Annotated in this window: 55 protein-coding genes (1 of these 55 only partly in view); 23 read left to right on the plus strand and 32 right to left on the minus strand. The window is 67.4% G+C overall.

Translation table 11 applies throughout. The annotated features are described in order from the left end of the window. The first annotated feature begins 73 nt into the window (after nt 1–73). From NA11_RS05645 to NA11_RS05665, 5 genes are all read left to right on the plus strand, one after another. Nucleotides 74–757: a TetR/AcrR family transcriptional regulator gene (locus NA11_RS05645; RefSeq protein ID WP_069160655.1), complete on the plus strand. Its 684-nt coding sequence runs from the start codon at nt 74–76 to the stop codon at nt 755–757. Between the two features lie 156 nt (nt 758–913). Beyond that, the gene (locus NA11_RS05650) at nt 914–2,353 is read left to right on the plus strand and encodes an ABC1 kinase family protein (protein WP_069160786.1); all 1,440 of its coding nucleotides are present in this window, start codon (nt 914–916) and stop codon (nt 2,351–2,353) included. A gap of 102 nt (nt 2,354–2,455) precedes the next feature. After that, complete coding sequence (locus tag NA11_RS05655; protein WP_069160656.1) at nt 2,456–3,706, plus strand: saccharopine dehydrogenase family protein; 1,251 nt, start codon at nt 2,456–2,458, stop codon at nt 3,704–3,706. 23 nt (nt 3,707–3,729) lie between these two features. Then, nucleotides 3,730–4,341 (plus strand): class I SAM-dependent methyltransferase, encoded by a 612-nt coding sequence (locus tag NA11_RS05660; RefSeq protein WP_245745729.1) that lies wholly within the window; start codon nt 3,730–3,732, stop codon nt 4,339–4,341. Nucleotides 4,342–4,536: 195 nt separating this feature from the next. Beyond that, nucleotides 4,537–5,661, plus strand: a complete 1,125-nt coding sequence (locus NA11_RS05665) for a serine hydrolase domain-containing protein (RefSeq protein ID WP_141717425.1) — start codon at nt 4,537–4,539, stop codon at nt 5,659–5,661. Here the strand turns inward: NA11_RS05665 and NA11_RS05670 are convergent. From NA11_RS05670 to NA11_RS05680, 3 genes are all read right to left on the minus strand, one after another. Next, nucleotides 5,658–6,281, minus strand: coding sequence for a hypothetical protein (locus NA11_RS05670; RefSeq protein ID WP_141717426.1), 624 nt, complete (start codon nt 6,279–6,281; stop codon nt 5,658–5,660). The two genes, NA11_RS05665 and NA11_RS05670, sit on opposite strands and share 4 nt — an antisense overlap. Before the next feature lie 121 nt (nt 6,282–6,402). Then, entirely contained in the window at nt 6,403–7,638 is a 1,236-nt protein-coding gene (locus NA11_RS05675; protein ID WP_069160659.1) for a serine hydrolase, read from the minus strand. A 46-nt stretch (nt 7,639–7,684) separates the two neighbouring features. Further along, nucleotides 7,685–8,074, minus strand: a complete 390-nt coding sequence (locus NA11_RS05680) for a hypothetical protein (protein ID WP_084654199.1) — start codon at nt 8,072–8,074, stop codon at nt 7,685–7,687. A 190-nt stretch (nt 8,075–8,264) separates the two neighbouring features. On the opposite strand from NA11_RS05680, the gene NA11_RS05685 reads away from it, so the two are divergent. The 4 genes from NA11_RS05685 to NA11_RS05700 all read left to right on the plus strand — a co-directional run bounded on the left by NA11_RS05685 (nt 8,265) and on the right by NA11_RS05700 (nt 11,028). Then, on the plus strand, nt 8,265–8,684 hold the full coding sequence (locus NA11_RS05685; RefSeq protein WP_069160660.1) for a hypothetical protein: 420 nt from the start codon (nt 8,265–8,267) through the stop codon (nt 8,682–8,684). A gap of 10 nt (nt 8,685–8,694) precedes the next feature. Next, nucleotides 8,695–9,342 carry a hypothetical protein gene (locus NA11_RS05690; protein ID WP_084654200.1) on the plus strand — a complete coding sequence of 216 codons (648 nt, stop codon included), beginning with the start codon at nt 8,695–8,697 and terminating at the stop codon, nt 9,340–9,342. A 5-nt stretch (nt 9,343–9,347) separates the two neighbouring features. Next, nucleotides 9,348–10,070: an ESX secretion-associated protein EspG gene (locus tag NA11_RS05695; RefSeq protein WP_245745730.1), complete on the plus strand. Its 723-nt coding sequence runs from the start codon at nt 9,348–9,350 to the stop codon at nt 10,068–10,070. Between the two features lie 109 nt (nt 10,071–10,179). Then, nucleotides 10,180–11,028, plus strand: a complete 849-nt coding sequence (locus NA11_RS05700) for a polyphosphate kinase 2 family protein (RefSeq protein WP_069160662.1) — start codon at nt 10,180–10,182, stop codon at nt 11,026–11,028. 9 nt (nt 11,029–11,037) lie between these two features. On the opposite strand, the gene NA11_RS05705 is transcribed toward NA11_RS05700, so the two are convergent. Further along, nucleotides 11,038–11,901: an LLM class flavin-dependent oxidoreductase gene (locus tag NA11_RS05705; protein ID WP_069160663.1), complete on the minus strand. Its 864-nt coding sequence runs from the start codon at nt 11,899–11,901 to the stop codon at nt 11,038–11,040. A 180-nt stretch (nt 11,902–12,081) separates the two neighbouring features. On the opposite strand from NA11_RS05705, the gene NA11_RS05710 reads away from it, so the two are divergent. Both NA11_RS05710 and NA11_RS05715 read left to right on the plus strand, forming a co-directional pair. Beyond that, the gene (locus NA11_RS05710) at nt 12,082–12,855 is read left to right on the plus strand and encodes a DsbA family protein (protein WP_069160664.1); all 774 of its coding nucleotides are present in this window, start codon (nt 12,082–12,084) and stop codon (nt 12,853–12,855) included. Further along, nucleotides 12,852–13,418, plus strand: a complete 567-nt coding sequence (locus NA11_RS05715) for a vitamin K epoxide reductase family protein (RefSeq protein WP_141717427.1) — start codon at nt 12,852–12,854, stop codon at nt 13,416–13,418. The genes NA11_RS05710 and NA11_RS05715 overlap by 4 nt, the downstream gene beginning before the upstream one ends. Here the strand turns inward: NA11_RS05715 and NA11_RS05720 are convergent. Beyond that, nucleotides 13,415–14,503 (minus strand): S1C family serine protease, encoded by a 1,089-nt coding sequence (locus tag NA11_RS05720; protein WP_069160791.1) that lies wholly within the window; start codon nt 14,501–14,503, stop codon nt 13,415–13,417. The two genes, NA11_RS05715 and NA11_RS05720, sit on opposite strands and share 4 nt — an antisense overlap. Before the next feature lie 165 nt (nt 14,504–14,668). On the opposite strand from NA11_RS05720, the gene NA11_RS05725 reads away from it, so the two are divergent. Next, nucleotides 14,669–15,721 carry an NAD(P)-dependent alcohol dehydrogenase gene (locus NA11_RS05725; RefSeq protein WP_069160665.1) on the plus strand — a complete coding sequence of 351 codons (1,053 nt, stop codon included), beginning with the start codon at nt 14,669–14,671 and terminating at the stop codon, nt 15,719–15,721. A gap of 84 nt (nt 15,722–15,805) precedes the next feature. Continuing rightward, entirely contained in the window at nt 15,806–17,023 is a 1,218-nt protein-coding gene (locus NA11_RS05730) for an AI-2E family transporter (RefSeq protein WP_069160666.1), read from the plus strand. Here NA11_RS05730 and NA11_RS05735 read toward each other — a convergent pair. Then, nucleotides 16,992–18,317 carry a phthiocerol/phthiodiolone dimycocerosyl transferase family protein gene (locus NA11_RS05735; protein WP_069160667.1) on the minus strand — a complete coding sequence of 442 codons (1,326 nt, stop codon included), beginning with the start codon at nt 18,315–18,317 and terminating at the stop codon, nt 16,992–16,994. The two genes, NA11_RS05730 and NA11_RS05735, sit on opposite strands and share 32 nt — an antisense overlap. Nucleotides 18,318–18,412: 95 nt before the next feature. Here NA11_RS05735 and NA11_RS05740 point away from each other — a divergent pair, with 95 nt between their 5' ends. Both NA11_RS05740 and NA11_RS05745 read left to right on the plus strand, forming a co-directional pair. Next, nucleotides 18,413–18,970 carry a TetR/AcrR family transcriptional regulator gene (locus NA11_RS05740; protein WP_069160668.1) on the plus strand — a complete coding sequence of 186 codons (558 nt, stop codon included), beginning with the start codon at nt 18,413–18,415 and terminating at the stop codon, nt 18,968–18,970. Between the two features lie 57 nt (nt 18,971–19,027). After that, entirely contained in the window at nt 19,028–19,759 is a 732-nt protein-coding gene (locus tag NA11_RS05745) for a ZIP family metal transporter (RefSeq protein WP_069160669.1), read from the plus strand. 18 nt (nt 19,760–19,777) lie between these two features. On the opposite strand, the gene NA11_RS05750 is transcribed toward NA11_RS05745, so the two are convergent. After that, complete coding sequence (locus NA11_RS05750; protein ID WP_069160670.1) at nt 19,778–20,203, minus strand: VOC family protein; 426 nt, start codon at nt 20,201–20,203, stop codon at nt 19,778–19,780. Nucleotides 20,204–20,312: 109 nt separating this feature from the next. Here NA11_RS05750 and NA11_RS05755 point away from each other — a divergent pair, with 109 nt between their 5' ends. Then, nucleotides 20,313–20,801: a helix-turn-helix domain-containing protein gene (locus NA11_RS05755; RefSeq protein WP_245745742.1), complete on the plus strand. Its 489-nt coding sequence runs from the start codon at nt 20,313–20,315 to the stop codon at nt 20,799–20,801. A gap of 14 nt (nt 20,802–20,815) precedes the next feature. Then, nucleotides 20,816–21,364, plus strand: a complete 549-nt coding sequence (locus NA11_RS05760) for a DUF6036 family nucleotidyltransferase (protein WP_245745731.1) — start codon at nt 20,816–20,818, stop codon at nt 21,362–21,364. A 114-nt stretch (nt 21,365–21,478) separates the two neighbouring features. On the opposite strand, the gene metE is transcribed toward NA11_RS05760, so the two are convergent. From metE to aceA, 3 genes are all read right to left on the minus strand, one after another. After that, nucleotides 21,479–23,782 (minus strand): 5-methyltetrahydropteroyltriglutamate--homocysteine S-methyltransferase, encoded by a 2,304-nt coding sequence (gene metE / locus NA11_RS05765; protein WP_069160672.1) that lies wholly within the window; start codon nt 23,780–23,782, stop codon nt 21,479–21,481. Nucleotides 23,783–23,935: 153 nt separating this feature from the next. Further along, nucleotides 23,936–24,808, minus strand: coding sequence for a 3-hydroxybutyryl-CoA dehydrogenase (locus NA11_RS05770; protein ID WP_069160673.1), 873 nt, complete (start codon nt 24,806–24,808; stop codon nt 23,936–23,938). 209 nt (nt 24,809–25,017) lie between these two features. Then, entirely contained in the window at nt 25,018–26,307 is a 1,290-nt protein-coding gene (gene aceA, locus NA11_RS05775; protein WP_069160674.1) for an isocitrate lyase, read from the minus strand. Nucleotides 26,308–26,808: 501 nt separating this feature from the next. On the opposite strand from aceA, the gene NA11_RS05780 reads away from it, so the two are divergent. After that, on the plus strand, nt 26,809–27,942 hold the full coding sequence (locus NA11_RS05780) for an alpha/beta hydrolase family protein (protein ID WP_069160675.1): 1,134 nt from the start codon (nt 26,809–26,811) through the stop codon (nt 27,940–27,942). A gap of 72 nt (nt 27,943–28,014) precedes the next feature. On the opposite strand, the gene NA11_RS05785 is transcribed toward NA11_RS05780, so the two are convergent. From NA11_RS05785 to NA11_RS05810, 6 genes are all read right to left on the minus strand, one after another. Beyond that, entirely contained in the window at nt 28,015–28,209 is a 195-nt protein-coding gene (locus tag NA11_RS05785; RefSeq protein WP_069160676.1) for a hypothetical protein, read from the minus strand. A gap of 106 nt (nt 28,210–28,315) precedes the next feature. Then, the gene (gene puuE, locus NA11_RS05790; protein ID WP_069160677.1) at nt 28,316–29,221 is read right to left on the minus strand and encodes an allantoinase PuuE; all 906 of its coding nucleotides are present in this window, start codon (nt 29,219–29,221) and stop codon (nt 28,316–28,318) included. After that, nucleotides 29,218–30,186, minus strand: a complete 969-nt coding sequence (gene alc / locus NA11_RS05795; protein ID WP_069160678.1) for an allantoicase — start codon at nt 30,184–30,186, stop codon at nt 29,218–29,220. The genes puuE and alc overlap by 4 nt, the downstream gene beginning before the upstream one ends. After that, nucleotides 30,186–31,370, minus strand: a complete 1,185-nt coding sequence (locus NA11_RS05800; RefSeq protein WP_069160793.1) for a DUF6986 family protein — start codon at nt 31,368–31,370, stop codon at nt 30,186–30,188. Before NA11_RS05800 ends, alc begins: the two co-directional genes overlap by 1 nt. A gap of 38 nt (nt 31,371–31,408) precedes the next feature. Then, a complete protein-coding gene (locus NA11_RS05805) occupies nt 31,409–34,354 on the minus strand; it encodes a molybdopterin-dependent oxidoreductase (RefSeq protein ID WP_069160679.1) in 2,946 nt (981 codons plus the stop codon). After that, nucleotides 34,351–35,208, minus strand: a complete 858-nt coding sequence (locus NA11_RS05810; RefSeq protein ID WP_069160680.1) for an FAD binding domain-containing protein — start codon at nt 35,206–35,208, stop codon at nt 34,351–34,353. Before NA11_RS05810 ends, NA11_RS05805 begins: the two co-directional genes overlap by 4 nt. A 683-nt stretch (nt 35,209–35,891) precedes the next feature. Between NA11_RS05810 and NA11_RS05815 the strand changes: the two genes are divergently transcribed. Next, entirely contained in the window at nt 35,892–36,524 is a 633-nt protein-coding gene (locus NA11_RS05815) for a M20/M25/M40 family metallo-hydrolase (protein WP_069160681.1), read from the plus strand. A gap of 3 nt (nt 36,525–36,527) precedes the next feature. On the opposite strand, the gene NA11_RS05820 is transcribed toward NA11_RS05815, so the two are convergent. The 4 genes from NA11_RS05820 to uraD are packed head-to-tail and all read right to left on the minus strand — an operon-like array spanning nt 36,528 to nt 39,598. Further along, entirely contained in the window at nt 36,528–37,889 is a 1,362-nt protein-coding gene (locus NA11_RS05820) for an 8-oxoguanine deaminase (protein WP_069160682.1), read from the minus strand. After that, on the minus strand, nt 37,877–38,782 hold the full coding sequence (gene pucL, locus NA11_RS05825) for a factor-independent urate hydroxylase (protein WP_069160683.1): 906 nt from the start codon (nt 38,780–38,782) through the stop codon (nt 37,877–37,879). Before pucL ends, NA11_RS05820 begins: the two co-directional genes overlap by 13 nt. A 7-nt stretch (nt 38,783–38,789) precedes the next feature. After that, nucleotides 38,790–39,107 (minus strand): hydroxyisourate hydrolase, encoded by a 318-nt coding sequence (uraH, locus tag NA11_RS05830; RefSeq protein WP_069160684.1) that lies wholly within the window; start codon nt 39,105–39,107, stop codon nt 38,790–38,792. Then, nucleotides 39,104–39,598, minus strand: a complete 495-nt coding sequence (uraD, locus tag NA11_RS05835) for a 2-oxo-4-hydroxy-4-carboxy-5-ureidoimidazoline decarboxylase (protein WP_069160685.1) — start codon at nt 39,596–39,598, stop codon at nt 39,104–39,106. The genes uraH and uraD overlap by 4 nt, the downstream gene beginning before the upstream one ends. A 150-nt stretch (nt 39,599–39,748) precedes the next feature. On the opposite strand from uraD, the gene NA11_RS05840 reads away from it, so the two are divergent. Both NA11_RS05840 and NA11_RS05845 read left to right on the plus strand, forming a co-directional pair. Then, the gene (locus tag NA11_RS05840) at nt 39,749–40,348 is read left to right on the plus strand and encodes a nucleotidyltransferase family protein (RefSeq protein WP_069160686.1); all 600 of its coding nucleotides are present in this window, start codon (nt 39,749–39,751) and stop codon (nt 40,346–40,348) included. Nucleotides 40,349–40,361: 13 nt separating this feature from the next. After that, nucleotides 40,362–41,393, plus strand: a complete 1,032-nt coding sequence (locus NA11_RS05845; RefSeq protein ID WP_069160687.1) for an XdhC family protein — start codon at nt 40,362–40,364, stop codon at nt 41,391–41,393. On the opposite strand, the gene NA11_RS05850 is transcribed toward NA11_RS05845, so the two are convergent. The 4 genes from NA11_RS05850 to NA11_RS05865 form a co-directional block, all read right to left on the minus strand. Next, nucleotides 41,390–42,484 (minus strand): ABC transporter substrate-binding protein, encoded by a 1,095-nt coding sequence (locus NA11_RS05850; protein WP_069160688.1) that lies wholly within the window; start codon nt 42,482–42,484, stop codon nt 41,390–41,392. The genes NA11_RS05845 and NA11_RS05850 overlap by 4 nt on opposite strands. 91 nt (nt 42,485–42,575) lie before the next feature. After that, nucleotides 42,576–43,373 carry an ABC transporter permease gene (locus tag NA11_RS05855; protein WP_069160689.1) on the minus strand — a complete coding sequence of 266 codons (798 nt, stop codon included), beginning with the start codon at nt 43,371–43,373 and terminating at the stop codon, nt 42,576–42,578. Between the two features lie 46 nt (nt 43,374–43,419). Further along, nucleotides 43,420–44,166 (minus strand): ABC transporter permease, encoded by a 747-nt coding sequence (locus tag NA11_RS05860; RefSeq protein WP_141717428.1) that lies wholly within the window; start codon nt 44,164–44,166, stop codon nt 43,420–43,422. A gap of 127 nt (nt 44,167–44,293) precedes the next feature. After that, on the minus strand, nt 44,294–45,127 hold the full coding sequence (locus tag NA11_RS05865; RefSeq protein ID WP_069160690.1) for an ABC transporter ATP-binding protein: 834 nt from the start codon (nt 45,125–45,127) through the stop codon (nt 44,294–44,296). Between the two features lie 221 nt (nt 45,128–45,348). On the opposite strand from NA11_RS05865, the gene pnuC reads away from it, so the two are divergent. Both pnuC and NA11_RS05875 read left to right on the plus strand, forming a co-directional pair. After that, nucleotides 45,349–46,050 carry a nicotinamide riboside transporter PnuC gene (gene pnuC, locus NA11_RS05870; RefSeq protein ID WP_069160795.1) on the plus strand — a complete coding sequence of 234 codons (702 nt, stop codon included), beginning with the start codon at nt 45,349–45,351 and terminating at the stop codon, nt 46,048–46,050. Between the two features lie 92 nt (nt 46,051–46,142). Then, on the plus strand, nt 46,143–46,688 hold the full coding sequence (locus NA11_RS05875; RefSeq protein WP_069160691.1) for a hypothetical protein: 546 nt from the start codon (nt 46,143–46,145) through the stop codon (nt 46,686–46,688). A gap of 59 nt (nt 46,689–46,747) precedes the next feature. On the opposite strand, the gene NA11_RS05880 is transcribed toward NA11_RS05875, so the two are convergent. The 8 genes from NA11_RS05880 to NA11_RS05915 all read right to left on the minus strand — a co-directional run. Continuing rightward, the gene (locus NA11_RS05880; protein WP_069160692.1) at nt 46,748–47,494 is read right to left on the minus strand and encodes a TetR/AcrR family transcriptional regulator; all 747 of its coding nucleotides are present in this window, start codon (nt 47,492–47,494) and stop codon (nt 46,748–46,750) included. A gap of 9 nt (nt 47,495–47,503) precedes the next feature. Continuing rightward, nucleotides 47,504–49,048, minus strand: coding sequence for a cytochrome P450 (locus NA11_RS05885; RefSeq protein ID WP_069160693.1), 1,545 nt, complete (start codon nt 49,046–49,048; stop codon nt 47,504–47,506). 173 nt (nt 49,049–49,221) lie between these two features. Next, nucleotides 49,222–50,013: a DeoR/GlpR family DNA-binding transcription regulator gene (locus tag NA11_RS05890; protein WP_069160694.1), complete on the minus strand. Its 792-nt coding sequence runs from the start codon at nt 50,011–50,013 to the stop codon at nt 49,222–49,224. A gap of 238 nt (nt 50,014–50,251) precedes the next feature. Beyond that, complete coding sequence (locus tag NA11_RS05895) at nt 50,252–52,387, minus strand: CocE/NonD family hydrolase (protein WP_084654202.1); 2,136 nt, start codon at nt 52,385–52,387, stop codon at nt 50,252–50,254. 143 nt (nt 52,388–52,530) lie between these two features. Beyond that, nucleotides 52,531–54,147, minus strand: coding sequence for an AMP-binding protein (locus tag NA11_RS05900; protein WP_069160796.1), 1,617 nt, complete (start codon nt 54,145–54,147; stop codon nt 52,531–52,533). A gap of 141 nt (nt 54,148–54,288) precedes the next feature. Further along, nucleotides 54,289–54,942, minus strand: coding sequence for a TetR/AcrR family transcriptional regulator (locus tag NA11_RS05905; RefSeq protein ID WP_069160696.1), 654 nt, complete (start codon nt 54,940–54,942; stop codon nt 54,289–54,291). A 68-nt stretch (nt 54,943–55,010) separates the two neighbouring features. Further along, entirely contained in the window at nt 55,011–56,408 is a 1,398-nt protein-coding gene (locus NA11_RS05910; RefSeq protein WP_069160697.1) for a lipase family protein, read from the minus strand. 145 nt (nt 56,409–56,553) lie between these two features. Next, nucleotides 56,554–57,078, minus strand: partial view of a carbohydrate ABC transporter permease gene (locus NA11_RS05915; RefSeq protein WP_174567663.1) — the 3' portion only. It continues 381 nt past the right edge of the window; the window shows 525 of its 906 coding nt (coding positions 382–906); its start codon lies beyond the right edge, outside the window; the stop codon is at nt 56,554–56,556.

The following is a 57,078-nucleotide window of genomic DNA, read 5'->3' on the forward strand; positions in this document are numbered from 1 at the left end:
ACTAACGAGGGAGCTCACGCTGTCCACCGATGACCTTGTCGACGTCGGCGAACTTGCCGATCGACCGGCGGCGGTGCGCACCGGCCGACAGGATGGCCGCAAACGCCGATGGCGCCAGCACAAGATCGACCGCCGCGAGGAACTCGTCGACGGCACTCTTGCCGCTGTGCGAGCCCGCGGCAGCAACGCGGGGATGGACGAGATCGCCGCCGAGATCGGCGTCTCCAAAACCGTGCTCTACCGGTACTTCTCCGATAAGAACGACCTGGTCCACGCGACCATGCAGCGATTCATCGAGACCACGCTGATGCCGAGGGTCTACGGCGCGATCAGCCTCGACGCCGACGAGTACCAGCTGGTCCGCACGGCGCTCGGCGAATACGTCGGCACCGTCGACGAGGACCCCGAGGTCTACCGCTTCATCATGGGCAACGGCTCGGCCGACCAGTCCTCGCTCGCCGAGTTCGAGAAGTTGTTCGCCGAGGTGGTCGCCGCCGTCATCATCGACCGCGCGACGGCGAAGGGCATCCTGACCGATGGCGTCGCGCTGTGCTCCTACGTGCTGGTCGGCGGCATTCAGCTGGCCACGCACTGGTGGACGACGAACAAGACGATGACCCGCGACGAGGTGATCGACTACCTCACCATGATGACGTGGAGCGCCATCGAAGGGATGGCGGGCGCCGGTGGCTCGCGCGAGGTGTTCAACGCACAGCCGCATGTGCTGCCCGCTCCGGGGATGAACTCGGCAAACTGATCGATCGCCACGGACTCCCCTGGCGCTAGCTCGGGTGCTAGCAAAAGTATGACGAGGGTCTCGACATTGTCGCGGGGTTGGCTACTCTGAACGCGAGCGGTGCGCCGAGTGGGCTGCGTCACCGCCCCGCGCCCCGGCACCAATGGAGGTACCTCGATGGCGAAGCAAGTACCGACCTCCCGGCTTGCTCGTGGCACCAAGCTGGGTGCTGTGGCGGCCAGCTCGGTGATCCGCACGCAACGCGCCAGGTTGTCGATGCGCGGCAGATCCGAGGCCGTGCGCGCGAAGATGGCCGAGGAGTCCATGATTCGCACCACCGAGCAGGTGGTGATGGTGCTCGGCACCATGAAGGGCGTTGCCATGAAGCTCGGGCAGATGATGTCCGTGCTCGACATGGACCTGGTGCCGGAGTCGCATCGGGAACGGTTCCAGAAGCGCCTCGCCGTGCTGCGCAACGCGGCGCCGACGGTCTCGTTCGCCGCGATGCGCCAGGTGATCGAGGACGATTTCGGCCAGCCGCTCGACACCATCTTCGCCGAATTCGAGGCAGAGCCGATCGCGGCCGCCTCGATCGGCCAGGTCTACCGGGGCAGGCTGCACGACGGGCGGCAGGTCGCGGTGAAGGTGCAGTACCCCGGCATCGACGCCGCGGTGCGCGCGGACCTGAAGAACCTGGCCATGTTTCGCAGGGTGTTGCAGTCGGCGATGCCGTGGGTCACCCCCGCGGTGCTCGACGAGCTGCGGCTCAACATGGAGAGCGAACTCGACTATCAGGCCGAGGCGAACACCCAGCTACAGATCGCCGAGCTCTACGCGGGCCACCCGTTCATCGTGGTGCCGCGCTCGATGCCGGAACTCAGCACCACGAGGGTGCTCGTCAGCGAATACGTGGCAGGCAAGGGATTCGAGGAAATCCGTGAGCTGCCGGACCCGGACCGCGACCGGATCGGCGAGATCATCTATCGCTTCTACGTCGGCTCGCTGTTCACCTTCAACGAGTTCTGCGGCGACCCGCATCCCGGCAACGTGCTGCTCGCCGCGGACGGCCGGGTCGCCTTTCTCGACTTCGGGCTGTTCAACCGGATGGATCCCGATCACGTGCAGTTCGAGCTGACCTGCCTGCGCGCGGCCGCCGAGGACCGCGCAGAAGACCTGCGCGACCTGATGATTCAGCGCGGCGTGATCGACTCGCCCGACGAGATCGGCGCCGACGAATGTCTGGAATACGTGCTGGCCGCCTCGGAATGGTGTCTGATCGACGAGGACCTGACCATCACCCCCGAGCTGGCCAGCGGCGCGTTCCTGCTCGCGGTGGACCCGAGGGCCAGCGAATTCGCGGGGATGAAGCAGCAGAACCTGCCGCCGGAGCACCTGTTCTCCCGCCGCGCCGACTTCCTCACCTTCGGCATGCTCGGCCAGCTCGGCTGCACCGCGAATTGGCATCGCATCTCGCGGGAATGGATCTACGGCGAACCGCCCGTCACCGAACTCGGCAAGGTGCATCACGCCTGGCTGGCCGACCATCCGCCGGTCGTGCCGAAGAAGTCGCGCGCCAAGGCGAAGAAACCAGCGAAAGCCGCCCAACCCGACGCGTGATCGCAGCGCGCACCACCCCGCCGGCTTCGCCGGCTTGCCGTCCCCAGTGCTCACCCACCCCGCCGGCTTCGCCGGCTTGCCGTCCCCATAGAACGGAAGACAATGGCAGACAATCGAGAGTTCGACCTAGTCCTGTTCGGCGCAACGGGTTTCGTCGGAAAACTCACCGCGCAGTACCTGATCGACGCCGCACCGGCGACCGCGCGCATCGCGCTCGCCGGGCGCTCGCTGGACAAGCTGACCACGGTGCGGGACGAACTCGGGCCTGCCGCCGCGGGCTGGGGACTGGTGGTCGCCGATTCCGGCGATCAGCCTGCGCTCGATGCACTGGCCGCACAGACCAAGGTCGTCGTCACCACCGTCGGGCCGTACCTGCGCTACGGGATGCCGCTCGTCGCCGCCTGCGCGAAGGCGGGCACGCACTACGCCGATCTGACCGGCGAGCCGCTGTTCATTCGCGACGCGATCGACGGCTATCAGGAGCAAGCCGTCGAGACCGGCGCGAAGATCGTGAATTCCTGTGGGTACGACTCGATTCCGTCGGATCTTGCCGTGTACCTGCTGTACCAGCGGTCGGTGGCGGACAACACCGGAGAGCTGGAAGACACCACCATGGTCGCCGCGATCAAGGGCGGCGCCAGCGGCGGCACCATCGACTCCGGCCGGGCCATGATGGAGGCGATCGCCGCCGACCCGAAGAAGGGATCGGTGCTCGGGCACCCCTATTCGCTGAGCCCCGACAAGTCGATGGACCCCGACGTCGGCCGCCAGTCCGATCAGGCGCTCTCCCGCGCCAGCGCCATCGACCCCAGCCTCGACGGCTGGGTCAGCACCTTCATCATGGCCAGCCACAACACCAAGATCGTGCGCAGGACCAACGGCCTGCTCGGCTGGGTGTACGGCAAGAACTTCCGCTACCGCGAGGTGATGAACGCGGGCAAATCCGCGGCGGCGCCGCTGGTGGCCGCTGGCATCTCGGGCGGCATCGTGGCAGGCATGGCGGCGGGCGCGGTGCTGTCCCGGGTCTCGCTCGGGCGCAAGCTGCTGGACCGGGTGCTGCCGAAGCCGGGCACCGGGCCGAGCGAAAAGGCCCGCGACAGTGGGTGGTTCACCCACAAGACGTTCGCGCACACCACCTCGGGTGCGAAGTACGTCGCGACCTTCGCCGCCAAGGGCGATCCCGGCTACAAGGCGACCGCGGTGCTGCTCGGCGAGAGCGGGCTTTCCCTGGCCTTCGACACCGACAAGCAGCCGGAACTGGCGGGCATTCTCACGCCTGCGGCGGCGATGGGTGACGCGCTGACCGAGCGGTTGCGGGCGGCGGGGATGACGATCGAGGTCGCGCGGGCCTGACCATGAACCTGGCGCGACGCACGATGAATCACCCTGCGCTGGCCGCGGTGTACGAGCGGGCGTGGCGACCGACGCTGTTCTATCTCGCCAGCGGGCGAACGACGACGTCCGATCGCCGTGACGCGGTCCGCGCACTGCGGTTGGACGGTGCGCGGCGAGTGCTCGATATCGCCTGCGGGCCCGGCAATTTCACCCGTCACCTCAGCGAGGCATTGACCGACGGCGGTTACGCCGTCGGTCTCGACTATTCGGAACCGATGCTGGCCCGCGCGGTCGCCGACAATGCGGGGCCACGCGTCGGGTACCTGCGCGGCGACGCGCGCGTACTCCCGTTCGCCGACGGCACCTTCGACGCGGTGTGCTGCTTCGGCGCGTTGTATCTGATCCCCGATCCGATCGCCGCGACCCGGGAAATGATCAGGGTGCTCGCGCCGGGCGGGCGCATCGCCATTACCACCAGCTATCGCGCGAACTCCGCGTTCGGCGAGGTCAGCCGGGTCTTCGGCGGCCGAATCGGGTTGCGCGTCTTCGACGATCGGACCTTTCCCGAGCTCTTCGCGGCGTCGGGATTGGTCGACGTCGAACAGGACGTGCACCGGTTGCTGCAGTACGTCAGCGCCACCAGGCCCGCGTAACCCGGAGCTGCTGCCGCCACGCCGTCGCCGCGAAAAGGTTCGAGTCGGAAACGATCTTTCCCCGCGCCGGGATAACACTTGTGACAGATTCAGACCGTACTTGTGCCACCACCATTCGCCGTGGTGGCACCGTCGTGTGCTGCCCGAATACGTGCGGGGGCCGCGGGGAGCACTGGCGACGAAGAGGGAGCACCCGTGCGGCGTTTCATGATGACGACGGCCATGGTTGTGGCAGCCGCGGTTTCATCCCTACCAGGCGCGGCCGCCGAAACAGGGCCGGACCTGGGGTGGCTGCAGAACGACCTGGACTCTCTGGTGCGAACGCTCGGTGTTCCCGGCGCACAGCTGGTGGTCAGCGGCGATGGCAGGCACGCCGAAATCGTCAGCGGGATCGGTGATCTCGGCACCGGCGGCGCGTTCCCCGGCAATGCTCAGGTGCGAATCGCCAGCAATACCAAGACTTTCGTCTCGACGGTGCTGCTTCAGCTGGTCGCCGAGGGGCTGGTCGATCTGGACAGCCCGGTGGAGCAGTATCTTCCCGGCCTCGTCCGCGGGCCAGGCGGTGACGGACACCGGATCACCGTGCGAAATCTGTTGCAGCACGCCAGCGGAATACCCGACTATCTCTCGTACCTGAGCCTGGAATCCGTTGCCGATCTGCAGCGTCCTCGCTCGGCGGACGAGTTGATCCGGCTCGCACTCGACCAGCCCGCCGAGTTCGACCCAGGCACGAGCACCGGCTACTCCAACACCGGATATCTGTTGGCGGGCAAGGTGATCGAACAGGTCACGGGTCGCCCGGTCGGCGTCGAGGTCACGCGCCGGATCCTGCTCCCGCTCGGCCTGCACGAGACCTACTGGCCACTGTTTCCCTTGGAGAACGCCCTTCGGGCGCCGCATCCCCGGGCCTATCACAACTTCGACGGCGCCCTCATCGACGTCGCCGATATCGACCCGGGCTGGGGCCTTTCCGACGGCGCGATGGTCTCGACCGGCGCCGACCTGAACCGATTCTTTCTGGCGCTGCTGTCCGGAACGGTGCTGCCGCCCGCGCAATTGGCGCAAATGCAGCACATCGTGCCCTCCGGCGACCCGTTGCGCGGCGACGACTTCGGCCTCGGTCTGTTCCATCGCACCAACGCCTGCGGCATGGAGGTATGGAGTCACGGCGGAGCCATGCACGGCTTCCTCGTCCTCGAGGCCGCCACCGCGGGGCGCGCGGTCACCGTGAGCATGAACCAGCTCCCCGACCCGGTGACCACGGTCATGTATCAAGCCGACATGAACGCCGTCATCGACGCCGCGCTGTGCCGTAACTAGCCGGCGCTGCCGGTGAACGGGCGCACGTTGCGGCGTGCCTCGCAGGCGGCACGGTCGGCGTCGGGACGGTCCTCGCCGGACCGGGCGCAGCCTTGGTCGGTGTAGCCCCACCGGTCGTAACCCCAGCGGTCGTAGCCGAACCGGTTGTACCCCGCACGGTCGTAGCCTGCGCGGTCGTAGCCGAAACGGTCGAAGCCGGAGCGGTCGTACCCGTAACGGTCGTAGCCGGCGCGGTCGAAACCGGAACGGTCATAGCCGAACGTGTCGTAGCCGTCGGGGCCGTAGGGATCCCACGGCGGCGGCGGGGTTGTCACGGGCGGGGTGGTCACCGGCGGCGTTGTCACAGGTGGAGTGGTCACCGGCGGGGTCGTCACGGGCGGGGTCGTCACGGGCGGGGTCGTCACGGGTGGGATGGTCACCGGCGGTGTGGTGACGGGCGGAATTGCGGTCGGCGGGGCAATGGTCGCGGGCGGCGCCGGGGTGACGGGTGCGGCCGGGGTCGGCTCGGCGAACGCCGTCGTGACGAGGGCGGCGGGACCGAGCACCAACGCACCGGCCGCGGCGGACACCATGATCAGCCGTCCTGCTCTGCTCCCCTGTCTACTCCACTGCCGCATCATCGACCTCCATCTCGAACAAGAGGCGCATCCAGCACACGCCCGCCTCCCGTATCGAAAAAATGTCGGAATTCGGTACGGCCAGTGAGAAAATCGACACATTCGCGCCAAGCGAATGAATCGGTCAGCGCGCGTCCGCGCGATCGACGGTTGCCGAGATCTGGGCGACCAGGCGCGCGGGGCGCTCCGTATCGGTGGTTGCCTTGCCGCTGGTCAGGATCGCGCCCGCGAGGCCGCGCGCCTGATCGGACCAGCCGTACTGGGTGGTCAGGCCGCTTCGACCGAAATGCGACTGGGTGTTGCGGCCGAACTTCGACCTCCGGCCGCCGAGTTCGAAGCCTGCGCGGCTCACCCGCCCCGCCAGGCCGGGGATCCGGTTCGCCGGTTGCACCGCGTCGTGCAGCGTGCTCGTCCGCATGATCCGCACCCCGTCGAGTTCACCACCGCGAGTGAGGATCTCGTAGAACCGGGACAGTTCGTAGGCCGTCGTCACGAGGTTGCCCGACGGCAGTTCGGCGGTGAGGAAGGCCCGCGTCTTGTCCGGCGACACCGCGCCGCCCATGCCGCCGCCGAGTGCCTTGCGCGCCAAAAACTTCGACACCCGAGACGGTCCAGGCCCGGTCTTCACCCCGGCCACCACCTTGTCCACGTCTTCGGGGCGGACACCGAAGTTGGTCCAGCGGAACCCCAGTGGCTCGAGCACCTGCTCGGACAGGTGGTCGCGCATCGATTTCCCGGTCGCCCGCTGCACAAGCAACCGTTGGATCAGCCCGCTGGTCAATGCGTGGTAGATCCGGAATCGACCGGGCGGCCAGCTCGGCCGTAGCTCGGCCAACGCGCGCACCGCCAATTCCTCGTCGACCGTCACGTCGAATCCGCGGTACGGCGGCGTCATGAACGGCACCCCCGCGGAATGCGAAAGCACGTGGCCGATCGTGATCGCGTCCTTGCCGTGTGCCGCGAACTCCGGAATGTGGGTGCACACCGGATCATCGAGACCGAACGCACCCTGCTCGATGAGCATGAACATCAGTGCCGCGGCAACGCCTTTCGCCGTGGAGAACCCGCAGAACGGGGTTTCCGGCGTCGCGAGCACCCGCTCCGCGTCCGGCGCATCCCCCGGCGCATTCCCCCAGCCGTGCCCGATGCTCCGGTTCAGCACGATCTTCCCGTTGCGCCGCACACACACTTGAATAGCGGGGCTGGTCCCCAGCCGATACCAGGCGAGCACCGAACTCCACAGCGCCTCGACGTCCCCCGCCGTCAATCCGGCGGCGGCCGCCTCGTCCTCGCGCCCCACCGTCGTCACCGAGCCCAAATCCTCGGCGACCGTCACCAATGTTGCAGGTAGTGCGCTCACCAGGCCAGCATAACGAGCCCGCGCCCGCAGCCTGCTCGACGAGCGGTCAGGCGCCGACCCACCGCCGGATCGCGTCGATCGTGGTTTCCGGCGAGCTGTTGAACGCGTAGCGAATCCCCGGCGACAGCTCCGCGATGGTGTTGATCAGCCGCTCGAACAGCAGGGTGTGCTCCGGCATCATCCTGACCCCGCCGCCGATCATCGCCAGCCCGAACGTCTGCTCGGCCAGCTGGGCGCGCACCGCCGCCTCGGCCGTGTCGGGATCGGTCGGCACCAGACAGGTCACCACGTCGAGCCCGGCGGCGCGCAGCGCCGCGTTGCCCGCTTCGATCCGCGCGGTCATCGTCGCGAGGTCGAGATCGGGAATCTTGCTGTAGTCGATGGTGCTCGGATGCAATCCGATCGACAACACTGTGGTCTGCGCAGGCAATGTCACGCCACCATTCTGCCCTCGTCGGTTGGCAGCGCCCCCAGCGCTTTTCAGCGCGGCAGCCAGCGGCGCGATCGTGCCCCACATCACAGGGTGCCCGCGTCGTCAAGCGGCGCACAGTATCCGTTACCGCCCGGTAGAGTGCGCATCCGAATACTGCGGCACGGGAGTGGACCGAACAGAGGGGGTTTCCCAGATGGCGGTACCGGACACCGGGCAGGGCACCGCACGACTGCTGTACGCGGCGGCGATCGGCGAGGGTGGGGGCACGCCTTTCGAATTGGCCGCCGATGTGGCCGACAACCTCGCAGCCGCCTGCGACAAGCTGGTCGAGGACCTGCACAACGCCATGGCCACCGGACATCTGGTGACCGACGTGACCGGCTTCCCGAATCTTCCTACCGGACAAGGCCTTACCCGCGGATTCAGCGACAAGGGCAGACAGTACCTCGACACCCTCGCGGCCTTCCAGGAAACCGCACTGCTGTTCAAAGCCGCGTATCTGGCTGCGGGCAAACGCTTTGCCGACGCCGAGGCCGCGCACAAGGCGGCCATCGACCTCGTCGCCGAGCACCTGTCCGTGCCTGCCAGGGTCGCGCCGGACAGCGACGGCTGAGGCACCGGCGATGGCAGACTCCGCGGCACGGGCGGCGGCCGACAGCATCCGCCGGGAGCTGGCCGGACTGCGCACCGGCGCAACCGATTCCGCGTACGCGCCGGATCGGGAACGTTTCGGCTCCTACAGTCACCAGGAGATCTGGGAGCTGGTCCACGAGGTGCTCGATCCGGCCGCACTCGGCCACGTCGCCGCTGCCTGGCAGGCGAACGCGAGCGCGGTCGCCGAAGCGTTCCAAGCCTTTTCCGACGCCGCCAACCGGGAATTCGCCCGCTGGTCGGGCCGCACCGCCGATGCCGCGACGCGTGCCACCAGAGAGTTCGCCTCGTCCGGTGCGGAAGCACACGATGTATGCCGCGCGGTCGCGCGCCTGATGGAGTTGAATTGCGATGCCGCGCAGACTATCCGGGGAGCCATCCCACCTATCGAGCCGTACCGTCCACTCGAAGACGCTGCCGCAGAGGCGGTATACGGCGGCAAGCGCCGGATGGAGCACGACAGCGCCGCGGCCGCGGTCGAAGCCGACGTGCGAGACACCATGACCTACGTCTACACCCCCACCATGCCCGCCTCCGGCGACCGGGTGCCGAGCTTCGTCCCCTCCTCGGATGGAGTCACTCAGCTGCCACCCGCGGGCAACGGGGGCGGCACACAGTGAAGTGGGTGCTGACACCGGACGAGTTCTCGCATGTCTGGGAAAACGAAACCAGCCTCGATCGCAGGCCTTACCCGGTCAACATGGTGCCTGCGGCCACCGTGCGCACCGAATCCGAATACGCCGCACTGCGTTTGCCACAACGCTTCGCCCGCCAGGCCGATCCAGACCTGGCCGCCGCACTGATGCTGTGCGGCCGCTCCGACGCCACCACCATCACCCTGTCCGGCGAGCGCAGCGCGCCGCCGCGCAACGGAACCAGCGGCGACACCGAACGCATCCTCGCCTACGCCGCGGTGGTGCACAATCACGCGGGCATCCTGGTCGCCACCCCGGACAAGGTGACGGTGCTGATGTGCCACGCCCGCCAGGTCGGCGAGCGGCTGGTGCAGGTCATCGGCTCCGCGCAGGCAGGCAGGCTCGGCACGATGCGCGAACCACAGGACGCGGTGCTGAGCCCGGATCGCACCGAACCGTTCGTCACCAACGGGCATCGCGGCGCCGCCCGCTTCCGCCAGACCCTGCGAAAACCGGTGGACGGCCGCGGCTTCCTCACCGTCACCGTGGAACCGGACAACCCGATGTCGCCGCCGACCAGGCACCGCACCTGGCTCGACTTCACCGGCGACGGCCGCTACCTGCTGACCACCTCGCAGGACCTCATCCTCACCCCCGTCTCCGACGACGACTTCGCCGCGCAACTGATCGGTCTCGCGCACATCAGGGTCTAATTGCAGCGCTCTTAAGACTCGCGCTGTGGTGGGAACGGATGCGAGAAACGTTCCCTCTACACAATGTTGTTGAACAGATCAGGCATATTCGCGTGGTTAGCTGTATTCCATGGCGAAAAAGGGCTGGTCTGTCCCCGCTACCGAGGCGCTGAAGGCCGATGGATTGCGGATCGCTGACCTGGACACCTCAGGAACTCCAGGGTTCAAGGGCGACAAGAGCGCAGGCCAGGAGCTGCTTGCCGAGCGCACCGAGGTGCTGTCCGCGCTGCAGGAGCGGCTCTACGCGAACGGACGCTCCGGCGATCTGCGCAGCGTGCTGCTGGTGCTGCAAGGCATGGACACGGCGGGCAAGGGCGGCATCGTCCGGCACGTCATCGGCTCGGTCGACCCGCAGGGCGTCGACCACGCCGCCTTCGGGGTGCCGACCGAGGAGGAGAAGCGGCACCACTATCTGTGGCGGATCCGCAAGGCGCTGCCCCGCGGCGGCCAGCTCGGGGTCTTCGACCGCTCCCACTACGAGGACGTGCTGGTGGTCCGGGTGCACAACCTGGTGCCCAAGGAGGAGTGGGAGCCACGCTACGACGAGATCAACGCCTTCGAAAAGGAACTCGTCGACGAGGGCACCACGGTGGTGAAGGTGGCCATGTTCGTCTCGCTCGACGAGCAGAAGCGGCGGTTGCTAGAGCGGCTGGAGCGACCGGACAAGTATTGGAAGTTCAATCCGGCCGACATCGATGAGCGCGGGTACTGGCCCGACTATCAAGAGGCCTACCAGGCCATGCTGGAACGCACCTCCACCAAATCCGCCCCGTGGCATGTGATCCCGGCCGATCGCAAGTGGTACTCGCGGCTCGCGATCACCGAGCTGCTCATCGACGCGCTGGAAAAACTCGATCTCGAATGGCCCCCAGCCAAATTCGACGTCGACGAGCAGAAGAAGCGCCTCCTCGAAGCCTGAGCGGCGCCGCTACGGGACCAGCGGCCGCACCTCCTCGGCGATGAAGCGCACGAACCCTTCGGGATCCGGCTCGTCGGCGGTCGGCAGCACCACCACGGTGTCCGCGCCCGCCTCGGCAAGCCGGATCACCGCGGCGGCAACGTCTTTCGCGTCGCCTGCGACGCCTGCGCCCGGCGCGTGCTTCGGCGTCCGCGCCGCGGCCAGCCGCGCCTCGGCGTCCGGACCGGTGACCGCAAGCAGATTCGCGACGACCACGTGCTCGTCGGTGCGCCCGGCCGCGGCCCGTCCCTCGTCGATCAACGCCTTGGCGGCACGCACACCGTCCGCGTCCACGATCGAATCCAGCAGCGTCCCGTCCGCATGCGAGCCACACAGCCGAATCGAGCGCGGTCCCTGCGCACCGGCGTAGATTCTCGCGGGCGCGAGCGGCGGCCAGTCCAGCGCCACCTGGTCCAGCCGCACATAGCGACCCTCGGTGCTGACCTGTTCGCCGGCGAGCAGCGCACGCAGCGCGGTCAGATACTCGCCGAGCAGCGTGACCGGCGAGTCCACCCGCGCACCGACCTGCCCCATCCAGTCCTGCACGCCGTGCCCGACACCGAGCAGCACCCGATCCGGGAACAACCGGTGCAGCGTTGCCGTCTCCATCGCGGTGAGCGCCACGTTGCGCAGCGGCACCGGGAGCAGCCCGATGCCGACGTGCACCCGCTCGGTCCACGCCAATGCCGCTGCGGCGCTGGCGATCCCGCTTTCCAGGAAACAGTCCTCCCACAACCACAGCTGTTCGAGTCCGGCCGCGTCGGCGACCCTGGCCACCGCGCGCAGCCGCTCCGGGGGATTCTGTGGACGAAAGACAGCGCCGAGAACAGTCATCGGCCATTCCTACCCGGGCGGTCCGACAACCGCGACCGGCGTCGCGCCCGAAATTTCGGAATCTCTCAGGTTCACCCGTGATGATATGGCCGTGGCCCGACCACGCGGAGTCGGGTTTACGGCTCTACGATCGTGGCGGCAGATACCGGCTAGTCGAGCGAAAGGCGTGGTGAACGCACGGTGAGCAAGAACCCGGGTGGGAAGAAGAACCCGCTGCTGGCGGCGAACAAGGCCGAACGCAACCGCAAGATCCTGATCCAGGTGGCCGTCGCCGCCGTCTTGATCGCACTCATCGCGGGCATCGGCATCGGCATCGCGGCCAAGAAGGCCAAGCGGGACGACCCGGGTCCGACCCCGTCGATCCCGGCGGCCGCGAACCCGAGCCCCGACGCCATCACCGGCACCATCACCGACAAGGGCGCGATCCGCATCGGCAAGGCCGGCGCGAAGGTCACCGTCCGGGTCGTCGCCGACCTGCAGTGCCCCGCGTGCAAGGGCTTCGAGGCCGCCAACGCCCAGGTCCTCGACGACGTGGTGAAGAACGGAACGGCCGCGGTCGAATACGACGTGATCGCGTTCCTGGACAAGGCCTCGACCACGCGCTACTCGACGCGCGCGGCGAACGCGTCCTACTGCGTCGCCGAAGCGGATCCGACCAAGTACCAGGCCTGGGTGGCCAGGATGTTCGCACAGCAGCCCGCCGAGGGCGGCGCAGGCCTGCCGAACGACAAGCTGGTCCAGATCGCGAAGGAAGCGGGCTACCCGGACTCGGTGGCCAACTGCATCACGGATGTGAAGTACGACAAGTACATCCAGTCCCACACCGACGAGGTGCTGAAGAGCGGCATCCAGTCGACGCCGTCGGTGTTCGTCAACGGTAAGGCGCTGACGAGCCAGGAGGTGTTCGGGCAAGGCGCGATCGCTCCCGCGATCGCCGCCGCCGCGGCCCAGTGAGCATCGCCCCGCCCCGGACCGCCTGGGTATTACTCCTCGGCGGCCTGCTCGGCTGGCTGGCCGCGGTCGCGCTGACCGTCGAACGGTTCAAGCTGTTCACCGACCCCGGCTACACCCCGTCGTGCAGCATCAACCCGATCCTGTCCTGTGGATCGGTGATGGTGACCAAACAGGCAGCGGTCTTCGGGTTCCCGAACCCGCTGATCGGCATCGTCGGCTTCTCCGTTGTGGTCACGCTCGGCGTGCTCTCGGTGGCCGGGGTGGGGTTTCCGCGCTGGATCTGGGGCGGTCTGTGGCTCGGCACCGTCGCAGGCATCGGGTTCATCGGCTGGCTGATCTTCCAGAGCCTCTACCGGATCAATGCGCTGTGCCCGTACTGCATGGTGGTGTGGGCGATCATGACACCGCTGTTCGCGGTGATCACCGATCAGCTCTGGGGCAACTCACCAGGCCCGCTCAGGGTGCTCGCGGAGTGGCGGTGGACGCTGGTCGCGCTGTTCTACGCGGTGGTGCTGCTGCTGATCTTCCTGCGCTTCCAGGATTACTGGCTCTCGCTGTTCTAGTTCGGCGTGCCCGCCGCGAGCACGATCGTCACCGTGCGGCGGGCGCCTGACGTGTCGACGACATCGAGTTGAATCGTGTCGGCGGGCTTGTGCACGTTGATCGCGGCGTGCAATGCCCGCGCCGAGGTGATCGAGCGACCGTCCACCGAGGTGATCACCTCGCCACCGGTGAGCCCGGCGGCATAGGCGGGCAGCCCGTAGATCGCCAGATCAATCCGCGCCCCACCGGTTTTCGCGTCGGAGGTCAGCACGCCGAGCGTCGCGGTCGGCCCGATGTGCACGGTGTCGGTCGGCGTGCCTGCCCGGATCTGGTCGACCACCCGCATCGCGGCGTCGATCGGCACCGCGTAGCCGTTCGGCGGCCTGCCCGCCGAGCGCGCCGGATCACCCGACGCCGCGGCGATGACGCCGATCACCGCGCCGGTCCGATCGGCGAGCGCACCGCCGGATTGGCCGGAGGTGACCGCCGCGGCCACCTCGAGCATTCCGGTGAGCGGTTTACGGGACAGGTCGGCGGAATTGAGCGCGACGATGGTGCTGTCCAGATCGGTGATGGTGCCCTGGATCCCGGTCGGCGTGCCGCCGACCCCGCCCGCGTTGCCGATCGCCATCACCTCGTCGCGCACCCGCACATCGGCCGAGCTGCCGATCCGTGCGGTGGCCAGCTCGGCCGCGCCGGTCAGCGCGAGCAGCGCGATATCGATGCTGGCGTCGTAGCCGAGCACGACGGCGTCGTAGTCGCGCCCGTTGCCGACGTCGGTGACGGTCACCGTGTCCGCGCCTTTGACCACGTGGTGGCTGGTCAGCACCTGCCCGTCCGCGGTGAGCACGATGCCGGAGCCTGCGGCGCCGAGGCCGAACGGCTTGGTCGAGGCGCTGATGTCCACCATGGCCGGGTCGATCACGGCCGCGACGGCGATCGGATCCAGCGGTGGCGGGGCAGGCGCGATGATCGGGGCAACGGCGTCACCGGACCCGAGCGGCCAACCCGGCAATTCACCCCGGTAGCCGAGGAATCCGGCCACTGCTAGCAGCGCGGCGACGATCATCGCCAGCGCGCGCCCCCCGGACCGTTCGTCAGTCATGCTCTCCGCCTCGGTACAGCCTGCGAATTCCATTGTGGCCGGAGATCTTCACCGTAGATCGAAAACCGGCCGGATCAGGGCGTAGGCTGCGGATACGCCCCGGGCACCGCAGCCCTTTTGAGTCATTCTTGCCAAGTTGTGCCATTCAGAGGTAGGCATGTATTCATGACACCAGCTGCCGCGTACGCCCTAGCCGCCCCTGACGGCGCGTTCGAGAAGGTGACCATCGAGCGCCGCGACCTCGGCCCGCAGGATGTGCTCATCGACATCAAGTACGCGGGGATCTGCCACTCCGATATCCACACCGCCCGCGACGAGTGGGGCGGCACCAAATATCCGGTGGTGCCAGGCCACGAGATAGCGGGCCTGGTCGCCGCGGTCGGCTCGGCGGTGTCCAAGTACCAGGTCGGCGATCGGGTCGGGGTCGGCTGCATGGTCAACTCCTGCGGCGTGTGCGGGCCCTGCCTGGCCGACGAGGAGCAGTACTGCACCAAGGGCGCGACGATGACCTACAACACGCCCGTCGACCCGTCGGTCCAGCCCGACGGATACACGATGGGCGGCTATTCGACGCAGATCGTGGTGACCGAGGACTTCGTCGTCGGCATCCCCGAGGGCATCGGGCTCGATGTGGCCGCGCCGCTGCTGTGCGCAGGCGTCACGCTGTTCTCGCCGCTGCGGCACTGGAACGCCGGGCCTGGCAAGAAGGTCGCGATCATCGGCATGGGCGGGCTCGGGCATGTCGGGGTGAAGATCGCCGCGGCGCTCGGCGCCGAGGTCACCGTGCTCAGCCACTCGCTGAGCAAGCAGGAAGACGGCAAGATGTTCGGCGCGAGTCACTACTACGCGACCAGCGACAAGCAGACCTTCCGCGACCTGCGCGGCTCGTTCGACCTGATCCTCAACACCGTCTCGGCGGACCTGCCGATCGACAGCTACCTGCGGCTGCTGAATCTGGACGGCACCCTGGTGATCCTCGGCCTGCCCGAGCAGCCGATGAGCATCAAACCGTTCACCATCGCCGGATACCGGCGTTCGCTGGCTGGCTCGATGATCGGCGGCATCGCGCAGACCCAGGAGATGCTGAACTTCTGCGCCGAGCACGGCATCGGTGCGGAGATCGAGGTGATCTCCGCCGACGAGATCGACGGCGCGTACGACCGCGTGGTCGCCAGCGACGTCCGCTACCGCTTCGTCATCGACGTCTCCACTATCTGACTGGAGACCTCGGCTGCGAGCCAGCCGATTTCGCCGGGCAGCCGAATACGCGGTGCGACGCGCCAATGTGGGTACGTTGACGAGGTGGCCTCGGATGAAGACGACAACGCAACACGGCCCACCGATGCGCAGGCGGCACCCGTCGGCGACGCCGTGCTCACCGCGGAGATGACGAGCGCCCCGCCGCCGTGGCTGCTGCGGGCTTTCCTGCTCGCCGCGGCGACGGTGGCCGGGCTGTTCGCGGGCTTCTGGGCGCTGACCAGGCTCCAAGGCCTGCTCACCATTCTGCTGGTCTCGCTGTTTCTCGCGTTCGCCATCGAGCCTGCGGTGAACTGGCTCGCGCGGCGCGGGATGAAGCGCGGGCCCGCCACCGGGGTGGTCTTTCTCGTGGTGATCGCGGTCGTCGTCGCCTTCTTCTGGACGCTCGGCTCGTTGCTCGTCGATCAGGTCACCACCCTGGTCAACAATGCGCCGCAATATGCCGACCAAGGGATCGACTGGATCAATCGCACCTTCAAGACGAACCTGTCCGGCACCGATCTCGAGAAATACACCAGCAATTGGAGCAAGTACCTCGAAGGCGCCGCCGGAAACGCCTGGGACATCGGCACCCGGACGGTCAGCGTGGTCTTCCAGTCCCTCGGCATCCTGCTGTTCACCTACTACTTCGCCGCCGACGGCCCGCGTTTCCGCAACGCCGTGTGCTCGCTGCTGCCGCCGCGCAAGCAGCGACATGTGTTGCGCGCCTGGGACATCGCGGTGGAGAAGACCGGCGGCTACATCTACTCGCGCGGATTGCTCGCCCTCGCTTCGACCATCGCGCACTATGTGGCGCTGCGGGTGCTCGATGTGCCGTCGGCGTTCGCACTCGCGCTCTGGGTCGGCGTTGTCTCGCAGTTCATTCCGACCGTCGGCACCTACCTGGCCGGCGCACTGCCGATCATCGTTGCGCTGGTGCACAGCCCGTCCGACGCGCTGTGGATCCTCGGCTTCATCGTGCTGTACCAGCAGTTCGAAAACTATGTGCTGCAACCGAGAATCACCGCGACCACCCTGGACATGCATCCTGCCGTCGCCTTCGGCGCGGTGCTGGCAGGCGCCGCGCTACTCGGTGCGACCGGCGCCTTGCTCGCCATTCCGGTCACCGCGACCGTTCAGGCCTTCGCCGGGGCCTACATCCGGCGCTACGAGGTGCACGACCCGGACGTGCCGCTGCCGCCTGCGCCGCCGAAGCCGCATCGAAAGTGGGCACGCCAGATGACCATTCGGTTCACCGGGACCGAGCCGCCGAAGGGCGAGTAGTCGCGTAGCGGCGGAGCTGGGCGAGCAGGGCCAGCGCGATCTTGCCCATGGTCGCGCGGCTGTAGTACGCGGTGTCGTACTCGACCTGGACGGTGAGCCGGTCGCCGACGGTGAAGATGGTGAGCTTCGGCGGCATGCCGGGGCCCATCGCAGAGATATCGTCACGGACGTGGCGCAGCCCCTGCGGCATCGAATGCGCAGGCAGGCGACCGATATTGGATATCGCAAGGGTGGGCGCGGCGGCGAACAAGGCCGCCGTCCCCGGGTCGTGTGCGCGCTGGGCGGCAAGCAGGAATCGGCCCGCTTCCTGCCGATCCCGCGCGTCCTGCATGGCCGCGGTCACCAACCGGCCGAGGTCGAGCGGGCTGTGTTCCGGATCGACCAGCATCGGCGTGCCGACACCGGACGCGCAGTTCACCATCGTGCTTGCGGGCAACGGCGGCACCAGCTCGCCGCGCACGTCGACGGCGTGGCCGCAGAGCATCGGCAGCGGTCCCGTCTCCGGCGCGAGCTGGGTGCGGAACGCGACCACTGCGGCACCGGTGAGCAGGCTGTTGACCGACATGTCGTGCGCACGCGCGGTAGCGACCAGCGCGTCGGTTTCCCTGGTGTCCAACTCGATGCGCTGCACGGCGAACCGGCCGAGCGGGTCGTTGCCGACACCGTCGCCGTCGTGCGGCAGTGTGCGCGGCGCGGACTCCGGCCCCATCATCGCCGCGCCTGCGCGGACGAACTCCAGGAACTCGTCGACGTCTGTGCTCGAAATAACCTCCGCGAGTTGGGTATCCATTGCTTCGGGAGCGGTCTGATCCGAATCATCTTGCGGTAGTAGGTTTCCCGCTGAATGCGCGGTGTAGCGCTGCCACAGCTGACCGAGCAGCGCGAAACCGGATCTGCCGTCGGAGATTCCGTGATGGATCACGAGCACGAGGCGTTCGCGCTCGCCGTCGCGCAGCAGGTGCGCGCGAAAGAGCCCGTCGGCCCAATCCCTCGGCCCGTTCACGAGATTCAGGTAGGCGGCCTCGTCGCCATCGGTGATGTCCAGGCGAGGCCGGTACTCGTCATCGCGGTCGAAGTAATGCGCGCCGTCGGCAGCGGTGACCACCCGGCTGCGCAGCAGCGGATGTGCGGCGGCGAGCTCGTCGAGCACCCGGCGCAGGATCTGGACGTCGATGCCGCCGTGCACGGTGGAGCCGAGATACAGCGGCATGCCGCCGGTGGGGACGCTGCCGAGCTTGGTGCCGGTGCCGAAGTAGGTGCTTTCGAACGGGGAAAGAGGGCGTTGCGTGGTCATGCCCTCAACATACAGATGTTTCAAACAACCGTCAGAAACGTATGTATGAAACGCTCGTCACAAACGGGCGTATGCCCGACTGCTAAGGTGCGAAGGTGGGAACCCGAGACGACCTCCTCGCCGCGGCCAAGCAGTGCCTTGCCGAACGCGGCTACGCGCGCACCACCGTGCGCGACATCGTGTCCGCCTCCGGCACCAACCTCGCGGCGATCAACTACCACTTCGGCACCCGCGACAAGCTGCTCTACCAGGCGATGCTGGAGTCGAGCTCGACTGCGGTGCAGCAGATCCTGGACTCGCTGCCCGCCGAGCACCCCGACGATCCGGCCGAGCGGCTGCACGCCTTCCTGCAGCGGCTCACCGACTCGTTCACCACGGACACCGCGCTCTGGTCGGCCAACGCCGAGAGCCTCGTCCAAGCGCTGCACGCCCCCGATATCCGCACCGAGCTCGGTGCGGCCCAGGGCCGTGCGCGCGCGGGACTTTCCGATCTGTTCGGCGACGAACCGGCCGATCCCGCCGTCGGCGCCGTGCTGCAGACCATGATCGGCGGGCTGCTCATCCAATGGCTGATCGACCCGGACCACGCACCGACCGCCGACACCATCGTGGCGGGCCTGCGCGCACTGGCGGAGCGCACCGGCCCCGAGTGATCAACTCGCCGACCCGAGATACCGTCGGCGCCAGGACCGATCACCCATGCTGGACCGATGGCGATTCTGCTGGCGCTGGTGTCGATGTGCTCCACGCTGATCGGTGGGCTCGTCGCTGTACGCATCGGCGACCGCAAACACCTGGTGCTCGGCCTCGCCGCGGGTGTGATGCTCGGCGTCGTCTTCTTCGATCTGCTGCCCGAGGCGCTGGAACAGTCCGGTCAGCTGATACTCGGGGTGCCCGCCGCGTTGCTCGCCGCGGTCGTCGGCTTCCTCACCATCCATGTGATCGAGCGCGCGGTCGCCATCCACACCGGCCATGAGCACGAATTCGGCACGCACACACACGGTTTCGAATCGGTCGGACTCATTGCCGCGGCAGGCCTGATCTTCCACAGCCTGCTCGACGGCTTCGGTATCGGCCTCGGCTTCCAGGCGGGCGCCACCGTCGGCGCCGCCGTGGCGATCGCGGTGATCTCGCACGACTTCGCCGACGGCTTCAACACTTTCACGATCTCGACGCTCTACGGCAACGCCCGCAAGCGGGCGCTGATCCTGCTCGGACTCGACGCGCTCGCCCCGGTGGTCGGCGCGGTGATCGGCACGCTGATCCGCGTTCCGGACGGGGCGGTCGGCCTCTACCTCGGCTACTTCGCGGGTTTCCTGCTCTACCTCGCGACCGCCGACATCCTGCCCGAGGCGCACGCCGTGCACCCGTCCCGGCTCACCCTGGCCTGCACGGTGCTCGGCGCAGGCCTCATGCTCATCGTCGCCGCATTGAACCACTGAGGTTGCGGCACTGCGTGATCAGAAGATTGTCCGCGGCATCAGCACGACCCGCCAGCCGTCCGGATCGGGAAAGGTCAACGCGCCGTTGCGAGTCCAGTACGGATTCGCCGCCTCGACCTGATCGACACCGAACGCCGTGAGCCGCTCGGCCACCTCGGCCACCTGCGCCGCACTCGTGAAGTACAGCACCAGCAGGTTTTCCGCAGTCGGCGCCGCACCAGGACTGCCATCCTCATGCGTGACGAATTCCAAGTGATAGTTCTCCCCCGGCAGCCCGACCAGCACGCCGTCATATCCCTCGTGCTTCCCGAACCGCAAAAGCTCACGCAACCCGAGCCCCTCGACATAGAACCGCACCACCGCGTCGAGCCGGTCCGTCTGCCTGGCGATGCGGACCTGCGCGACCGGCAACGAATCGGGCCACACGTCGTTCTCTGCTCCCATGCTGCGATCAAGCACAGACACCGCATCGAAATTCCCCAGGTGGATCGCAGCTATAGCGTCACACGCTATAGTTGAGGCCATGTCCGATCGGAGCGATCTGTTGCGCGAGGTGATGCTGGAAACAGGCACCACCCAATCCGAGCTGTCACGGGTGAGCGGCGTCCGTCAATCCAGTATCAGCCAGGCCTTGTCCGGCAAATTGAATCTGAGCGACGAACAGCTCGAGCGACTGCTCTCATGCATGGGCTACCGCCTCGAAGTCGTGCGGCGGCACGTCGTCCCCGAACTGACTCGTTCCGAGCGCCGGTCGTGGCAGTTGCACCGAAAGCTCTCCACCCACTTGACCCGATCGAGTCTCCAGTCGTGGCGGCCACGTATTGAACGCAATCTGAAACGGTTGCGCGAGGGGGTATCCGGCCAGCCGCACGTACGGAATATCGATCGCTGGGAGTCGCTGATCGACCATGGCGATGTGCCGGGAATCCACCGTGTCCTGACCGGTCTCGACCGCGATTCGATCGAAATGCGTGAGGTCTCGCCAATGGGCGGGCTGCTCCCACAGAACGAACGTGCCGACGTGCTGCGACTGGCCGGCTGATGCGGCGAGATCAGTTGGAGCACGCCATACGCACGGCGTGCCAGATCGTCGGCCAACCCGAGGTGATCGTGGTCGGCTCCCAATCAATCCTCGGTACCTTCGATGAGGGTCAGCTCCCACCGAACGCCACGATGTCATTAGAGGTCGACATACTCCCGATCGGCAGCGACAACGCCGAAGTTGTGCGGCTGGCGGACCTCATCGAAGGGGTGGCCGGTGAGTTCTCGCCGTTCGAGGAACTGCACGGCTTCAGCATCGACGGAGTCGACATGGAGACGTCCACACTCCCAGACGGGTGGCGGAGTCGGCTGGTCAAGGTGCAGAACGCCAACACGGCCGCGCCGTCTGGCGATCCACAGTTCACCGGGTGGTGCCTCGACAAGGAGGACCTCTGCGTCGCGAAGCTGTGCGCCTTTCGCGAAAAGGATCAGAACTTCGTGGCCGCATTGCTCGAGGCCGAGCTCGTTGCCGCTGGCGTGATTGCCGAACGACTGCCGACCGTCCCAGAACGCTACATACCCGCGACAGAGCGCGCGCTCGGATGGATCCGCTGCTGGCTTTAGGTCAAGACCGGCGCGAACACTACATGAACCTCCTCCGCGGGATTGCACAAGTGCGGGCCGTCCCCGGTGAAAACCGGGGACGGCCAACGTTATTCCGTTCGTGCCGACTCGCGACTACTCGGACTCCAGCGCCCGCCTGCGCACCCGGCGCGCCGCCGCAACGAGGTTGCGTAGCGACGGCTCCAGCTGCCAGTAGTGCCTGGTCTTCAGACCACCGTCCGGGTTCGCCCACAGGCGTTCCGGTGTGATGGCTTCCGCTGCGGCGGTGAGCAATTCGTCGAGCTCGTCGATGTCGGGGATCCGGGCCGACCTGCTCTCGTACACGCCGGGACCGACGCCGTGGCTCAGGCCGTGCCCGGTCGCACTGTCGCCCTTGAGCGCGGTGAGCACCCACTCGATCGAGCGGGTCGCGACGATCGCGGTGACGTCGGCATCGAGTTCCTCGATCGCCTCGACCACCTCGGCGCGGCCGGAATAGCCGATGTGCGTGTGGATCTGGGTGTCCGGCTTGACGCCGGAGGTGGCCAGCCGGAACGCGCCGACCGCCCAGCGCAGATACTCCGCCCTGCCCTCCGGCCGCAACGGCAGCATCTCCCGGATCGCGGGCTCGTCGACCTGAATGATCGCGATGCCCGCCTTCTCCAGATCCGCCAGCTCGTCGCGGATCGCCAACGCCACCTGATCCGCGGTCTCGTGCAACGGCTGATCCTGCCGCACGAAGGAGCGCGCGATCATGGTGACCGGCCCGGTGACCATGCCCTTGACCGGCTTCTCGGTCAGCGACTGGGCGTAGCTGAGCCACTCCACCGACATCGGCTCCGGCCGCGACACGTCGCCGTAGACGATCGGCGGTCGCACACAACGGGATCCGTACACCTGCACCCAGCCGAAGCGGGTGGTCGCGAAGCCGTCGAGCAGCTCGGCGAAGTACTGGATCATGTCGTTGCGCTCGTGCTCGCCGTGCACGAGCACGTCGAGCCCGATGTCCTCCTGCAGCCGGATCGTCGCCTCGATCTCGGCTTCGATCCGCTTGCGGTAGTCGTCGTAGGACAGTCTGCCCTGGCCGAGATCGTGGCGCGCCTGCCGAATCTTGGTGGTCTGCGGGAACGAACCGAGCGTCGTCGCAGGCACCGGCGGCAGATTCAGCCTGGCCTGCTGCGCTTCCCGACGCACCTCGTAGGGTTCCCGAGACCGCATCTCCGGCGTGACGGCGTAAACCCGTTGCCGCACAGCGTGCTTCTGCTTGAAATGCACCTCGGTCGGCCGCTTGCGCCAGCTCTCCGACGGCCCGTCGGTGAGCGCCTTGGCGAGCGAAACCACCTCGCCCACCTTCTGTTTCGCGAAGACGAGCCGGTCGGCGACATTACCGAGAATGTCGTATTCGATGAGCGTGTCGTACGGCACGTGCAGCAGCGTCGTTCCGGTCGACACCACCAGATCCGGGCACACCTGCGCCAGCTGGTTCAGGTACTCGAGTGTCACGTACCGATCGGCCCGCCACACATTGCGACCGCTGATCACACCGGCGTACAAGCGCTTACGGCGGATGCCGGGAATCCCCGCGAGCTCCTCCGGCCGGATGCGGTAGCTGGCCAGGTCGAGGCCGATGGCCTCCACATTGGTGCCAGCCAGGATCCGCAGCGCCTCACCGAAATCGCCGTACTGCCCCGTGACGAGCATGCGCGGACGCAACGGCGCCTTCGATAGTCGGTGATAGGCGGCCTCGAACGCGGCGAGTTCCGCAGGCGTGCGCTCGCTGGTGAACGCGGGCTCGTCCAGCTGCACGCACGTCGAGCCGCGCTTGGCGAGGATCTCGAACAGTTCCTCGTACACCGGGAGCAGCTTGTCCAGCAGCTGCAGCGTGTCGAACTGGTCCTCGCCGGGGACCTGCCCCGCCTTGGACAACAGCAGCAGCGAGAGCGGGCCGAGCACCACCGGCCGCAACTCGATGCCCCGCGCATTGGCCCGGTCGAATTCGTCGAGCAGCGCCTCGGGGTGCAACGAGAATGCGGTGTCGGCCGCCAATTCCGGCTGCCGGTAGTGGTAATTCGTGCCGAAGAACCGCACCAATTCCAGCGGCGGCAGGTCCGGCCTGCCGCGCGCCATCAAGAAATACAAGTCGAGCGGATCCAGCTCGTCCTGAAACGACTGGAACCGCTTCGGCACCGCGCCGAACAACAGCGCGTTGTCGAGCACGTGGTCGTAGAACGAAAAAGTGTTGCCGGGGACCTGGGTCAACCCGGTGGCGGCGAGTTCGTTGAACTGCCGTTCCTGAATGTCACGGCCCACCGCGAGCAGTTCCTCGCGGGGGATCGCACCGCGCCAATAGGCCTCGAGCGCTCGCTTGAGTTCTCGATGCGGTCCGATCCGCGGGTAGCCGAGAATGCTCGACCCGTAGCCGTCGGTCACGTTCACCATGAGCGCGCTGCTCCCTTCGATGGCTGCGCGGCGCCCATCACTAACGATGGCCGCCGCACGCTCTTGCGCCTGGGTTGCTGTCGGTGCGGTCCGCGACGCGGTCGCGACCAGTAGAACCGGTCCGTGCCACGGTCGCGGCCGATCCGGCCTAGCTCAGGCCCGGTTGTACTGGTAGAAACCGGCGCCGGTCTTCTTGCCGAGCAATCCAGCTTCGACCATACGCATGAGCAGCGGCGGAGCCGAGTACAGCGGCTCCTTGAATTCCTGGTACATCGAATCGGCGATCGACTTCACCGTGTCGAGGCCGACCAGGTCGGTCAGCGCCAGCGGGCCCATCGGGTGGGCACAGCCGAGCACCATCGCCTTGTCGACGTCGTCCTTGGTGGCGAAGCCGGACTCGACCATCCGGATGGCCGAGAGCAGGTACGGCACCAGCAGCGCGTTCACCACGAAACCGGACCGGTCCGCGGAGCGGACGACCTGCTTGTCCAGCACGTCGCCTGCGAACGCCTCGGCCCGCTTGGACACGGCCTCGCTGGTCTTCAGCGTGGTGACCAGCTCGACCAGCGGCAGCACCGGCACCGGGTTGAAGAAGTGCATGCCGACCACGCGCTCGGGCTGGGTGGTGGCGACGGCGATCTTCATGATCGGGATGGACGAGGTGTTGGAGGCGAGCACCGCCGACGGATCGGTGACGACCTTGTCGAGCTCGGCGAAGATCGCCGTCTTGACCTTCTCGTCCTCGAGCACCGCCTCGACCACCAGCTGGCGGTCGGCGAAGTCGTTGAGGTCGGAGGTGAAACGCAGCCGCCATGCCGCCTGCTCACGTTCCCGCTCGGTGATCTTGCCGCTGCTGACGCCGCGGTCGAGCGAGCGAAGGATGCGGGCGCGGCCTGCAGCGGCCAGTTCCCTGGTCTGTTCGAAAACGAGCACGTCGACGTGCGCCCTGGCGCACACCTCCGCGATTCCGGCACCCATCTGTCCGGCGCCGATGATGCCGACGCGCTGAATCTTCTCGCTGCTCACGTCCCGCTCCTGCTGTTTGTCTGGCTAGTCGGTGGCTTGTGAAGGTTCTGCTCTGATGAAGCGAGCCTTCGATGGACCAACGTATAGGGATGCCCTCCCCACTGGGGCTGTTCAGTGGGAAGGGCGGTGGAACATCCTTCCGCGGCACCGCTCTGCCGCGGAAGGATGTTCGAGGGCCGGACCCTTGCGGGCCCGAAAGGTGTTGCGGATCAGTGGAACTGACCCTCTTCGGTGGAGCCCTTCAGCGCCGCCGTCGAGGTGTTCGGGTCGACGGTGGTCGCGATGGTGTCGAAGTAACCGGCACCGACCTCACGCTGGTGCTTGACCGCGGTGAAGCCACGCTCGGCGGCGGCCTTGAACTCGCGCTCCTGCAGGTCGACGAAGGCGGTCATGCCCTCGCGGGCGTAGCCGTAGGCCAGGTCGAACATGCCGTAGTTGAGCGAGTGGAAGCCGGCCAGGGTGATGAACTGGAACTTGAAGCCCATGGCGCCGAGCTCACGCTGGAACTTCGCGATGGTCGCGTCGTCCAGGTGCGCCTTCCAGTTGAAGGACGGCGAGCAGTTGTAGGCCAGCAGCTGGTCCGGGAACTCGCTGCGGACGGCCTCGGAGAACTTGCGCGCGACCTCGAGGTCAGGGACGCCGGTCTCCATCCAGATGAGGTCGGCGTAGGGGGCGTAGGCCTTGGCACGCGCGATGCAGGGATCGATGCCGTTCTTGGTGCCGAAGAAGCCCTCGGCGGTGCGGGTGCCGTCCAGGAACTCGCGGTCGCGCTCGTCCACATCGGAGGTGATGAGGGTCGCGGCTTCGGCGTCGGTGCGGGCGATGATCACCGAGGGCACACCGGCGACGTCGGACGCGAGACGCGCGGAGGTCAGGGTGCGGATGTGCTGCTGGGTCGGGATCAGCACCTTGCCACCGAGGTGGCCGCACTTCTTCTCCGAGGCGAGCTGGTCTTCCCAGTGCACGCCTGCGGCGCCGGCCGCGATCATGGCCTTCTGCAGCTCGTAAGCGTTCAGCGCGCCACCGAAGCCTGCTTCGGCGTCGGCGACGATCGGGGCGAGCCAGTTCTTGACGGAGTCGTCGCCCTCGACCTTGGCGATCTCGTCGGCGCGCAGCAGCGCGTTGTTGATGCGGCGCACCACGTTCGGCACCGAGTTGGCCGGGTACAGCGACTGGTCCGGGTAGGTGTGGCCGGACAGGTTCGCGTCACCGGCGACCTGCCAACCGGACAGGTAGATGGCCTTCAGGCCGGCCCGGACCTGCTGGACCGCCTGGTTGCCGGTGAGGGCGCCGAGGGAGTTGATGTAGTCCTCGTTGTTGACGAGATCCCAGAGGATCTCCGAACCGCGACGGGCGAGAGTGGCCTCTTCGACGACGGTGCCCTGGAGCTTCGAAACCTGCTCCGCGGTGTAGTTACGGGTGACGCCCTTCCAGCGGGGGTTGGTGTCCCAATCCTGCTGGATTTCCGCAGCGGTCTTCGGGGTGCCGGCGTTCGACATCTCTGACTCCACTTCCTCGTTTAGGTCGATGTGCCCCACGGCCGAGCGGATAAACAGCTCGTACTGCTGGAGCGGCAATTTGCAGGCTTGCTAGGCCCATGGGGTGTACTTCCACACGATTGCACAATGAGAAATGGCCGTCTACCTGTTGCTAATGTGAATCTCAGCTAGGTTTCGTCAAGCGTTTGCTAACTTTGCAAAATTTGCGGGCGAATTGCAAACTTGGAACCTACCGGCTAGTAGGCCTGACGTGCGGTTTTAGCGTAACGCTCGTACTGTTAGACATCGGCTCGGCAGTGGTCACCGCCCCCGCTCGACATTCCGCGTTGTGAGGACGTTCACAAGTCGGGGCAGGTGCCGCCCGTGTGGCCTGGACCACCTGAGCGTGGGCAGCCCGCGCGGCGTTCGGGCAGACTGGGGCAGATCGCCAAGTTGGACAAGCGACCTGCTGCGTGAAACTTCCTCGGCGGCGTCGCGGTCACACCCGGACAGGAGCCCCAAATGCGGAGAACGGCCATCGCCACGGCATTCGCCCTAGCCTGCACCGCAGGCCTGCTGAATGTGCCCGTCGCGGCGGCCGCGCCTGCCGGAACGATCGAAGCGGTCGTCCCGCTCCCGCAGGCGGCAACGCTGCCGGGCGCCGCGCAGGCGAGCCGGATTCTGTACCGCTCGACCACGGCCAACGACGCGCCGACCACCGCGAGTGCGGCGGTCTACTTCCCACCCGGCGAGCCGCCCGCGGGTGGTTGGCCCGTCATCGCCTGGGCGCACGGCACCGTCGGCATCGGCGACGACTGCGCCTACAGCGTGGCCGGGCCCGGCGCTGTCGAGCGCGACTGGACCTATCTCGACACCTGGCTACAGCAGGGCTACGCAATAGTGGCAGCCGACTACGCGGGACTCGGGACTCCGGGCGAGCATCCGTACCTCAACGGGATCGTCGAAGCGCACAACGTGGTCGACGCGGTCAGGGCGGCGACCACGCAGTATTCGTCGCTGGCGAAGAAATGGGTGGTGATCGGCCAGTCCCAGGGCGGTGCCGCTGCCGTCTACACGGCGCGCTACGCCACTGAATTCGGTGGTCCCGGGCTCGACTACCGCGGCGCGGTCGGCACCGGCGTCCCTGCCTATATCGAGGAAGTGCTGCTGCCGATCGGCCCGCACGTGCCACCGGTGAAACTCAATCCGAACGTCACGACCTATGTGCTGTACATCCTCAATGGGTTGCGCACCACCTATCCCGAGCTGAACATCGACTCCTTCCTCACCGACGCGGGACGCTCTTGGGTCACCCAAGCGAGGGAGGCCTGTCTCGGCCCGCTCAGCGACGCGGTCGGGGCGGCGGGCATGGTGATCGGCGACCTGTTCAGCAGGCCGCTGGCGCAGATCCCCGATCTGCACGGATTACTCACTCGCTACCTCGGTCTGCCCGAATCCGGATACGACAAGCCGGTCCTGCTCGCTCAAGGCCTGCGCGACACTGACGTCATCACGCCGCAGACGCTGCGGTTCGCCGCTGTACTACAGGCGAACCGGCAGCCGGTGACGCTGCGGACCTATCCGACGGACCACAGCGGCACGGTGACCGCATCGCTGCCGGATTCGCTGCCGTTCGTGCGCAGTCTGTTCGGCTGATACGTCAGGACGTGCGTGCGCGGCCGATCCCCCCGACGGGCCGCGCACGCCGTTTCCGACCTGCCCCCTGTACTAGCCAGACAGGCTGGTCAGCGTGCACATCAGCTGACCGAGAGGGTGGATAACGCCGGTGCAATCCTTGGCTACCGGCTCGGTGGCCGGGGCTGCGGGCTCGAGCGACAGTGGGGCCGCGCTCGCGACGCCACCGCCGATCAATGTTGCGGCACCGATGAAAGTGCAGACGACGATTTTACGCAGTGCAGACATGCAGAACTCCTATCGAGTTGGGAAACCAGCGCTGCGAATCCAGCCAACGAAGATCTGTCCTGCATGACCCGAATTATATTGTCCTCCTGCTGAATTCAGCCGAGGTTCAGCTGGCCTTCATCGGATGTGTCTTGCGCCAGTGCTCGGCGATATCGATGCGGCGGGTGATCCAGACTTGATCGTGCGACTGCACGTGGTCGAGGAAACGTTCCAGCGCCGCCATCCGGGCCGGTCGGCCGACGATGCGGCAGTGCAGACCCACCGACAGCATCTTCGGATTACCTTCGGCCCCTTCGCGATACAGCACGTCGAAGGCATCGCGCAGGTGCGCGAAGAACTGCTCGCCGGTGGGAAACCCGGCAGGCGAGGCGAACCGCATGTCGTTGGTGTCCAGCGTGTAGGGCACCACCAGGTGGTCCGTGCCGTGCACGGTGACCCAGTAGGGCAGGTCGTCGGCGTAGGAGTCGGCGTCGTAGACGAAACCGCCGTGCTCGACGACTAATTCACGGGTGTTCGGGGAGTCACGCCCGGTGTACCAGCCCTGTGGCGCGGCGCCGGTGAGCTCGGTGAGGATGCGCACCGCCTCCGCCATGTGCGCGCGCTCGGTGTCGCGGCCGGTCAGCTGGTAGGACTTCCAGCGCAGGCCGTGGCAGGCGATTTCATGGCCGAGCTCCCGAAAGGCGGCGACCGCCTCCAGGTTTCGCTGTATCGCCGTGGCGACCGCGAAGACGGTCAGCGGCAGGCCGCGGCGCTCGAAGGCGCGAAGGACCCGCCACAGTCCGGCGCGCGACCCGTACTCGTAGAGCGACTCCATGCTCATGTGGCGATTCGGAAAGGCTTCCGCCGGTGTCATTTCCGAGAGGAACGTCTCCGAGTGCTCGTCGCCGTCGAGGACGTTGTTCTCGCCGCCCTCCTCGTAGTTGAGCACGAACTGGACGGCGATCCGCGCGCCGCCCGGCCACTGCGGGTCGGGCGGTGTCGGGCCGTAACCGAGGAAGTCGCGCGCACTCATCCGCCCAGCTCCCCGAACAGGCGCAGGCGGGCCAGACCACCGTCGGGGTAGATGTCGAGCCGGACCTCCTCCACCGACGCGGCCAGCGGCGTGATCGGGAACCGGTGCCTGGTGTCCGGCAAAAGCTCGGTGCGCGGGAGCAATTCGAGCTCGGTGCCGTCGGTGGTGCGGCCGACGAGCCGGGCCGCGCCGGGGCTGTTGCCGAGGAAGTACGAGGTATCGATCTCGGCAAGCCGGATCAGGCCGGGCCCGGCGAGCCGGATACGTACCCAGTCGTTGCCGTCGTCGCGGCGGCGGGCGGTCTCCCAGCCGTCGCCCATCCGCCGGGCCAGCCCCGGGTACAGCAGCTGGTTGGGCGAGCTGTAGAAGCGGTTGGAGCAATCCAGCACCAGCGCACCGTTTTCCAGCGCGGCGAGGTCGAGCGGGCCGAGGCCGAGCAGGTCCGGGTCGGGGCGGCCCTCGCCGTGCACCCGCAGCCGCGCCACGCCGCCGTCCGGGTGCATGGTGAGCTTCAGGTGGGTCCAGCGGTTGTCGTTCTCGATGGGGAACGGGTTGCGGCTGTCGCCCGCGACAGCCGCGTGGTCGATGAGGGGCACCCAATCCTTGCGCGCGGCAATCTCTTCGGCCGGCGGATAGCCGGTCACCGCGAGTGCGGACACCGAGACGGCCGGCGGATAGTTGCCCTTGAACCAGGCGGTGTCCACCACGATGCCGCGGATCACGCCCGGCACGCCAAGCCGCACGATCGCAGCGTCGTCTCCCGGCCTGCCCCGATGCCTGCGGGTCTCCCAGCCGTCGTAGACCTGGCCCTTGTGACCGAAGGTCGACGGCCGATACTCCGAAGGGCCCGGGTTGATCAAATTCTCCTTCTCCGCGAAGAATTCGTCGTTGGCCCAGATCACCGAGCCGCCGAGCGGGCGAACCGCCAGGTCGGGGAGCAGGGTGAAATCCTCGTGCTCGGTCATCAGGCCTCCTGCGGAATCGGCGTGCGGGTGACCAGGGCGCGCAGTACCGCCTCGGTCAGTTCGGGCGCGCGGGTGCGCAGCTCATCGGTGGTACGTGCGCCGCAGTCGAGGCCACGTAAGACGGTGGCGGCCAAGGCTTCCGCGGTGGCGGGTTCGTCCATGACGCCGCCCTCGCGGCGGTCCAGGTAGGCCTGTAAGCGCGGCACGGCCACGTCGATGGCCTGCCGGAAGAAGTCGTAGGTCGCCAACCAGCGGGTGACCAGGTGGCCGGGGTGCATGTCCCAGCCCTGGTAGTAGCCGCGGCGCAGGGCGCGGGCGACCAGGCGGTGGTGATTGCGCAGTGCGGCTTCCGGTTCGGCGTCGGGCACGATCTGGGTGGAGCCGTCGCATACCCAGACACCGGTCTGCGCGGCTGCCACCTGCATGACGGCCTTCGCGTAGTCCGCGGCAGGGTGGTCGAGTGCCTGGTCCGTGGCGGCGACGCCGCAGGCGGCGGTGTAGTCGTAGGTCCCGAAATGCAATGCGCTGCACCGGCCCTCCGCCAGGCCGAGCATGCGCGCGATGGGCACGGTGCCGTCGGCGGCGAGCACCGCCTGCGGGCTTTCTATCTGCAATTCGAACCGCAGCGCGCCAGCGGCAAGGCCGTAGCCGGTCTCCAAACCTTCACACAGGGCGACCAGCGCCGGAACCTGCTCCGCCGCACGGATCTTGGGGACCGTGAAGACGAATCCGGCTGGCACATCCTCCATTGCCGCCAGCACCAGCTCGAGGGTGCGCAGCGTCCGGCCGCGTTCCGGGCCTGCCAGCCCCTTCGTCCGGATACCGAAGCTGCGCGGGCGATCCGTGCGGTGCGCCCAGCCCGCCAGCAGCGCACCCGCCTCGCTCACCGCCTTGTCCTCTTCGTCGTCGCCGCGGAAGCCGTAGCCATCCTCGAAGTCGATGCGCAGGTCTTGAATGGGGTCCTGCTCCAGCCTTCGGCGTACCTCGGGCAACGAGCCTGTCGAATCCAGCTCGCTCAGCAGGGCGGTGTGACGATCGAGGAGTTCGATTGCCCTGTCGCCCCATTCGCGCGGGGTGGCCTCGATGATCCGGTCGGCCGGAACGTACGCCGTGTGGATCGGCTGCGCCCGCCCATCCGGCCCCGGGTACCTGGTGCGCAATTCGTCATCGACGCTGTCGAGCATGGTGTCGATCCGCGCCCGGATATTCTCCGGCAACCGTGTCACCGTCGGTCTCCTTCCTGCATGGCCCGCCAAACTCGGTCGGCCGTCATCGGCAGCCGGTCCGGCCGCACCCCGACAGCATCTCGTATCGCGTTCGCCAGCGCGGGGGCGACCGGGTTGTACGGGGACTCGCTCATCGACTTGGCGCCGAGCGGACCGAACTCGTCCGCGGTGTCGGCGAAGTACACCTCGGTGCTCGGCACGTCGGCGAACTGCGGAATGTGATAGTGCCGCAGCGACTGCGTGGTGACGACGCCGAGCTCGCTGCGCATGTCCTCGTAGAGCGCGGTGCCGATCGCCTGCGCGACGCCACCCTCCACCTGCCCTCGGCACTGCACCGGGTTGAGCACGGTGCCCGCGTCGGCGGCCTGCACCGACTGGAGGATACGGACCGTGCCGGTGTCCGGCTGGACGGCCACGCGGAAGGCATGCACGTTGAAGCTCACCGAGCGTGGCGTGCCCGCGTGCTCACCGTGTGCGGTCAATTCACCGTCGGCCAGCAATTCGACAGCCCCGAATACCTCGTCCCCGCAACGGACTCCGCCGACGGTCAAGACGCAATCGTGCTCGGGCAGCCCGGCCAGCTTCGCCGCTCTGGCGAGCAGCAGCCTGCGCAGTTCCAGCGCAGCGGCATAGGTTGCCTTGCCTGCCACCACGATTCCGGTGGAGCCGAACGCGCCCGTGTCGTGGCCGACCAGGTCGGTGTCGGACTGCCTGATCACGATGGCGGCCGTGTCGGTCTCCAGCGCGGTCGCCGCGAGCTGGGCATGCACCGTCGTGGTGCCGTTGCCGAATTCCGCAGTGCCGACCCGAATCTCGTAACGGCCATCGGGGAGCAGGGTGGCCGTCGCGTTCGCGTGATGGCCACGCGGCGGGATGGTCGCGATCATCGCCACCGCCATCCCCGTGCCGACCCGCCACTCTTCGGAGGGAGGCTCGACGCCGTTGCCCCGCAACAACGCCCGCTCGGCCAGGTCGATGCACTGGTCGAGGCCGTAGCTGCCGAAGGTCAGGTCGGTCTCGTCCACCTCTGCGCCGACGAACTCGTCACCGGGCACCACGACATTGCGCCGCCGGAACTCGAACGGGTCGATGTGCAACTCGCGCGCCAGGTCGTCCAGCGCGGACTCGATCCCGAAGATGACCTGGCCGAGGCCGTAGCCGCGGAAGGCGCCGGACGGAATGTTGTTGGTGTACACCGCTTGTGCGTCGACGCGCTTGTTGGCACACCGGTAGACGCCGACCGACTCGCCGACGCCGTGGAACATCACGCCGACACTGTGATTGCCGTAGGCCCCCGCATCGGCGAGCACCTCGACCGTCAGCGCGGTCAGCACCCCGTTCACGTCGGCGCCCGCGGTCACCGCGACCCGCATCGGATGACGGCTGGTGGCGGCGGTGAATTCCTCGGCGCGGGTGAACTCGTACTGCACCGGGCGCCCGGTCCGCAGCACCGCGAGGGCGATCAGATCCTCGGCAAGCATCTCCTGCTTGGCGCCGAAGCCGCCGCCCACCCTGGTCGCGAACACCCGCACCCGGTCGCGTCGCAGCCCGAACACCTGACACAACTCGTCGCGCACCAGGAACGGCACCTGCGTGCTGCACCGGATGACCAGCCTGCCGTCGGCATCGAGCCAGCCGATGCCGCCGTGGGTTTCCAGATGCACATGCTGCCCGCGCGGCGAATGCCACACGCCGCGCACCACTTTCGCGGCCGCCGCGAGCCCGGCCGCGACATCGCCGACCTCGCCGTGCACCTCGGCGACCACGTTGCGCTCGGCAGCCGCGATCCGCGCCGAATCCGGCTTCTCCGCGTGGAGTTTCGGCGCTTCTGGAGCCAGCGCCGCCACTGGATCGAACACTGCGGGCAACACCTCGTACTCGACTCGCAACGCCCGGCATCCGGCACGCGCGGCGGCATGGCTCTCGGCCACCACCGCCGCCACCCGCTGCCCGACGAAACGCACCGTCCGATCCAGCACGTAGGTGTCGTCGGGATCGTCGGCCCGCAACTCGTGCCGTGCCGTCGAGAACGGCACGTCCGGCGCATCCGCGTACGTGAGCACCGCGTGCACGCCAGGCAGCGCCTCCGCGGCGGCGGTGTCGATCGCGAGGATGCGCGCGTGCGCGTGCGGGCTCGGCAACACCGCGATGTGCAGCGGTGCCGTCGGTGGTGAAACCTCGCTCGCGCCAGGCAAATTCTGCTCCGTCGTGTATTGCCCGTCCTTCGGGCCATTGTCCGTAGGACGGTCAGCAGCCCCTGTGGCGTCACCAGGACGTATGTCGAACGTGAACGACTCAGCGCCACGCACGATCCGTGGCCCAGCAGGCGCACCCACTCCGCTCCCTGCGCGACCCTCGACCACCGCACCACCATCGTGGCGTGCCGTCGTCGGCGGGGGCAGTTGGTCGACCTCTGTTGCGGTACCCGTGAGCGCATCGGCAATCACGCGATAACCCGTGCAGCGGCAGAGGTTTCCCTTCATCAGCTCCGCGAGTTCCGCGCTGGATCGACCGCACCCGGCCGCGGCATCGCTGGTCGGATCCAGCGGTGCCGCACCGGCCGAGGGGCAACTCGGTGTCGCAGGGTCGGCTCGGTGGGCGGCCGCTCCGTCCTCGAGTCCGGCCGCGGTGACCACCATTCCCGCTGTGCAGAAGCCACATTGGAAGGCGGCGTGCTCGACGAATCGGCGCTGCACCGGATGCGGATCGTCGGCGGTGCCGAGACCTGCCGCGGTGGTGATCGAACGGTCGGCGGCGCGGTGGGCCGGGATGAGGCAGGAGTGCACGGTCATGCCGTCGAGCTGGACCGAGCAGGCGCCGCAATCGCCGGTGTCACAGCCTTTCTTGACCGCGAGGGTGCCCTGTTCGCGGAGCAGGGTGCGCAGGCACTGGCCGGGTCGCGGGTCTACCTCGACGGGCCTGCCGTCGACAGCGAACTTCACGACCGGCTCCGATCCTCGGCGCGTAGGTCCGCGCAGACCTCGCGAGCGAGCCGTCGCGTCACGTGCCGTCGCCAGTCGGGCGCACCGTGCGGGTCGTCGAACCACAGCAGCGGGTCGAGCCCGGCGACCGCCGCGTCGATATCGGCATCGCTCGGTGCGGTGGCGAAATCCAGCAGCACCGGCTTCGTGGTGGCGGCGGTGAGGGTGACGGTGCAGCCGCCATCGGGATCACGGCGGCCGAGCACCACGGAGCCGGAGCGGCCGAGTGGCGCGAGCGCGATCTTCCGGAAACTGGTGTGCGCCAGCAAGCTGGACGTCGGCACCATGATCGAGCGCAGCACCTCACCTGGCCGCAGTACGTTGCACCCCGGGCCGAGCACGAACTGCCGCAGCGGAACTCGGCGGTCCTGTCCGTCCGGCGTCCAGATCAGCGCGACACCGTCCAGCGCGGTCAGCGCCGCGAGCACCCCACCCGCCGGCAACGACAAACAGATGTTGCCGCCGACCGTCGCGGTGCGCCAGATCTTGTGCGACGCAAGCAATGCCCGGCACCCCTGCGCGAACAACCTTGTCCCCGGCCACTCTTCGCGCAGCACCTCGGCGCCCAGCTCCCGCCCCGGCACCGAACCGGCCAGCTCCGCCAGCGTGCAGGTCGCCGCGATCTCCAGCCCGGTCGGTACCTCGGTCAGTGCGGGCCAGCCGAGGGTGGTGATGTCGACCAGCCGGTCGAACTGGTCCTGCGGCTCGGAGAAGAGGAAGGTCCCGCCGGCCAGCACCGCGGTGGCACCGCCGAGCACTTCCAGGTCGGCCCGTTCCCGGGCCTGCACCACTTCCCGGATCGTGTCCAAGTCCACGTCTCACCTCCACCGCTTGTCCGGCAACCGTAGGAGCGTGGCGTTGCCGCGATGTTGCACGGCCACCACACCAGGTTGCGCGGCTGTTACCTGACCGGCGCACGACGCCGCGTAACCGGCCGGTCCCGCCCTTGTGTTGTCCCGCCGCGCCCCCGGTCGCGCTTCGGCATCCACCCGTCCGGCTCTTTTCGGTCAGAGGCGGCACCGTTCCAGTATCTCGCACCGGCCGTGAACAGGTCGGACCCTATTTAAGACCGGATGGTTTCATTATCGCGCGGTAGCGAAACAGCGCCTCCGACGCGGAGTGGCGGCACGTCACGTGCGCCGACGCCACGCGACACACCGAGCACGGTTTTCGCGGCGCGTCGTCGACACGCAGGGTGCACCACGCCGCACACTCGACACCAGGCAGCCGAATGATTACTGTCCACCTCAACCCGCTCGGGTGTGAGATTTCCCACGCCGCACGGCGGGCCATCCTCACCGATGTGCGCGACCGAGACCACCTGCGGCCGGCACGTCCCGCGCGGAAGGGCGACCGATCAACGCACCTCGGCAGGCACCGCCCGCCACCCCTCGCGACGCGCCCTATATCCTATGAGCGCTGATGATCCGCTGAGCCCCGTGTTCCCGGCCAGCGCCAACCGCCCCGCCCACGATTCTCCCGATCGGAACCGGCCGACGTGATCAGCTCGACTACCCTCTTCGCCGACCAGCTGCACCGTCTGCTTTCCGACGATGAGCTCATCCGGCTCGCCGCCGACCTCACCGCCATCCCCTCCAGCACCGGACAGGAAACAGCACTCGCCTGTCACGTCCGAAATATGCTCCGTCGCAATGATATTCGTGCCTACTACCAGGAGGTAGAGCCGGGTCGATTGCAAACGATCGCCCGTCTCGGCCCGGAGCGCGGCACGCCTGCCCTGCTACTCGGCGGCCACCTCGACACGGCTCCGTTCGACAGGCAGCCACCGCGTGAATCGTTCATTGCCCGTCGCGATGGCGATCGCCTCTACGGCACGGGGCTACCCAAAATGAAAGGCGGCTTGGCCGCCATCCTCGGCGCGACAATCATGCTGCGCCGCAGCGGCATACCGATGCTCCGCCCGCTGCTACTGCAGTTCGTGGTCGGCGGCTTGCAGGACAACCTCGGCACCCGCCACGCCCTACGCAGCGGGCTCACCGCCAAAACCACGGTGGTCCCGTCCCTGACCCCGTGTGGCAGCACAACGGGCACCGAGCCGCACATCCTGATCAGTGAAATGCGGGCATGCGCGGATACTCTCGCCTTGTTGGCAGAGCGCCACTGCTGCTGATCACTACCCGGCCTTGGCGACCAGCGCAGCCTGCGCCTTGGCCACCTCGGCGCCGACGGTGTCCTCGTCGACGGTGCACAACCTGCCGTCCCGAACGACCGTGCGCCCGTTCACGATCAGCGCAGCCAGGGGTGGCGCCGATCCGAGCACCAGCGCGGTCACCGGATCGTCGATGCCTGCGTGTGCGGGCGTGTCGAGCCGCCACAGCGCGAGGTCGGCGAGCTTGCCCGGCTCGATCGAGCCGATCTCGGCGTCCCGGCCGAGCACGCGGGCGCCGCCGATCGTGGCAAGCGCCAAGGACGTGCGCACCGTCATCGCCCGAGGCCCACCCCGATTGCGGGCATAGAACAGGGCGTTGCGCGGTTCCTCGATCATCGAGGACGACTCGTTGCTTGCCGCGCCGTCCACGCCGAGACCGACCGGCACGCCGGCGCGCACCAGGTCGGCGGCGCGGGCGACACCCGCACCGATGCGCGCGTTCGAGGTGGGGCAATGCGCCACCCCGGTACCGGTTTTCGCCATCGTATCGATCGCGGTGTCGTCCAGATGGATGGCGTGCGCCCACCAGACGTCGGGTCCGACCCAGCCGAGCTGCTCCATGTACTGCGCAGGCGTACAACCGAAAGTCTGTGCACAGTAGTCCTGTTCGTCGATCGTCTCGGCGACGTGGGTGTGCAGCCGCACCCCGGACTCGCGGGCGAGCACCGCGGATTCGCGCAGCAGCTCCGGCGTCACCGAGAACGGCGAGCACGGGGCGAGTGCGATCCGCAGCATCGAGTCGAACGACGAATCATGATGACGGGCAATCGCTTCCGCACTGTCGACCAGGATGGCGTCCAGTGTCTGCACCACCTGATCGGGCGGCAGCCCGCCCGCGCTCGTGCCGAGATCCATCGAGCCGCGACACGGATGGAAGCGCAGGCCGACGTCGGCGGCCGCCGCGATCTCGGCGCCGAGCAGATCACCGCCCTCGTGCGGGAACACGTAGTGATGGTCGGTCGAGGTAGTGCAGCCGGTGCGGGCCAGCGCGGCAAGCCCGCCGGTCGCCGCGACCCGCACCGCCTCCTCGTCGATGCCTGCCCAGATGGGATAGAGCGTGGTGAGCCACTCGAACAGGGTGTTGTCCGCGGCGAGGCCGCGGGTGATCCACTGGTAGAGATGGTGGTGGGTGTTCACCAGCCCCGGCGTCAGCAGGCAGCCGCGGCCGTCGATCCGCTGCACCTGCCCATCGACGGCGGGTGCGGCACCGGCGCCGACCACGTCGATCCGGTTGCCGCGCAGCACCACATGGCCGCGGCGGTACTCGGTGCCGAGCGCGTCGACGGTCGCGACCGCGCAGTCCTCGATGACGATTACGGTATCCATGCCAAACCTGCCTCCGGTGCGTCGGCCCGTTGCACGGTGGCGTGGATCAGTCCGTACGGGCGGTCGGCGGCGTGGTACACCTCGCCGTTGTTCTCGATGCCGAACCGGGCCAGGTCGTAGTCGAAGTGGTGCTTGTTCGGCGCGGCGAGCCGCACCTCCGCGAGCACCGGGTACGCCTCGAGCGCGGCCTTGCCCATCTCGAACAGTGTCTGCTGCAACGCCTTCGAATGCCGCGTCGCGAACGTCTCGACCAGCGTGGCCCTGATCCCCGCGTACACGTCGTCCCACGCGATGCCGGTGCTTGCCGCGAACCGCCATTGGACGGCAAGGGAAGTGGCCAGCATCCGGTCGTGTGTCGGTGCCAGCACGGTGAATTCGTCGCGGAGGAAGTCGGCGAACTCCGAACCGGTCGACTTCAGGATGGTCAGTTCCTTCACCCCGCCGATCACCCAGGCTTGCCGGTCGGCGCCGTTGCCTGCCACGGTGACCGCCGCGGTGCGCACCTCGGGACCCTGCCGCACCCAAGTGTGGTCGTGCGGTCGCCCGTCGACCGGCACCCGCTGCCAGGCATAGTCGTCGATCTCGATCCGCGCGCTGGTCACCGGCTCGATCTCGTCGACGAAATGCCCGGCCAACGCGAGTCCGTAGTCCTCGATGGTCTGTAGCCCAGGCTGTTTCGCGTACGCGTACGCGGTCTGCTTCTGCGTGTCGGTGGGGAGCACCTTGCGCTGGTCACCGGCGGTATACGCGTCGGCGAAATCGCCGCGCAGCACGGTGGAGACGTTCACGTCGCGGATCTCGTGGCGCGCGGTCTCCCGCCAGATCCGCACGATCCGGTTCTCGGCCTTGCCATAGCTGTTGTCGGACAGCACGATCGGCCCGGTCAGTTCCATCCTCGCGTCAGCTCCCTCGATAGGTGGAAAAGGCAAACGGTGACAGCAGCAGTGGAACGTGACAGTGCCGCTCCTCGGCGACGGTGAACGCCACCGAGACTTCGGGATAGAACGTGTCGACCTGCTCGGCGGCGAAGTAGGCGCCGGTGGCGAACACCAGCCGGTAGGTACCCGGCACGAGCACACCGCCCAACGCGCCGATCCGTCCGTCCGCGTCGGTGGTTCCCGAATCCAGCTGCGCGGCCTCGTGATACAGCGTGACCACGATCCCCGCCGCAGGCGCACCGCGCACGGCGTCGAGCACGTGCGTGCTCAGCGTGCTCATCGCAGGTCTCGCAGCATCCCGCGCAACCGGATGCGATTGATCTTCGCCAACTCTGTTCGCATGACCCGCCTTTCGGTGTCCGTATCGTTGTGCAGCCTGGCTTCGAGGATCGCGAGCAGCTCGTCGCCCGATCGGCCGCTCGCACAGACCAGATAGATATGGCCGAAGCGCCCCTCGTAGGCTCGGTTGCCGTCAGCGAGCGCCGCGCGCACGGCATCCTGCACGCCGGCCTGCTCCCCCGCCGAGACCGCCGACGCAGGGCGCTCGCCGATGCGCGGATGTCCGGCCAGCGCCAGAGCGATCTCGGACTCGGGCAGCTCCGCAAGCACGGCATCGGCGGCATCGAGGAGCGCCTCGACGCTCGCATACGGCCTGCCCTCGATCAGCGCCCGCGCCAAGGCGGGTGCAGAGCAACACGCGAGCAATGCCGTGGTTGCCGCGCTGTCCGGCAACGTGTCGAACCGAGCGACGCCCGCCTCGTCGTCTGTCATCGGAACAGCATCGAATACGACCAGGCCGCCCGCCACCCGAACGGGTGAGATCACGCCTGGCGTGTCGCCGCAAGGAATACGCTCGCGCGGTTTTCCGCGCGCGGATTCTCCGTAACCCACGGGCAACGGATCCGGACTACCGTCGTAGCCATGGCTGTACCCGATCGCCCGGCCGCCGCACCCGCATGCACGGGCATCGTGCTCGCCGCGGGCGCCGGAAAGCGCTACGGGCGGCCGAAAGCCCTGGCCGAGGGTGGCGCCTGGCTGCGCGGCGCGGTGGCAGCGCTGCGCGACGGCGGCTGCGATCCGGTGATCGTCGTGCTCGGCGCGACCGGCCCCGATCCGGAGTTGCTCGACCTGCCCGCAGGCGTCATGCCCGTGTGGGCCGCGGACTGGGCGACCGGCATGGGCGCGTCGGTCCGCGCAGGCCTGATCGCCGCCGCACGGACCCCGGCCCGCTACGCCGCGATCATGCCGGTCGACACCCCCGATGTCGGCGCCGATGTGGTCGCCAGAGTCACCGCCGCAGCGTTCGACGCACCGAGCGGCCTGGCGCGTGCTGTGTTTCACAACACACCGGGACACCCCGTTGTGCTCGCACACAAGCACTGGACCTCGGTATGTCAGGAGGCCGTAGGAGATTCGGGCGCTCGTTACTATTTGTCACGAAGGGACGATATGGTGTGCGTCACGTGCGACGATTTGGCGACGGGCGTCGATCGTGACTACCCGGCCTCGTCCGCACGGTGATCGGAGCGAGCTGATGCGGGACATCGTCGATGACCTACTGCGAGTGTGGCATTCGGGCCGAACCGGCGGGCTCGCCACCATCGTGCGCACGATGGGTGCTGCGCCGTTGCCGGTCGGCTCAGCGATGCTGGTCGACCCCGACGGCGGCGTCTACGGTGCGGTCACCGATGGCGGGCTGGAGGAGATCGCCTACGAATCCGTCCTGCAGGCCGCGCGCACGGGTCGGCGCGCGATGCACCGCTACGGTGTGGCTACCGGCGCGGAGGGCGCGGTGGACCGGGACGGCATGATGGACGTGTTCACCGAACCGTTCTCGCGCAGAGACTTTCCCGAGTTCCCGATCATCGCCGCCGAGATCGCGGCGCACCGGCGGATCACCCTGTTCACCGTCGTGTGGAATTCGGACGCGGACCTCATCGGCCAACATCTGGTCACCGACAAGCCGCACGCCACCGAGCTGCTCGCGCTGCCGGATTCGGATGTCTTCGTCTCCTCGTTCGCGCCGCCGCCGCGCCTGATCATCTTCGGCGCCAACTCTTTTGCCGCGGCCCTGACGGTGCAGGCCGCCCTGCTCGGCTATCGCGTCACCATCTGCGATTCCCGGCACACCTTCGCGCAGCCGGAGAAGTTCCCCGGCGCGGAGGTGGTCGTCGACTGGCCGCACCGCTACCTGAACACCCTGTCGTCGGCGGGCGAAATCGACGGCAGCACAGCCATAGTCGTCACCTCACACGACCCGAAGTTCGAGATCCCGCTGCTCACCGTCGCGCTTCGACTACCCGAGCTCGGGTACCTCGGTGCGATGGGCTCGCGCACCGTGCACACCCAGCGCATGGAAGACCTACGGGCGGGCGGCTTCAACGAAGCAACGCTCGCCCGCCTGTATTCCCCGGCAGGCTTGGATCTTGGCGCGCGCACCGCCGCCGAGCTCGCCATCGCGATCGCCGCGGAAATGATTGCCGCCAGGACCTTGCAGTCCGGGCGGCACGCACTACACACGAACCCATCGGCACCGCTGAAAAAAGCGGTAGGACTAGGGATTTAGGCCTTCAGTCCCGGGTTCTCCGCATACACCTCACGCAGCACCGACAGATCGAACAGCTCGTCGGCCTTGATCTGGAGGTCGGCCGAGCGCAGCGCGGCGATGTTCTGCTCGATCAGCTTGTCGGTCATGCTCAGCAGCCCGTTGGCGGCCGTGTCCGCCGAGACCACCAGATCGTTCTGCGCCGTAGCCTCTTTCGTCTGCTCGTCGAGGTCGAGCTTCTGATCCTTGCCGTACACCTCGACCGCGAGCCGCGCGGACTCGGCCGGATTGGCCACCGCGTCCTTCCAGCCCTTGATCTCGGCGATCAGGAACGCCTTGAGCTTGTCGCGCTCCTTGTCGATGGTGGCCTGTTTGACGGTGAGCGTCTCGGCGACCAGCGGCAGGTTGTAGTCGGCGAACAGGAAGTGCGTGTTGGCGAAACCCTTGGCCGTCAACGTGATCGGCTCGTTCGTCACGTAACTGACCCAGCCGTCGACCTCGCCGTTGGCCAGCGGCGTCGGGTCGAACTGCGCGGGCACGATGGTGACATCGCCCGGCTTCATGCCGTTGGCCGAGAGCAGGGCGTTGAAGATCAGCTGGTTGGTGTCCTGCACACCGATCTTCCTGCCCTTCATGTCCGCGGGCGTCTTGATCGGCTTGGCGGCGGAGCTGACGATCGCGAAGGGGTTCTTCTGATAGGTGGTGGCGACGATCTTCGCGGGCAGGCCCTCCAGCACCGCCTTGGCGGTGGTCTGCGGGGCGGACAGGCCGAGCCAGATCTTGCCGGTGTCCAGGCCCGCCTCCACCGAGGTGCTGGCCGCACCGCCGGCGATCAGGTTGACCGAGCCGAAGCCCGCTTCCTTGAAGTAGCCCTTGCTGTCCGCGAAGTACTCACCGGCGAACTCGATGTTCTTCAGCCAGGACAGCTGAATCGCCACGCTGCCGTACTTGGAACCGTCAGGGGTTGAGCCGCCCGACGAGTCGTCGGCGGCGCCGCCGCACGCGGCGAGCAGGCCTGCGCCACCGAGGGCGGCGCTGGTCAGCGCGGAGTAGCGAAGAAGAGACCGTCGGTTGAGTGTCGGCCCGAACGAGGAGCGTGGCACGGGTGTCATGCGGTGAATCTAGGTCGATTGCGTTTCATTTTCTTTACTTTGACGTTCCGGGCGGTGATTTGCGTAGTTTTCCCGTCGGCCGCCGCTCGGTTCACGACCGACCCGCCTCGGCGCCGAAGCGGGCGAGCACCAGGTTCTCGATCACCCCGACGACCGCGTAGAGCAGCACCGACACGATCGTGACGAGCACGATCGACGCCCACAGCTGGTTGTACTGGAACGTCGGAATGGCCCGGATCAGGCTGGCGCCCAACCCGGTTCCGCTGCCGAGCCACTCACCGAGCAGTGCGCCGATCAGCGCGCCAGGCACCGAGATCCTGGCCGCCGCGAACACCGAGGGCAGCGCGGCGGGCACCGCGACCATCCGCAGCCCGGTCCAGCGCGAGCCGCCGTAGGCGGCCACCAGCTCCAGCGCCTGCCGCGGCGCGTTGCGCAACCCCGTCATGATCATCACCAGCGCCGGGAAGAACACCACGATCGCGGCGAGCACCGTCACCCCGCCGAGCCCGCGGCCGAACACCAGCACGATGATCGGGGCCAACACGACCAGCGGCACCGAACGCAGCAGCATCGCCACCGGAAGGAAGGTCTGCTCCACCGCCGCGAACGAGACGAACAGCGCGGCGACCACGATCGCGGCGCCCATGCCGAGGCCGAACCCGATGGCCGCGTCCCGCAACGTGATCTGGAGATCGTCGAAGATCAGATCCCGGGCCTTCGGCGCCCCCGGCGAGGTGACCAGATACCGCCAGATATCGCCGGGCGCCTTGCCGACCCGGGGGCCGACCTGCGGGAACGCCTTCAGGAAGACGTACCAGATCGCCAGCATCAGCAGCAGCGAGGTGAACAGCGGAAACAGGAACCGCCCGATCCGCACCACGACCTTCATCGTCCCACCTCCGAATATGCCTGTGCGTCACACAGTTTCGCGGATGTCATCGCGCCTCCTGAGTGGTCCACGGCGCGACGAGGCGAGCACCGAGCGCAACGACCGCATAGCCGAGCCCCGCCAGCGCGGCCGCCGCCAACGCCATGCCCCAGGTGCGCGGCACGTTGTACGCGGTCTGCGCAGCGGTCAGCGCGACGCCGATGCCGCTGTCCACGCCGCCGAGATATTCACCGATGATCGCGCCGAGCACCGCGGAGGGTGCCGCAATCTTCAAGGCCGCGAACGTATTCGGCAGCGCCGAGATCAACTGCACCCGGTACAGCTGCTGCCAGCGCCCGCCGCCGTAGGCGCGGACCAGATCGAGGCTGGTCCGATCGGCCGAACGCAAGCCGGTCACGGTGCCGACCATGGTGGTGAAGAAGCAATACATCGCTGCCAGGAACACCGTCGGGGTGCGGCCGCCGAACACCACCAGGATGATCGGGCCGAGCGCGAGCAGCGGCGTGCAATAGCTCAGGATCGCCAGCTGGGTGGCCAGCGATTCGATCTGCGGGACAAGCATGATCAGGATCGCCAACGCGATGGCCAATCCGTTGCCCCAGACGAAACCTTGCAGTGCACCGAGCGCGGTGATCCGGAAGTTGGGTCCGTAGAGGCCCCACCCGTCGGTGTACATGGTGTGCAGCACCGTCCACGGGGTCGGCACCGTGCCACCCGCGACGCCGAGCGCGGCGAGCAGCCACCACACCCCGATCAGCCCGACGACACCGAGAAATCCGCCGATCCGCTTCATGCTCGACCTCCCCGACCGCGTTTGGCGCAGTACGCGAACGAGGGCACCGGCTGTCCGTACCTGCGCACCCGATGCCAGCCGGGTCGAGCCTGCCACCAGCAGCGCGCGCGGCGCCCGCCTTCGACGTTCACGCCTTCTCCTTGCCTGCCGCGACTTCGCCGCCCAATGCGCCGCCGGTGCCGGACTTTCCGAACAGCAGTTCCGACAGGTAGTCGTGCAGCTGGTGGAATTCCGGCGTGCGCATCATCTCCGGCAAGCGCGGGCGCGGCAGATCGATCTTCACCAGCTCCAGCACCCGGCCTGGCCGCGGGCTCATCACCGCGACGACATCGGAGAGGAACACCGCCTCGGCGATGCCGTGGGTGACCATCAGGGTGGTCGCAGGCTTCTCCGTCCAGATCCGCAACAGCTCCAGGTTGAGCCGCTGCCTGGTCATGTCGTCCAGCGCGCCGAACGGCTCGTCGAGCAGCAGCACGGTCGGCTTCACCACCAGCGCCCGTGCGATCGAAACACGCTGACGCATACCGCCGGACAGCTGCGCGGGCTTGGCCTTCTCGAAGCCGTCCAGCCCGACCAGCTGGATCAGGTCCGCGATCAGCGCCGGATCCGCGGGGAGCCCGGCCACCTGCAGCGGCAACTTGATGTTCGACTCCACCGAGCGCCACGGCAGCAACGCGGAATCCTGGAACGCGATGCCGAGCTCGTGGCGGCCGCGCAGTTCGGCCGGGGTCTGGCCATCGATCAACGCCTTGCCCGCGGTCGGCGTCTCCAAGCCTGCCAGGATGCGCAGCACCGTCGACTTGCCGCAGCCGGACGGGCCGAGCAGCGAAAGAAACGCACCCTGTTCGGTGTGCAGATCCACCGCGTCCAGCGCGTGCACCGTCTTCCGGCCGACTCGGAACGACTTGGTCAGCCCGCTGATGTGGATACCGGTCCCCCCGGTGCTGCTCTCCGTAGTCATGCGGCCACCTCGGCCGCGGCCCCCGCTGTCACGATATTTCGCTCGGTGCGATCCCTCATGACGGTCACCCTAGAAGGGGACCGTTGCACAGATATTGCGAATCGCGCTGCCAGATTGCGCAATCGTTACGCACCTGGGCCGTTCCGGCCGGATTTTCGAATCCGTGCGAGCCGAAATCCCGAGTGTGGATGAGATGAGTGTGCGCGCGGGTTGCACCACAGGTGAACCCGATCTTCTCGCTGCTCGACGCCAAGCTGCACATCGCGGGCTCGGAGATCCTCTGGCGCGAGGTGATCGGCAACGGTTTCGGGCTCGCCTCCGCGATCGGCGGCATGCGGCGGCGGGTGTGGGCGTGGCCGATCGGCATCGCCGGGAACGCCTTGCTGTTCACCGTGTTCGTCGGTGGCATCTTCCACACCCCGCAGCACCTGAACATGGCGGGCCAGGCCGGACGGCAGCTGATGTTCATCGCCGTCAGCGTCTACGGCTGGTGGAGTTGGCACCGGCATGCCAACGCCGAGACCGGTCTCGAGCACCGCGGCGTCGACCCGCGCTGGGCAACCACCACGGAACGACTCGTCCTGATCGCAGGCATGGGGATCGGCACCGTGGCGTTCGCGCAACTGTTCGCCGTGATCGGGTCCTACGGCCCGTGGGCTGAAGCCTGGATCTTCACCGGCTCCGTCCTTGCGACCTACGGCATGGCCCGCGGGCTCGCCGAGTTCTGGCTCATCTGGATTGCGGTAGATATTGTCGGCATCCCCTTGCTCCTGAAGGCGGGGTACTACCCGTCGGCCACCCTCTATCTGGTCTACGCGGGCTTCGTGGCCTGGGGTTTTGCCGTCTGGGCCCGGGCACTCCGACCGCCTCGCACACCGGTCGACCGAACGGACGCGAGACCTCTTTCCGCACCAACGCGATAACTCGTTCCGCACGCACGTTCAGCCCTGGCGAGTCGCCACCGCCCGGGGGTAATCTCGCCGCTTCATCATCGATTCAGAGCAAGGGGGAATAAATGGGCGCACCGGAGTTGGAGCATCGCGTCACCGTGGTGGAGCGGAGCATCGACGAACTGGCCGACATGAACGGCGAAGCGCTCGCGATCGCCAAACTGGCTGGGACCGAAGCACTTGCGGCACGCCAGGCGAACCACCAGGGGATCAAGCTGCTCAACGCATTACGCAGTACCCAGGTGGAACAAGGCGCTGTGCAGGCCGAGCACAGCAGACATTTGGCAGATCACGGTCGGCAACTAGACGAAATACGCAGTACGCAGGGGCAACACACCGGGGCACTCAACCAACACGCGAGGACACTCGGCCAACACACCAAGACCCTCGGCCAGCACACCGGGATCCTCGACAACCACACAGAGATCCTCGATCAACACACCGAGGTCCTCGGCCACCACACAGAAATCCTCAATCAACACACTGAAGTTCTCGGCCACCACACAGAAGTCCTCAATCAACACACTGAGGTTCTCAATCAACACACGGACACGCTGAGCACGATCGAGACGTTGTTGCGCAAGCACTTCAACGACCCGGCGGACGGCTGAGGGTTGGTGGCGGGTGTGGGTCGACAGGGTCGGCCCACACCGCGGTCACCGTCCTCGGGTCAGTCCTTCTTGTTCGCCGCGTCGGCCAAGAGTTCGGCCATGGCTTCGCCCATGGCGGTCGAACGCTCGAAGTGCAGGCCGCGGTCTGCGGCGTGGCCTGCGAAGAGGTGCCAGGCCGACGAGGTCAGCAGGCGGGCAATGGCTTCCTGGTCGGGGCGCTCGGCATCGGCGGGGGCGCCGAGGTATTCGGTGACGACGCCTTCCACGAGGCCGACCATGCCGTACACGACCGGACGGTACGGCAGCACATCGATGCCGAGGATCCCGCTCCAGGACGAAACCTGTTGCCACAGTGTCTCGGCCACGCGATGCCTGCCGATGGTGAGGCTGGATTCGCCAGCGGCGTGCCCGTGCACCGTGCCGCTCTGGCCGTACTGGTACAGCTTCGGATGCTCCGCCGCCCAGCGCACCACGGTGCGCATCACGTCGAGGACGATCTCCTCGAAGGTTTTGGCCGGGTCGAGCACGAGGACGGCCTCGACCTCGGCCACGTACCGCTCGACGACGAACTCGCGCACCCGGGAGTCCAGGTCTTCCCGGTTGTCGAACTGCCGGTAGACCACCGAGCGGGCCAGTCCGGCGCGCTCGGCGATCTGCTGGATCGAGACCTCGACGTTCGGATCGTTCTCCTCGAGCAGCGCGACGGCCGCCTCGAGGATCTGCGTCTGCCTGGTCGAATTGTGTTCCCGCCAGCGCTGACCGCCCGCGCGCCTGCGATGGCTACGCATGGTGCCGGGCGGTTTCACAGTTGTCGACTATACGGCGGTGTCGGCGCGCTCCAGTTCCGGCAGGAACCGGGGACGCATGGTCAGCGGCCCGTCCGGACCGCCGGTGAACGAGATCTGCCGCCGCGGCCGCTGCTCCGAGATCGCGTCGAATTGCAGGTGCTGTGCGAAGGTGGCGACCACGAGGCTGGCCTCCATGCTCGCGAATCCCGATGCGACACACATTCTTTTGCCTGCGCCGAACGGCATCGAGGCCCGCTTGTGGTGACGCTCCATGTTGTCCGGCAGATACCGGCTCGGGTCGAACTCTTCCGGGCGGTCCCACACCCGCTGGTTGTGATGCGAGCCGTGGATGAGGGTGATCACCGTGGTACCCGGCTTGATCCGGTAGCCGCCGAGCGCGTCCTCTTCCTTCGCCGTCCTGGCCAGCCCGACGACCGGCGGCAGCAGCCGCATGGTCTCGGCGACGACGGCCTGCGTCCACGGCAGGCGATCGAGATCGGCGGCGGTGGCCGGACGCGACCCGAGCACCGAGGTGACCTCGTCGCGCAGGCGGTCGCGCGCCTCCGGATGCTCCGCGAGCAGCTGCCACACCCAGGAGAGCGCGGTCGCGGTGGTCTCCATACCCGCGCCGATGAACGTCATCAGCTCGTCGTGAATCTCCTGATCGGTGTACTGGTAACCGGTTTCGGGATCGGAAGCGTCCATCAACAGAGCGAGCAGGTTGTCCTTCCGACCGATCCGGCCCGCGCGATGATCGGCGATCAATCCGTCGACCACGCGCTCGGCATGGCGTAGATCGCGCATGCTGCGTGGCTCGATCACCCAGCCCGCGGCCCGCATGACCCGCATCGGCAGCCGGGAGTTGCCCGCGCCGTCGCGGTGGCGGCTGTGCTTGTGCACCCAGGTGCCGAGGTGGTGAATCGGACGGCTCAGGTTGGACATGAAGCCACGACCGAAGAACCGCAACAGCCGGTGCAGCACCACCTCGGACATGGGTCCGGTGATGTCGGTGCCGAACATGGTGCGCGACGTGATATCCAAGGTGAGACGGTTCATTTCGGCGTTGACGTCCACTACGTCGTTGGCCGCGGTCAGCTTTCGGATCCGGATGACCGCGTCGTTCGCGGCCTCGACCATGACCGGCGCGAAACCGTCCACATTGCGTTTGGCGAAGATCGGCTGGACCAGCCGCCGATTGCGTTGCCACAGTTCGTCGTTCAGGTCGGTTACCAGGCCGCGCCCGAAGGCGACCGCGAGCATGTCGTACTCGGGGCTCTTGGTGTAGTTGTTCTGGTTGGTCACCAGCACGTGGCGCGCCAGCTCGGGGCTGCGCACGATGACGAACTTGGCGAGCGGGACCCTGGCCACGATCACGTCGTCCTGGCCGGGAAAGCCGGTCACATAGTCGACCACCGTATGGTCGCGCACCTTGGTGAGGATGCCCAGCGACAGCCGCACCGACTGCCACCAGCCGATGGGGGTGTTGTGCCAGCGGATGAAGGTCGGCGCCCAGCGGGGTGGGTGCAGCGTGGTATCGACCGCGGTGGCGTCGGTGGCTTCGACATCGGGCATGGCGTGCTCCCTGTCCAACACTTATATGGGACGTACTGTCCCACTCACAGTAATGAGACATGATGACCCGGTCAATGGGTCGATCGCACCAATCGGATTGCCCGAATCCGGCCGGGAAAACAACTCAGCCCGGCAGGCATCCCTCGCCTACCGGGCTGTCCGCCACCCGCCGTCTACACCACGTCGACCCGCACCCCCGCCGCGCGAATCGCCGCCACCGCCACCGGATCCGCGTCGGAATCGGTGACAAGCACCTGGACCTGTTCGATGCTGCAGATCCTGGCCAGCGCGGTCCGCTCCAGCTTGTCCGCGGTCGCCACCACCATCACCTGCCTGGAACGCCGCACCATCTCGGTGGTCACCCCGGCCTCGTCGATGTGCCTGCACTGGGCGCCGCCCTCGGCGGAGATCGCGTTCACGCCGAGGATCAGCTCGTCCAACCGCAGCTCTGCCAGCGCCCGCTCAGCGAGCGGCCCGTGCAGTTCGTAGGACTCCCTGCGAGCGACCCCGCCGAGCACGACGGTACGCATGTGCGGGCGCAGCACCATCTCGCCCGCGATGTTGAGCGCGTTGGTGACGATGGTCAGCTGCTCGTCGCCGGTGATCCCGAGGTCGGTGCGCCCGGCCAGCGCCCGCGCCACCGCGGTCGTCGTCGTTCCCCCGTTCATCGCGATGACTGCGCGCGGATCCACCAGGGACGCAGCATGTTCCGCGATTCGTTGCTTGGCCTCGCCGCCGGTCTGGCGATACCTGGCAGGCAGATCGTAGGCCACGGAGGTCGCTACCACGCCGCCGTGCGTTCTGGTCGCCAGCTGCTGCTCGGCGAGCGCGGTGAAGTCGCGGCGCACCGTGGCCGAGGACACGCCGAGCCGCTCGGCGGCCTCCTCCACCGAGAGCCGCCCGGACTCCGCCAGCAGTTCGAGCAGCCGGTTCCAGCGCTGCGGGCGATCGGTCGGTCCGGTCATCTCAGTCGACCTCCCCGACGAGAGCGCAGCGCGACCACGCGGTGATCCGCGCGGCCCGCCCAGCGAGCACTGATCTGACCTGCTGTTTTTCGAGGCACGCGGACAATATGATCACAGGCACCCCGCCGACCGTAGGGATTCCGGCGCGGATGTGCCAGTACCTATCCGCCCGGCCGCTTCGCCGACTGCCGACCCACCCCACCGATTTCGCAAGCCGTCCTCCCCACCGGGGTGACCATCACCGGGCGAAAGCGGCGGCGCTCGCCAGCGGCACTGTGAGGAACGACGCCGCACCGTCGGTGCGTTGAATGTCGTAGACACCACCGAGCAGCGCCGGGTAATCCTTGGGGTTGAGGATGTGGGTCGGCGCATCACCGGAGCCGATCGTCACCTGCAGCCGATGGCCCGGCGGGAAGACGTGAAAGACCGGGCGGACCTTCACGTTGTATTCGGTCACCTGCCCCGGCACCACCGGAAGCAGCGAGTCCCTGCTGCCGGGATGGAAGGCGCCGAGCACGCTGCCGTCCTCGGTGCGCCAGGTCCGCGCTTCGTCCAGCGCACGGTAGTTGCCCGCGAGCTGGCCGTCGGTCAGCGCGGTTGCGGTGCCGTCCGGCGCGATGTCCTGGACGGTCACGCTGAACGCCGACGCCGGCGTGTTCGAGGTCGCGAACAGGGTGGCGCCGATCGGACCGGCCAGCACAGTGGGTTCGGTGAACGCGTCGGTGGTGTACTGCGGATTGTCCAGCAGCCCAGGCACATCCGGATGCGCGGGGAACTGCCCGCACGGGTCGTCCACCCCGACCAGCGTGGTGAGCAGCTCGTACACGCCGGAGAAGTTGCGGGAGAAGGTGGCGTTGCAGATGGTTCCGGCATTCATCGGGCTGAACGTCACCCGATCCGAACCCGACTGCGCCACAGGACGTTCCGTAGACAGGCGACCGCCATCCGCGAGATACAGGTTGCGTGCCGGGGTTTCCCGCACCGGGTACGTGGCGCTCTCGGTCACGTTGCCGTCCATGTCGATCGCGTGCAGCGGGGTCGTCGTCTCGTCGATGCCGTTGTGATCGTTCTTCAACCACCGGTCGAACCAGGCCAGCTGGATGGCGTGCATGTCGAGGTCGGTGTGGCGTTGCACGCCGGGCTGGATGTGAAACCAGGGGCCGGTGAGCATTTGGTAGCGCCCGCTGGATGGCGCGGCGACAGGCATCGGCCCGTTGTGTGAGCGGCCCGCGTAGGCATTCTGCAGACCGGCGAAGGTGCGCGGTGTCCCGTCCTGCAGCAGGTCGTATTGCCCGCTGATCAGATACGTCGGAATGTCGTTCGCCGCAATCTGTTCCACCACATTGTCGATGGCGCGCGACTCCCAGTACGGACCGTTGTACAGCTTGTCGCCGTCGAGAAACGCGCTGATGAGCGACGGCCAGGTGCCATCGGCCCAGAAATGCGTCTTCAGGTGATCGACGAAGACGCTCAGCATCTTGCCCGGCTCCCGGTAGAGGCCGAGGATCGGATCGAGTTGCGGCAGCGCCGTGATCGGCAGCGCGAGCATCGAGGACAGGAAGGCGATGTTGAAGAAGCCGTCATGGCCGAGCAGATCCTGGAACGCATGGTTGCCCGGCATCAGCGGGAAGAGCGCCTTGATCGGCGAACCCTGTTCCATCACCCCGGCGGCGAGCAGCTCGCTCATCCCGAGGTAGGACAACCCCCACAGCCCGATCTCTCCGCTCGAGCCGGGCAGCCCAGCGGCCCAACGGATTACCCGCTTGGCGTCCTCGCGTTCCTGCGGCTGCAGGATGCTCCACTGGCCGTCGGACGATCCGGTGCCGCGGATATCGACGATCACGCTGAGGTAGCCGCGTTTGACGAAGTAGTCGCCGTAGCCCGCGGCATCGGTCACCTGCTTCGCCACGTCGATCACGGTGGGCAAGGCGTGCTCGAGCAGTGGGCCGAGGCCCTCGTAGGACAGCAAACGCAGCAGCCCCGCACTGTCTTTGCCGTACGCGGTCTGGGTCAGCACGATCGGGAAGGGGCCAGGCGCCTGCGCACCGGAGGCGTCGGTGGGATACCGAACGTCCGCGCGCAGCACGGCGCCGTCGGCCATCGGGATCTCGACATTCTTGTGTTCACCGACGCCGTAGCGCTCCGGCTGCGGCTGCCAGCCGTCGGGTAATCCGGTGCGCGAGTTGGCCTTCGGGAAGACGGCGGCCGGCGCCGGATCGGCGAGGGCGACCGGGGCCGCCATCGGCAGCACCGAGGAGATGGCGAGCACGGCGACGGCGAGCACGGCGCGGCCACCATGTGCGGTCGCCATGGAGAATCCGCGCCACGTCCGGTGCACCGCGCGCGGCCTGGCCCAACTATCGGTCATCTTCATCGATCACCCATCGCTCCCGTGCACGGTGCAGCGGACTGCCCGCGATCATTTCGGTGCACGGCGGGCGCAGGGCCCGCCATATTGGTAAGTCATATTTTCAGATGCAGACCGGGATGTCTATACCTGTCCCAGACGATTTTCCGTCAGTTCGCGGTGAGGTCTCGACGCAGCAGCTTGCCGGTGCTGGTGCGGGGTAGCTCCGCGACGAAACTGACATCGCGCGGCACCTTGAACCGGGCCAGATTCGCCTTCACGTAGGCCCGGACTTCGTCGGCGGCCAGCTCGTGCCCAGGCCGGCGCACCACGAAAGCCGCAAGCCGCTGGCCGAATTCGTCGTCCGGCACCGCGACGATCGCCGCCTCGGCGATGGCCGGGTGCGCGTACAGCAACTCCTCGACCTCGCCGGGAAACACGTTCTCCCCGCCCGAGACGATCATGTCGTCGTCGCGGCCGTCGATGAACAGCCGCCCGCCCGAATCCCAGTGCCCCACATCGCCCGAGGACAGCAACCCCTCGATGCTGTCCTTGGTGCCGCCGCCGGAATACCCGGCGAACGAGAGCAGGCTGCGCACGTAAATGGTGCCGCGGGCGCCCGGCTCGGTGACGAGCTTGCCGTCCTCGCCATAGAGCCGGACGGTGCACACCGTCGGTGGCCTGCCCACTGTCCCGGACGCCGCCTTCCAGTCCTCGGGCGTGGCGATGGCGGCGACGCCGACCTCGGTCGAGCCGTAGAAGTTGTACAGCACATCGCCGAACGCCGCGGCGGCCGCGTCGCCGAGCACAGCGGGCAGCGCCGAACCCGCGCTGAAGATGATGCGCAGGCTGTCGGTGTGATACTTGACCAGCATGCCTGGGCCGAGGTCGAGTATCCGGCGCAGCATGGTCGGCACGAGAACGAGCACCTGCGCCCGATGCTCGGCGACCGCCGCCATGGTCGCCTCGGCGTCGAATCGCCTGCGCAGCACCACCGTCGAGGCGAGCGAGAGCGCCAGGATGAACTGGTTCAACGCGGTGCCGTGGAAGAGCGGCGCGGCGAGCACCATAGTCTGATTGCGGCGCAACGGAATTCGCTCGAGCAGTGCGGCCGCGGCCAGTGGCGACTTCACCTCGCGCGGCACCCCCTTCGGGGTCCCGGTGGTGCCGCCGGTCAACAGCACGAAACCACCTTGCCTCGGCGGCGGAGCCAGGTCAGCGGTGTCGTTGCCCGCGATCAGTTCATCGATCGTCGGCTCGTCGACAACGCCGTCGTGTACCGCGAGCACCCGGCGCACCTGCGGCGGCAGCACCCGCAGCAGGTCGGCGAATTCCTGGTCGTACACCACGACATTCACGCCTTCTCTGACAACGACATCGGCCAGCTGTGGACCGGCGAACCCGGTATTGAGCAGCACCAGCCGAGCACCGATCCTGGCCGCACCGAGCATGGTGTCCACCAGCTCGCGCCGGTCCCGGACGAGCGTGGCGACCGTGTCGCCCGTTCCGAGGCCGAGCGCGGTGAAACCGCGGGCCAGCGCGTTGCCGCGCGCCTCGAGCTCACGGTAGGTGAGCGGGCCGAGTTCGTCGATCACGGCAACCCGCTCGGGTTCCCGGCGCGCCGACATCCGCATCGGCCCCGCGATGGCGCCGTACTGCCGGACCGCCCTGGCCGCGCGCATCAGGTCGACCGGCCTGCGCAGATCGAGCACGCCTGCCCGCTGCAGCACACCCACCGAGTGCAGGTTGACCACCAGTGCGCGCGCGGCAGTTGCGAGGGAGGACATGAACACTCCGTCCAGAGAAAGTCGTCGATTCCCTCGAACAAGGGACTCGATACGACTGTAAGAGACGCACTCAAATTCGGCAAGACATCTTTTCAGATGACTGAAAGGACGCGACTACAGCGACTTTCGCCGATTTTCGGCTCAGGTCAGGCCGAGACCGGAATTCACAACGAAGGCGATCTCGTCGCATATTTCATCGAGATCGACCACCGAATCGGGCAGGGTGGTGTGCACCAATTCCTGGGCAAGTGAGTTCACCGCGCCGATCACCGCGAGCGCGAAAAGGTCGAAGCGTCGCGGCTTGGTCTCCCCGCGCTCGACCGCACGCTCGGCCTCGCTGATCAACAATGCGGACAGCAGGCGCCGCTGTTCCCTGCGCCATTCCTCCACCGCCTGACTGACTCCGACCACCTCGACATAGCAGACGCGGGCCGAGCGGCGATCCTGACAGGTCACCGCCAGATAGGCACGGAAACCCTCGACTACCCGCTCCGACATCGGTTTACCCGCGGACGTCGTCAGCGATTCCACCGCCCGCGCGGACGCCTGGGAGGTAATCCGATCGGCCAGCGCGATCAGCAATGCTTCCCGGCTGCCCATATCTTCATAGAAACTGCGCGTGGAAACATTGGCCACCGCACACAGTCGCTCGATGGAAGTGGCCGCATAGCCATGGGTTCCGAATAATTCGAGCGCGGCATCGATCAATCGGGTCTGCCGCTGGGCCACCCGCTGCTCCCTGGACAGCCCACCATAGCTGCGCCCGTCTCTTGGTTCCGCTACCCGCCGTGCCACCGTTCGATGCTACCCGCAGAACCGCATCGGCCCCGGCACGGACATCGGTCCGCACCGGGGTCGACGGGCTATTTCTGCTGGCCGATCGCGTATCCGACAAGCGCCTGCGCCATCGGCGGCAGGATCTCCGCGAGCGCATGTCCGAATTGCGGATCCGGAATGGTGCTCACCGGACTGGAGATCGAGCAGCCCGCCGGCGCGGGCACACCGTTCAGCCGATCCTTCAGCCAATAGAACGCGCCGGGCAGATGGGTGACGACGCCGGAAAGATGTTCGGCGGCGAACTCCCGCACATAGGTCACGCTGGGACCGCCTTCGGCACAGTATTTGTCGACGACCGCATCGGTGCCCGCGATCGGTATCAGCTCGTCGTTCTGCGCGTGATAGAAGTAGATCGGCACCGACGGTTTCCGCTGACCGAGCGAGTTGTCCGTGATCGCTTCCTTGATCTCCGGCATCGCCAGTGGGTCGGCACCCTGGAACGTGCCGAGGTAGTTCAGTCCGGGAAATACGAGGGCGCCCTGCGGATGACAGAGCACCTTCTTCGAGGCGAGGACGAATTGCCCGAGGAGATCGACCCGCTCACGCAACACCCGCTGCATTTCCGGATATTCGGTGGCGATACCGACGAACGCGGCCGAGATCAGGCCCGCATACACGCCATTGTTGTTGTGCCGCACCACCGCTGCGAAGTCGGCGGGCGCGACACCGCCGGACGCCGAGCCGACGATATTGAGCTCGGGGGCATAGCTTTCCTTGATCTCCGGCACGAACGACGAAGGAATGGTGCCGCCCGAGTATCCCCACAGCGCCGCAGGCGTGCTCGGCCCGTTCAACTGCGCGGGCGCGAAGTTCTCGGCAGCGCGAATGCCGTCGAGCGTTGCCTGCGCATTCATCCGCGAGGCGCCGTAGGCCGAATTCTGTCCCTGATAGTCGGGCATGGCGACAGTCCAGCCCTGCCCGAGGCCAGCGGCAATCGGGATCAGCGTCTCCGCCGCATTCACGTAATCGACTGGAATGGCACCGGATTGGGCCACGTACGACGGCGCGCAGTACTGCGCGCCGCTGTCCTCGGCGATCTGGTACGACAGCAACTTCGCCCCACCCGCAGGCGCGGGACCACGCGGCTTCAGGATCGTCGTGACCGTCGCGATCGGTTCTCCGTGACTGTTGGTCGTGCGGTAAAGCAGCTGCCACGCATCGACATTCAGCTGCAGAATGCCCATGAATGCCGGGTAGATCGCCCGTGCGCGAAGAATCTCACCGGGCTGGGCCGCGGCAACCGCGCCTGCCGAAGGCCGATAGAAGTCGTCGAGCTCCGGCGGCAGCGTGAGCGCGGGCGCCGGTTCGACCCGCACGCCCTCCTGCTCCCCCGGCGCCGCCTGCCCCGAACCGAGTGCCATCCACGACGCCATCAGCACGATGACGCCGAGGACGACGACGCGCCCACCATTGCGCACGCTCATCGAAGTGCCTACTTCCCGTTACCGCTCGTTACCAATATTGGTAAGAGATATTTTCAGATAGCGGGCAAGAAGTCCAGACCCAGACAGTGGTTCGAGGCACAACACGCCAACGGCGGGTGGCGCACGCCACCACCCGCCGGGCGATCTACTTGACGCTGCCCGCCGTGAGGCCTGCGACGAGGCGCTTCTCGATGAGCGCGAACAGGATGACGACCGGAATGATGCCGACCGTGGAAATAGCGAACACGTATTGCCACGACGTGTCGTACTGACCGACGAACTTGGTCAGCGCCACCGACAGCGGCTGGTTCTCCGGTGTCGTCAGCACCACCAGGCTGGCGGCGAATTCGTTCCAGCAGGACACCACGACGAAGATCGTCGCGGTGACGATGCCGGGCCAGACCAGCGGCAGGCTCACCCGGACCAGGGTCTGCCAGCGGCTGAGCCCGTCCAGTTGCGCGGCCTCCTCGATCTCCACCGGAATCGAGGCGAAGAAGCTGTGCAGGATCCAGACCGCGAACGACAGGTTGAACGCCGCGTTCACCAGAATCATCGCCAGCCAGGTGTCGTTGATGCCGACCGCGAAGAACTCCCTGATCAAACCGGTCACCAGCACGGTCGGCTGCAGCATCTGGGTCACCAGCACCAGGCCGAGGAACACCGCGCGGCC

The organism is Nocardia altamirensis NBRC 108246, assembly GCF_001612685.1.
Classification (GTDB): domain Bacteria; phylum Actinomycetota; class Actinomycetes; order Mycobacteriales; family Mycobacteriaceae; genus Nocardia; species Nocardia altamirensis.

Excerpts from the sequence above, each read along its gene's own strand:
- NA11_RS05650 (WP_069160786.1), top strand. The coding sequence starts at position 914 with ATGGCGAAGCAAGTACCGACCTCCCGGCTTGCTCGTGGCACCAAGCTG.
- NA11_RS05655 (WP_069160656.1), top strand. The coding sequence starts at position 2,456 with ATGGCAGACAATCGAGAGTTCGACCTAGTCCTGTTCGGCGCAACGGGT.
- NA11_RS05660 (WP_245745729.1), top strand. The coding sequence starts at position 3,730 with ATGAATCACCCTGCGCTGGCCGCGGTGTACGAGCGGGCGTGGCGACCG.
- NA11_RS05670 (WP_141717426.1), bottom strand. The coding sequence starts at position 6,281 with ATGATGCGGCAGTGGAGTAGACAGGGGAGCAGAGCAGGACGGCTGATC.
- NA11_RS05685 (WP_069160660.1), top strand. The coding sequence starts at position 8,265 with ATGGCGGTACCGGACACCGGGCAGGGCACCGCACGACTGCTGTACGCG.
- NA11_RS05690 (WP_084654200.1), top strand. The coding sequence starts at position 8,695 with ATGGCAGACTCCGCGGCACGGGCGGCGGCCGACAGCATCCGCCGGGAG.
- NA11_RS05700 (WP_069160662.1), top strand. The coding sequence starts at position 10,180 with ATGGCGAAAAAGGGCTGGTCTGTCCCCGCTACCGAGGCGCTGAAGGCC.
- NA11_RS05705 (WP_069160663.1), bottom strand. The coding sequence starts at position 11,901 with ATGACTGTTCTCGGCGCTGTCTTTCGTCCACAGAATCCCCCGGAGCGG.
- NA11_RS05720 (WP_069160791.1), bottom strand. The coding sequence starts at position 14,503 with ATGACTGACGAACGGTCCGGGGGGCGCGCGCTGGCGATGATCGTCGCC.
- NA11_RS05725 (WP_069160665.1), top strand. The coding sequence starts at position 14,669 with ATGACACCAGCTGCCGCGTACGCCCTAGCCGCCCCTGACGGCGCGTTC.
- NA11_RS05735 (WP_069160667.1), bottom strand. The coding sequence starts at position 18,317 with ATGACCACGCAACGCCCTCTTTCCCCGTTCGAAAGCACCTACTTCGGC.
- NA11_RS05745 (WP_069160669.1), top strand. The coding sequence starts at position 19,028 with ATGGCGATTCTGCTGGCGCTGGTGTCGATGTGCTCCACGCTGATCGGT.
- NA11_RS05750 (WP_069160670.1), bottom strand. The coding sequence starts at position 20,203 with ATGGGAGCAGAGAACGACGTGTGGCCCGATTCGTTGCCGGTCGCGCAG.
- metE (WP_069160672.1), bottom strand. The coding sequence starts at position 23,782 with ATGGTGAACGTGACCGACGGCTACGGGTCGAGCATTCTCGGCTACCCG.
- aceA (WP_069160674.1), bottom strand. The coding sequence starts at position 26,307 with ATGTCGAACGCCGGCACCCCGAAGACCGCTGCGGAAATCCAGCAGGAT.
- NA11_RS05780 (WP_069160675.1), top strand. The coding sequence starts at position 26,809 with ATGCGGAGAACGGCCATCGCCACGGCATTCGCCCTAGCCTGCACCGCA.
- NA11_RS05785 (WP_069160676.1), bottom strand. The coding sequence starts at position 28,209 with ATGTCTGCACTGCGTAAAATCGTCGTCTGCACTTTCATCGGTGCCGCA.
- puuE (WP_069160677.1), bottom strand. The coding sequence starts at position 29,221 with ATGAGTGCGCGCGACTTCCTCGGTTACGGCCCGACACCGCCCGACCCG.
- alc (WP_069160678.1), bottom strand. The coding sequence starts at position 30,186 with ATGACCGAGCACGAGGATTTCACCCTGCTCCCCGACCTGGCGGTTCGC.
- NA11_RS05800 (WP_069160793.1), bottom strand. The coding sequence starts at position 31,370 with ATGCTCGACAGCGTCGATGACGAATTGCGCACCAGGTACCCGGGGCCG.
- NA11_RS05820 (WP_069160682.1), bottom strand. The coding sequence starts at position 37,889 with ATGGATACCGTAATCGTCATCGAGGACTGCGCGGTCGCGACCGTCGAC.
- pucL (WP_069160683.1), bottom strand. The coding sequence starts at position 38,782 with ATGGAACTGACCGGGCCGATCGTGCTGTCCGACAACAGCTATGGCAAG.
- uraH (WP_069160684.1), bottom strand. The coding sequence starts at position 39,107 with ATGAGCACGCTGAGCACGCACGTGCTCGACGCCGTGCGCGGTGCGCCT.
- uraD (WP_069160685.1), bottom strand. The coding sequence starts at position 39,598 with ATGACAGACGACGAGGCGGGCGTCGCTCGGTTCGACACGTTGCCGGAC.
- NA11_RS05840 (WP_069160686.1), top strand. The coding sequence starts at position 39,749 with ATGGCTGTACCCGATCGCCCGGCCGCCGCACCCGCATGCACGGGCATC.
- NA11_RS05845 (WP_069160687.1), top strand. The coding sequence starts at position 40,362 with ATGCGGGACATCGTCGATGACCTACTGCGAGTGTGGCATTCGGGCCGA.
- NA11_RS05850 (WP_069160688.1), bottom strand. The coding sequence starts at position 42,484 with ATGACACCCGTGCCACGCTCCTCGTTCGGGCCGACACTCAACCGACGG.
- NA11_RS05855 (WP_069160689.1), bottom strand. The coding sequence starts at position 43,373 with ATGAAGGTCGTGGTGCGGATCGGGCGGTTCCTGTTTCCGCTGTTCACC.
- NA11_RS05860 (WP_141717428.1), bottom strand. The coding sequence starts at position 44,166 with ATGAAGCGGATCGGCGGATTTCTCGGTGTCGTCGGGCTGATCGGGGTG.
- NA11_RS05865 (WP_069160690.1), bottom strand. The coding sequence starts at position 45,127 with ATGACTACGGAGAGCAGCACCGGGGGGACCGGTATCCACATCAGCGGG.
- NA11_RS05875 (WP_069160691.1), top strand. The coding sequence starts at position 46,143 with ATGGGCGCACCGGAGTTGGAGCATCGCGTCACCGTGGTGGAGCGGAGC.
- NA11_RS05885 (WP_069160693.1), bottom strand. The coding sequence starts at position 49,048 with ATGCCCGATGTCGAAGCCACCGACGCCACCGCGGTCGATACCACGCTG.
- NA11_RS05890 (WP_069160694.1), bottom strand. The coding sequence starts at position 50,013 with ATGACCGGACCGACCGATCGCCCGCAGCGCTGGAACCGGCTGCTCGAA.
- NA11_RS05895 (WP_084654202.1), bottom strand. The coding sequence starts at position 52,387 with ATGAAGATGACCGATAGTTGGGCCAGGCCGCGCGCGGTGCACCGGACG.
- NA11_RS05900 (WP_069160796.1), bottom strand. The coding sequence starts at position 54,147 with ATGTCCTCCCTCGCAACTGCCGCGCGCGCACTGGTGGTCAACCTGCAC.
- NA11_RS05910 (WP_069160697.1), bottom strand. The coding sequence starts at position 56,408 with ATGAGCGTGCGCAATGGTGGGCGCGTCGTCGTCCTCGGCGTCATCGTG.